Origin of the sequence: Enterococcus sp. AZ140 (assembly GCF_051714405.1) — a bacterium.
GTDB lineage: Bacteria > Bacillota > Bacilli > Lactobacillales > Enterococcaceae > Enterococcus_B > Enterococcus_B pernyi.
On sequence record NZ_JBIORU010000001.1, the window covers coordinates 1,273,186 to 1,330,856 of the forward strand.

Sequence of the window (57,671 nt, forward strand, 5' to 3'; positions counted from 1 at the left end):
ATGGTCATCACACGTTACGAAATGTATGATCTTGATCAAATCGTCCATGAGATCGACGAAGATGCGTTCATCAATATTTTACCAACGCATTCCGTTTTTGGTCGCTTTGCCAATGAGAACGAACAAAAAATGTATCGTTCAACAGGGGTTCTTCCTGAAATCAAACATGCATCTAAAAAGGCGAAAAACAAATAAAAAAGTGATAGACAAACAAATCTACCCCCTTGTTTGTCACCTTTGAACCAAATAACTAGTGGAAAAAGAAGTAACTTCTTAGGAACTAAGAGGATCTATAAAAAAATTCGAAAAACAATTTGCGTAGCTGTTACCTTAGTTCTTGAGGTGAAAGACTTCTGTCCAGACCTTGCTACCCAAATGAATATTTACAAACCTCTTAAAAAAAGGTATGATAAACAAAAATTGTGAGAAGGAGAATCCGAAGAATGAGTGAACAAAAATGGTCTGCTGAAGAAGTAGATGAAATCAAAGAGCGAATTCTCACCGCGTTAGAAATGGTGATTGACCCAGAACTAGGAATCGATATCGTGAACCTAGGTTTGATCTATGAAATCGAATTTGACCCTGAAAATGGAGATACCGTTGTTAAAATGACTTTGACAACGATGGGCTGTCCGTTAGCTGATATCTTGACTGAATCGATCCATGATGCACTAAAAGAAGTGCCAGAAGTGTCGAAAGCAGAAGTCAAATTAGTCTGGTATCCCGCTTGGACGACCGATAAAATGAGTCGTTATGCACGAATTGCGCTTGGGATTCGTTAGGTAATGGTTCTTTAGAAGGTAGATCGGATCTGTAATATAACGAATGATGAAGTAAACGTTGAACTCTTTAACCAACTTTTTTGAAAAGTTGATTAAAGAGTTTTTTATTATGAAAAATGTTGGGTTAGTTGAACGATACAGACGAAAATTAGCAAACTTTAATGTAATCGAAAATAAATAAATTAGTACGTTTTCACTCTTACAAACGATATAATAGTTATAGTAGCTATTCTCATGATCAATTTTGATGTAAAAACCTGTACATAGAACGGGTAGGTTGTTAACTTATAAAATTTTTGGTTACTTTAGAAAGGTTGGATTAAAATGATTTCTCAAAAAGACAATCAAGCAATTGTATTTAGTATTTCAATAGGATCAGGTTGTTATCGGCACATTAGTGTGTCAACAGATGAGACACTTGAAGATTTTGCTGAAATTATCTTGGATTCATTTGATTTTATCAATGATCACGCACATGCATTTTTTATGGACAATTCTGCTTGGAGTGGAAATAAATGTTACTACATGGCAGAAGTTGACATGGGACACGAATACCTTCATACCTGTGACTATAAACTTTATCAACTCGGTCTGAAAAAAGGAGATAAATTCAAGTTTGTCTTTGATTTTGGTGATGATTGGAGATTTCAATGCAAAGTGTTACGTGTCATTGAAGATGATGAAGGAGGCTATGAAGTATTAAAAAGTGTGGGAGAACCACCTGAACAATATTTCAATTTTTTTGAGTGATTTCTAATAAACGCCAAAAGAGTGAATATGAGTGATTATGTTTCAAAATCGTTGAATCTTTTTTTGTCTTAGATAGTACTACTATATGAAAGTGAATAAAACAGTTCAAAAAAAATCATTTTGTTTTTTACTAATTATGTGACACTTTTTAGTTTAGAGATAACCAAATTTTAAATGGAAGATGACAGAAATGTTTATCCGATCAATGAAACTCTGCTTAAAATTTTAAGTATCGTTAGGGATAACGTGTGTACTTTGTATGTAACGTATTTAAATTACTGCGAAGAAATAATATAATCTATCATGTAGTTAATAATAATAAGGAGTCGGTATTTATGGCAAACATAAGTTTGGAACGTCCAATTATTTTATCTAATGAAGATGTCAAAATTATTGAAAATACGCATCCTACAAAAAAATTCTATGACTTATTAGAAAAGAAATCTAGTGATCGTATTAGTAACAAGGATCAAGTACCTAATTGGATGAGAAAAAAATAATATGGACTATACTGTGATTTCATTAAGTAAAAAGATCAAAATGCTGGTTGAAGTAATTAAAGAAGAGGAAATTGAGATTGGAAATAAAGCTCTTAGAAAGAAGGTAAGAGAACGCTTTTCGAACTTTGTAGAATCTTCTTTTTTTGTGGAAACAATTCAGAAATGACTGAATTTTAAAACATGATGCCATACAAAAAGAGCTTTATCATGCGACAAGGACGTACTTGATTTTTAAAGACGAAACACAAGAACATCTCTTAGGTTTTTTTACGTTAGCAATCAAAGATTTAGATATTAGCAAGCTTGAAATAAAAGAGAAAAAGAAATTAGTATTTAACGGAAAATCGCCGAGTAAGGTAGGTGTTGCACCGTCTTATTTAATTGCTCATGTCGCAAAGAATGATTATTTTTCTAAAGAATTTCCAGGAGTAAAAATCATTGAAGAAGCTATACTTATTGTTGACGATGTTAGAAGATCAATTGGAGGAAAATTAATAATACTTGATAGTATTTGTATTCCTAAGGTGATGGATTTATATAAACAATTTGGATTTCGTGAAATTGGAGAAACATTTACATCACAAATTGGACAAGAGTTGCAGTTGATGGTGCTTTCAATGCCAAACTCATTTGATTGATAAATAAATACGTAGAAATTAATTAAGAGTACATCATTTTTTATGATAGCTTCTCTCTTCTAGACGAATTTTTTTGATTACATATAGCTTGTTTGTTTATCGATATAAAAATAAATCAAAAATAGGATCTTAGACTCTCTTAGCGATTGATTAAAAAATTGATAAGAGAGTCTTTGATTCAATGAATAGACTTGATGCAATACCTAATTAAACATTTTGATTATAAGTAAAAATAACTCAATCTTTTAAAACCACTTATTACGTATTCCCATCTAAGTACTTTTCCAAATACTTGATCTTTGCTAGATCCTTATGATTATTTTTCTCTGCACGGTAACTATCTTTAGCAGAACGTTGATATACTTTCAAATATTGTTCCGCTGTAGGTAAGTAAAAGGAACAGTCATCGATCCTGATTAGAGAGAGTTCATTAAGTGGAATACCTGCAAAGGCGAGAAGACTGTCCATGCTGCCAAACTGGATGGTATAAGAATCTTTTGCAAATTCATGTTCGTGTAAATCAACTAGTTGGTAATTCAACGTTTCCATAATTTTCATGATGCTTTGCCAATTGTGCAAGCGATCTTTATCGGGTGCCTCCCAACCCCGTGGATCGCCAGGAACATGGATGTCAATGTCTCTTGGTTGCCAGTCGATATCTGTTAAGTAAGACAAGCCTAATGAACCTAGTAGTAGCGGAGTGATCTGCTGCTTGTTTAATTTTTGCGTGATCAATAAAAACTCTTTGAAATAAAGTTCCATGGATTTTCTCCTTTTCTTTGGTTGCATTTATTGTAACAAAGTGGATGTCTAATTTTCCATTTCATCCTGAAAACAAAACTAGATTCTCTAAAAAGTGAATCTAGTTTTTTTTATTTCTTGTATTTAAGAAGTGAAGTTGGTGAGCAACTATAAATTTGACTATCGGAGTTGTAAAAAATTGAGTGTGAATGGCTTAGTTTTCCTATTTTTGGTACACTTGATTTACTATCAATTAGAAAGTTGGTGACAGATTGAACCTAGAAGCACAAAAATATTGGGAAAGCTTTTGCTTAAAAAATGGTGTGCCACAAGCATCATTATATGAAATTTTTGCTTTTGGAAATACGAAAGAACACGCAGATGAATTAGCAGATCTGGTATTGGAAGGGAAGAAAACAGGGACAAGCTCAGGGTATGAGCTTTATCAAATTAATAACGAACCATTACCTAAAGTTGGTGACTACTCCGTCGTTGTGAATAGCTCTAAAGTACCGATAGGCATTATCCAGACTGTCGAAGTGTTGATCCTACCTTGGAAAGAAATCACCGAAGAACTGGCAGCTACAGAAGGTGAAGGCGACTTATCTCTTATGTATTGGCAAAAGGGACATTACAATTATTTCCAACCTTACTATGAAGAACATGGACTATTGCTCAATGAAGAAACAAAAATCGTCTTTGAACGATTCCAACTTGTTGATCGATATTTGCCGAAAAGTGAGGAAACCAATGCGTATTGATTTAGTAGAAGAAGCAATAGAAAAGAAAAAAATCGTCCAAGAAGTCTTGAATGATTTGCCAGAATGGTTTGGCTTGCCAGATTCGACACAAGAATACATCGAGAACTGCCAAAAATATCCGTTGTGGGTCTTGCAAGAAACAAATGAATCAATAGGGTTTATCAGTTTAAAAGAAACAAGTAAAGCCACCGGTGAGATCTATTGTATGGGGATAAAAAAAGCCTATCATCATCGAGGATTAGGTAAGCGATTACTAGGTGAACTAGAATCCTATGCAAGAGAACATTACCAATTTTTACAAGTGAAAACGGTCGCCGAAGGGCATTACGCTATCTATGATCAGACGATTGGATTCTATCGAAGGATGGGGTTTGTTGAGCTAGAAGTGTTCCCAACCTTATGGGATGAATGGAATCCATGTTTGGTAATGCTAAAAAGTCTTAACTAAAAAAGAAAGCGAAGTTGGAACTCTCGCACATGACAGTTGTCGTTCGTGGTCGTAAATGTTCGACAGAAGTCTTTACGGAGATCTTTGATGCAAAAGAAGTGTATTCGAGTAAGGAAAACAATACTCCTTATTTCCAGAAACATTCTTATTGATCGGTGATCTGTGGGTGGCATTGATGGAAGATAAGCAGACAAAGCTTCTCGAAACCTACAATCCTATTGATTTTTCAAATCTCTGCGGAACACCTTCTTTGATATAAAGAACAACTTCGTCTTCTAGACCTCAAAATTGAAGAAGGACGTTCGCGGGTAGCAGTAGACATCCATACGGGCAATCTAAATGATCGTTTGAAGTGGTATGAAGAATAACTATAAGTTTTCAGGAGTAATGAGATGATTAAAAAAGTGGAGAAACTAGACCAAGAGATAATGGACCGGCTACTAACTATTTGGTTAACGACCAATATCAGGACACATGATTTTATTGATGAGAAATATTGGTATGAGAAAAAAGCGTTGTTGAAAAGAGAATTGCCAAAAGCAGAAATTTATTATTGTGAAATGAATAGTCAGATTGTTGGTTTTATGGGAATCGTAGATGAATCTTATTTAGCTGGCATTTTTGTAGAGTCAACATATCAAAATAGAAAAATCGGACAAAAATTGATTGAAGCTGCTAAAAAAGAAAAAGAACGAATAAGCTTGCATGTTTATGGTAAAAATAAAGGAGCAATACGATTCTACTATAAAAATGACTTTAGAAAAGTGGATGAACAAATGGATGAATCGACGGGTGAGAAAGAATACCTCATGGTGTGGGAAAGAAATAGACAGATTTAATGACTACAAACCATGGGCAGTCTACCTACGCCTAGGTGTAAAAAAACAAGATCAATCTTTGAAGGTGGATCTTGTTTTTTCTATGGGATTACTAGCGATCAAGAAGTATAAACGGCAGACTTGCGAGCAATGCGATCACTCCACAAATGAGTCCAAACAAAATGACGATGCCTACTTTTTCGATCCGATTTCTGACCTTGTTTCTTTGTTTACGTAGAGGTGCTACTTCTTTGTTTTCCATGAATGCAACGATTTCTTTGTAGGTTTTGATATTCTCTTGTTTTTTGAGTCCCTCAACTTTTATTGCGCCGTACATGCTGGCAATCCAAAAGATCAAGGGGAAAAGCTAATCGCCAATTACCGGGTAAAAATAAGGATGGGCCTACTGAAATCAAGGTGAGAAGCATGAAAAATAGCATGATTTTGGTATATTTGTTCAGTTCAGTAAGGGTAACATTTTCTTTCATCTTTTCTACATCTCCTTTGACTAATTCATCCAAAGAAACGTCAAATAGGACACTCAGCAATAATAAATTATGAATATCAGGATAACTGCGTTCATTCTCCCAGTTTGAAATCGTTTGTCTTGATACATATAATTTTTCGGCTAATTCTTCTTGGGAGAAAGCTAGTTGTTTGCGATATTTTTTTATTTGATGACTTAAGTCCATAGTATCCGCTCCTTCTTATCTCAGTGTGATCGAAGAGGTCAAAATCGACGATCAAAGATTTTTGTCATTGCCAGATTTAGCATGTAAAAATTCTTTGACATGCTTTAAAATGCTGTTTTGTCAGTATTCTTGGTTATTTGGTATGTAAATGGCGGATCATTGCTTTATTAAAAACCATACGTTTTTTTTTAATAAACTAACGATCCCTTGAATTTATGATATCATACACTTAATCCTGAAAGGATTAATGGATTGGAGGAATGGTTTTGGAGAAGTCAACAAGTGTAGAAAAGAAGAAAGTTTATTTTTTATGTACAGGAAATTCTTGTAGAAGTCAGATCGCTGAAGGGTATGGCCACGAATATCTGGAAGATCAATTTGAAGTTCGGAGCGCGGGAGTAGAGACACATGGATTAAATCCGCGTGCAGTAAAAGTGATGGAAGAAGATGGCATCGACATTACGAGTCAAACTTCAGACTTGATTGATCCAGATTATTTTAGCCATGCGGACTTGATCATTACGCTTTGCGGAGATGCGTTAGATAAATGCCCAGTGATTCCTGCGCATATCCGTCATGAACATTGGGATCTAGAAGATCCGGCAAAAGCTACTGGTACAGAAGAAGAAATTATTGCTGAATTTAGAAAAACTCGCGAAATCATCAAAGATAAAATCAAGAATATCGCTAACTAAGCGTAGAAAAATATGTATTGATAATATTGGTCTAAGAAAAATCAAGTGAGCATTGAATGGACGCGATAGACTAAGTTGTGAGGTGAGAGGATGAAAGAGCTGAACCGGCTGATCGATTATATCGAAGAACGATTGACAAGTGACATTCAATTAAGCGAAGTAGCCAAACAATCAGGAATCTCGGAGTATCATTTGAAGCGGACTTTCTCGTTTGTTGCAGGAATCACTTTATCTGAATATATCAAGAATCGGCGACTGGCTTGTGCCAACGTAGATCTTGTCAACGGCGCAAGTGCGACAGTGACGGCCTTTGCGTATGGATATCAAACGTTAGAAGGTTTTTCTAGAGCGTTTCGCGACTGGTCAGGTTATTTGCCTTCAGAGGTCAAAAAATCAGGGGTTTGCAAATCTTATCCTAAACTCACCTTTCACTTAGAAATCAAGGGGGGAAATTCAATGGATTATCGAATCGAAGAAAAAAGGACCTTTGCAATTATCGGTGTATCAAAGCGGGTACCGATCCAATTTGTGGGAGTCAATTCATCAATCATCGAATTAGCAAAAGCGATTACAGAGGAACAAAAAGAGGAAATGCATAGGTTAGGTGATCTTGCACCTAATCAAGTGGTAAATGCCTCTTTTCAATTTGATGAAGGACGTATGGAAGAAAAGGGCGCTTTGACGCATATGATTGGTTTCTTGACATCAAAAATCGACGAATGTAAAGGGTTAGAGCAACGAATCATTCCTGGACATACTTGGGCGATTTTTCCCAATCAAGGAAGTTTTCCAGAAGTCTTACAAACGACGATGGCGAATATTTTTTCAGAGTGGCTACCGAACTCTGGGTACGAGTTGGTCGAGGCACCTGAAATCTCCTTTACCAAATGGCTTGATCAAGGGGAAGCGTATAGTGAAGTGTGGATCGCTGTCACAAAGCGGCATGGGTAACATTGAAACAAGTCAGTGAAGACGAGTGATATCGAAGAATGAACATTCATTCTAGGATATTACTCGTCTTTTTTTTAGAAATCAGGCATACTAGAATTATAGTTGGATTGGAAACGATTTAAAACACATGTATTTTTAATAAGGAGAAGAATATGAGACCAAAGTCAAAAGAGGAATTATTGATACTCGCAGCTGAAAATTATGAGAAGTTACAGCAGTTGATCGATTCAATACCTAAGGAACAAAGAGAAGCGACATTTGATTTTGAGGAAGTATTTCTTGAAAAGAAAAAAGAAGCACATTGGCGAAGGGATCAAACGATCAAAGACGTGTTGATCCATTTATACGAGTGGCATTGTTTGCTATTAAAGTGGGTGACTGATAATCAAATGGGAGAAGCGGTGCCTTTTTTGCCGGAGCCGTATAATTGGCGAACGACAGCCGAGATGAATCGTGCCTTTACAAAAAAACATCAGTCTACTACGTTACGGCAAGCGTCTGACTGGTTGAATGAAAGCCATGCAGAAGTGATGTTACTGGCGAAAACCTTCGATGACGATCAACTGTTCCAAAAAAACCAGTATTCTTGGGTGGGGAATACAACGCTTGGCAGTTATTTCGTTTCTGCTACTTCGAGTCATTATGATTGGGCAATCAAAAAAATCAAACAAAGTCAAAAGCAGAAGCAAAAACAAAAGGGAAATTAGGTGAAACAAGAACAAAAAAATAGGAATCAATAAGATTCCCATTTTTTCAAAATCGTTCTTTTTAGTACCAACCGTTAGCTAACCAGAAAGCTTTGGCTGCATCCCAAGAGCCATAACGAGAAGCCACATATTGTTCTGCCACTCTTTCTTGATTGGCAGCAGAGTAGTCACCGTTCAAGTAAGAAGAGTCTAATTGGTAACGGCCGATATAACGTCCGTTTGTTGCTGTATAAGAACCGCTAGATTCTTTTTGTGCGATCCATTCTTTGGCATCGTTCGTACCAGTTGAAACAGCGACTTCAGTAGCTGGTGCTTGTTCTACAACTGGCGCTTGTTCTACTACAGGTGCTTGTTCCACTACAGGTGTTTCCACAACTGGCGCTGTTTCTTGAACAGGTTCCACAGGTGCTTGAGTAGCGACAGGAGCAGTTGCTTGCTCACCAGTAGGAATAGTTAATTCTTGACCTGAAAAAATCAGGTGAATGTTTGAGATTGAGTTAGCTTCGGCAATTGTTTGGATCAAGGAGTTGTCACCAACGTATTTTTGAGAAATCGTTGATAAAGTATCACCTGATTGAACAGTGTAGGCTTCGTCTGCGTGTGCAGAAGTACCCATAAATAATGCAGCGCCGGCGGCCAAAGTTGTTCCAAAAAGAATAGTTTTAAGTGATTTCATGAAAGATCTCCTTCGTATTTTAAAAAGTTATTTTGATTAGCTGTTTTCGCTAACGAGTAATACTTTACCATGGGATTATATTTCATAGGTGAAAGATACGTAACAGTTTGTGACAAATGCTCCTTTTTTGTAACAAGAATGTGTTTAAATAATGTGCGTTTTAATTAGAAAAACATCATAAATGAAGAATTGTGCGCTTCTGACATTTGTTTTTTATTAGAAAGATTCAAAATAAAAAAATAGAAAATGCTCAATTTAAGTTTGAAAATCCGAGAAAAAAGTGAATTTTTTATAAATTTTATACGAAGTGATAGAATAAAAGAAACAAGGAGATGGGATGGATGACGAATATGTATAAAAAAATAATGGTAGCGATTGATGGTTCGGAAAAAGCAGAGAAAGCATTTGGCGAGGCTTTAGAATTAGCGAGAGATAACCAAGCAGAATTATTGATCGTTTCAATTATCAATAAAATCGATTTGACACATAGTGCCTATGCGTTCTCAAAAATCTATGCAGAAGAAAAACAAAAAACAGAAGTGGAACTATTGAAGAGAATCAATGATGCCAAAGAATTTGGGATTGAAACAATTCATGCAATTGTGGAGACCGGTGATCCAAGAACATTGATCGCCACTGTCTTACCAAAACAAGAGTCAATTAATCTTATCGTGATGGGGGCAACAGGTAAAGGCTCGATCCAACAAGCGTTAGTAGGGTCGACAGCTTCTTATGTGGTGACTCATGCGCCTTGTAATGTGTTGGTCGTTAAATAGATGCCGATTCCTGATAAGCTACGTTGCTGATTTCCAACGTGGCTTTTTTGTTCGTGAAGAGTAGTACTGGTAACTAAGGATGTTTGTAAAGGTAATAAATCCATAAGATCAATATCGTCAATGAAATAATCAACCCTAATTCATGTGAAAGTAATTTTGGGGTGGGTTCCCAATGCCGAAGGGAAAATATTTTGTGGGAAAAATAAGCGACTGGTAAAAGTGTCAGCAATACGGAAAATTTACGCTTCGTCCATTTCGTGTAGTAGATTGCTAAAGTTGTCATTAGAAAAAAAGGAATATAAAAAACCAATTGTCCCAAAGTGTCCATATAATATACGCCTCCAAGGAAAAAAGAAATCTATAATTAAAAATAACACTTTGTATGTTTGTGCACAAGAGGATATGTTATAAAATTTCTTGTTTTTTAAATAAAGTTGTTTTTTTGATTCTTGATGTACTTATTGTTATAATTCTTTTAAAGAAAGGGTGTAGTATTTCATGGACCAAGTGATATTAGAAGTTGATCTACATTTAGTAAACAATATCCGTATTTGCTATTATATTGTTAGTAATAGTGTGGAACCGCGAGTATTAATGAACAAAATCGATGGTATTTTATCAAAAACGGATGTCCATCAATTTAACGATGGAGACGAAAGTTACTACAGTATTCCAGTTGAAAAAGTGATTTATACGAAAGTGAACGTGCGAAAAGATTTAGATACAAAAGAAATACATGCACCGATCTTCACTGAATATTGAAATAAGCTGGAGGCAATCAAAGATGAATCCCTATGAACAAATGATCCAAGAGTTGATGGATGGAAAAATCCAAAAAATAGAGGTCAAACGTGAGGAAGTCATGGCTTTTCGTGAAGCGTGGTTAAAAATTGAGAATCGCAAGTTTGTTGTTGGAAAGGCCGAACTGAATGGTAATGTGACGTACCACTATGACCCAACAAGATTGTATTAAAAGTAGGTTTTGATAGAAGTGTGGCGATTTGGAGATCAATCGCTTATTTTTGAAATACAAGAAATCCTAACAAAAAATCCCCGACAATCCTTGATTGTTGAGGATTTTTTTGTTTCTAGATTATGACAGACTCGCTCCGATCTTCCCTATGAAAATATAAATTTTATTTGAATAGATTTTTGAATTTATCCGTTATTCCTTGAAAATCGACATTTTGGAGAAATTCTTGGGCTTTTTCTTTGTAAGGACCTAGTTGTTCTTTATGCTCTTCGAAAAATGTTTTGGCTTCAGTGAAATTGCCACTTTGGACCAGATCTTTGATTTTCTGAAGTATTTCTTCTTTATTCATAATGAAACACATCCTTTCTTTCCTATTATAATAGCAAAAATCTATGAAATTTTGTAAAAATAACTTCTGTGCTAAAGTCCGATGAAAAACTCGATCTAGAGACGGATGAATGTGATTTTTTTACAGGCTATACTCAAAGAGTAAAGAGGAGGTAGGAAAATGAAAGTAATCAAAGTATTAGTAGGTGCCGTTGTATTCAGTGGGTTGGCGTTATTTGGCTTGAAGTTTTATACCCAAGACGCTACTGGAGAATTACCAGCAGTAATAGACCAATTGAATCCGTTAGTCACTAAGGGAGAAGTGTATGTCAAAACAAAACAGCCTGATGAAGTCAATTCGTTTGGGACAGCAAAATATATCCAAAAGGCAGTTGATGCAAATGGCAACGAACGCGAGATTGAATTTAACGGGTTATCTGTTTTAAAAAAAGACCGTTACTTGAGATTGACGAATAAAGGCGCTCATGTAGAAACATACGAAGAAATTTCCAAAGAAGAGGTACCTAAAGAAGCATTAGCTATAATTGGTTGATTTTATTTTTATTATGTAAACTAAGCATCGAATTAAAAAATAAGCCTAAGAATAATTGATTAATCACTTAATCATTCGTTCTTAGGTTTATTTTATTTTCTCGCCATGCTCAATTTCAATTGATCGATCCGCCGTTCCAGTTTTTTGATCAAACCAGCAGGCAAGCCGATGATCTCAGCGGATGCTAAGACAGAAGAGAGCAACTGATATTCAAGTGCTTCTGCATGGATTTTACGATAGATGGTGGCTAGACGTTCGATGTACTCAAAATGAGTATAGCCAGTTTGAATGATCAAAAATTTCAACAAATCAATGCCTTTCTCGTAGTCTTGCTCAGAATAATAAGCCAATGCTTGTCGATAAAGTTTGATTTCAAGTAAATCGAGGGAAGCAGGGCTGTATCGGTTCGTCCATTCATTGACTGACACTTTTTTTTGGATATTACCAGCAGTATCACGGACGAAGATGATTGGGATTTCATTTGGATCCGCCTTTTTATGAATAAATCGTTCCACAGATTCTTGCTCCTTCCATGCGTTGTTAGCTTGAGTATAAGCTATTTTTCTAGGAAATACTAGTTCTTTTCTAAAGTAAGCATTTGTCCGCCCATGGCAGTAAATACTTGCTCAAAGTCGTCGATTGGTACCGCACGATTTTTTATGCCATAAGGATCATTGACATAGATTGATTGATCGTCGTAGCCAGTTACAACACAGGCATGGACTAATGGCGTGACTTGTACTTCACCGTTTGCAGTCGTCCAAGTCATGAAATCATTTTCTGTCGGCACTTGAAAATCGATCGTGACAGAAGCCCATACAGGTTTTTCTTCTTTTAGTGCATTTTTGATGTCAGTCAAGCTTGCATCCGTTTGCGGTTCGGTATGATAATCGGTTTGCAGGATTTCTTGGGCTAACGTAGCGATTGGTGGAACATAGACACCCATTGCCCAGTCACCGCCCCAAATCTCACCAACAAACCCTTCATTTGGATCGCCATGAGTGCCATCAGCATTGAAAACGGGGACATAATTTAATTGTTCGGCTAATTGATTCTTGGTAGTTTCGTAGCCATAGAAGCGCAGCAACATCGATAAGGCGGTTACTTCACAGCCATTCTCTAGTGCAGGTTCATCGAATTGGTTCTCAAGAGGTACATCGAGAAGCACTTGTTTTTCTTCGGCTTTGATCGTTTGCTCTACGTTTTCATCCAACATCGCTTTTTGATCTTCTGTTTGTTTATGTGTAAAGTAAAAGACGCTTGAAAACAATACTAGAGCTGCACCACCTAGCAGTAATCGTTTTTTACTTTTTTGTTTTGACATGAAATACTCCCCCAGACTGTTTTCTATTATAAGTGATTTTCTAGAAAAAACTATATGAATCTGCACTAGAGAAGATAAAAAAAGAAAAAATCAGTCCAAGAACCTACTTTTTTTACTTGTTTAGCTGTTAAGATTTGTGAAAACGAAAACAGTACGCTATAATGCGGATAGATCAAATAAGAGTTTGATCAAATCACCACTAACGAAACACACAGATAAAACGAAATGATTTTCTGTGGCAAACTGTTTGAGTAGTTTAGGAGGATTTTGATGACGGAAGAAATGATTAATTTAGGAGAACAATATTCATGTAGGCCCATTGGTTTTACCAAATCAGTTGTTGGAGAAGTTGTTTCAAAAATGACGAATTGCGCCGTAGTCAAAGTTGCCCAATGCGCTATAGAAGATCAAGAATTATTAGAAGAAAAAGCTAGCATGGTAGTAGCTAAATATGATACATTTGAATAAGAAGATATGGACATGCAACATCGAATGATCATGTTGCAGGTCCTTTTAAGGTTATGAAAAGAGCATTGAACACTAAGGCATAAGACAGAAAAAACGAAAACGCCTATTTCATTTTTGAGTTTTTTGGCTTATGACTGAATTGCTGCTCCTTGAATACCGTTTGTTCAGTTAGAGGGGACATGATTTACCCCTTTGATTTTCTAGTTTCAAGAGTTGAAAATAAAGGTGTGGATCGATAAGATGGTTTCCTTTTTTACAATAGTTCTTTTTTTATTTGTCATCGTCATGTGCTTATTTCTATGGCTTGTACGACGAGAGATCGTTTATAAAACGGTTCGGAATCGCTGGGTCTATTTAGTTGTTCCGTTCCTTGCTGTACTGGTTTTATGGTATACATTGGTCAGTCAACCAACCACTGATGAGTTAGTGAAAGGCGTCTTGGCTTCTCTTGTGTTATTGAGTTTCTTGTTAGATAGTCGAGGACTTACTACAGAAGGGCTAGTTTTGAACAGCTTTGACCGTCGTGGAGTGCCATATTCTGAAATCAACAAAGTCGTTCTTTACCAACCAAAAGATTCGAAAGAAGTCAAAATGAATTTTTTCCGGAACGGTTGGCGTGGCCCGCTATTGAAATTTTCTGTCTCATTAGAAGAATTGATTCCTTTTTTAGCAAAACACTTAAATGATGATGCAGAACTTGATATCATGATCGAGCATGAGGATGAATGATCCATTGAAATGACAAAAAGACAGCTCCTTCTTTTAGTAGAGGGAGCTGTCTTTTTGTATTAGTAGAATTAGCCAAACACGCGGAAACGATCGGCATCGTTCATATATTCTTTTTCGCCAGCTGGAGATTCAGGTGAACCAAAGACTAATTGTGCACGTAATTTCCAGTTTGCAGGAATCGACCATTCTTTTGCGACAGCTTCATCGATCACTGGATTGTAATGTTGTAGGTTTGCACCTAAACCTTCTTCGCTTAATGCCACCCAAGTATTGGCTGTAGCAATACCATTTGATTGTTCTGACCAATCAGGGAAGTTATCTGCATATAATGCAAATTGCTCTTGCAAGTTTTTGATCACATCTGTGTCTTTGAAGAACAAGACAGTACCATAACCTTTTTTGAAACTAGCTAATTTGTTTTGAGTATTTGGGAAAGCATCAGCAGGTGTCAGTGGACGTAAAGCTTCTTCTGTCATTTCCCATAATTTTTCATGTGCATCGCCAAATAAGATTACTGCACGTGTTGATTGCGCATTGAAAGCAGTAGGGCTTTCTTTGATTGCTTCTTGGATCAATGTTGTTAATTCTTCATTTGATTGTGATACGTTACGGCCTAGATCATAGATCGAACGGCGGTTTTTTAAGATATTTGTAAATTCAGTCATAGATTAGTTCTCCTTTAATTCGCTTTTCTGCGTTTTTTTCTTGATGACAAAACGAAGTATATCATCTTACAAAAAGTAAGTAAAACAAAATGCTCAACAAAATGTAAGAATAGAAAAAAAATGTTCTTTTACATAAAAAAATCGTTACGAGACCGTTTACATACTGAATATACCGACATTTAAGCTTAATGACATGAAGTAGACTATATAATTATTAAAAATAACCTATATTTTTTCTTATCGTTTTCCCATTAAATTTTTGTTGTATTTATAGAAAATAAGTATATATTTCTTAAATAAATATTTTTACACGGATTTTCGGTAAATATGTGTATTATTTTCTGAAAATTAAAAGAATTGGGGTATGGGAATATGGAAAAACAAGACAAAGGGTTCTTCGGTCAGCCGAAGGGATTGTCTACATTGTTCTTCACAGAGATGTGGGAACGATTCAGTTATTATGGTATGCGTGCCTTACTGATCTATTATATGTACGACACGGTAGCAAATGGAGGCCTTGGTTTACCTCGTGCCACAGCGTTGTCGATCATGTCGATCTATGGTTCGTTGATTTATATGTCGAGTATCGTAGGCGGCTGGTTTTCTGATCGTGTGTTAGGGGCCAAAAAAACCGTCTTTATTGGTGGGGTCTTCATCATGATCGGTCATGTTGTTTTGGCATTGCCGTTTGGTGTCTCTACTTTATTTATCTCGATGGCGTTGATCATCATCGGTACAGCTTTCTTAAAACCAAACGTTTCGGGAATGGTCGGGCATTTATATACGAAAACCGATTTACGAAGAGATGCAGGATTTTCGATCTTTTATATGGGTGTCAATTTAGGCGCATTGCTCGCGCCGTTGATCGTCGGTACGATTGGTCAAGAGTATAACTACCATTTAGGTTTCTCATTAGCCGCTATCGGTATGTTCTTCGGGTTATTGCAATATGTGATCCAAGGACGTAAGACATTGGATGGAGTGGGTATGACACCTCCAAATCCTTTGACACAAGGCGAACGTAAAGGATTTATCCGTAATGTTGTGATCGCTTTGGTCGTATTTGCTATTATTTTTGGTGGAGCGCAACTGACTGGACATTTGACGATCGATTTCTTTGTTAATACAATCAGTGTCTTAGGAATCGTTTTACCACTCTATTACTTTATCAAAATGTTGACTTCAAAAGATGTTTCAGTGGAAGAAAAACCACGTGTATGGGCATATATCCCATTATTCTTAGCAGCAATCATCTTTTGGTCATTGCAAGAACAAGGGTCATCGATCCTTGCCCTATTTGCAAGTGAACGAACACAATCGACCTTGATGGGTGTTCCGATCCAAGCAAGTTGGTATCAATCATTGAACCCGATCTTCATCTTTATTTTGACACCTGTGTTCGTTACTTTATGGACTCGTTTAGGTAAACGTCAACCATCAACTGTAGTGAAATTCTCTCTAGGGTTGTTATTTGCCGGATTGTCTTACCTATTACTGATGTTGCCAGGAATGTTATATGGAACAGCTGGAAAAGTCAGCCCACTTTGGCTGATCGGTAGCTTTTTCATCATCGTGATTGCTGAACTTTGCTTATCACCTGTCGGCCTATCAGTGACGACGAAATTGGCGCCTAGAGCCTTCGAATCGCAAACGATTGCGATCTGGTTCTTAGCAGATGCTTCTTCCCAAGCCATCAATGCACAAATCGCACGGTTCTATACACCAGGTACTGAATCTGCCTACTTTGGGATTATCGGTGTCGTTGCAATCGTCGGTGCAGTGATTTTATTTGCAATCAAAGAACCAATCAAAAAATTAATGGGGTCGATCCACTGATTGGATCTACATCATTTGTCGGAGAGGACAGTCGTCCTGCTCCGGCTTTTTTATTTCCAAAATTTAAACGATAATAGAACAAATGTTCAGCTATCTTTGTTATAATGAAGAGGTATATCAACCAGGAAAAGGAGGCAATAAGGTGTCGTTACAATTTATCTTAGGGAATGGTCAAAAAGACCACCGCAAAGCACTGATCGATGAAGCCGCCGCTTGGCTTGACAAAGATGAAGACAATCAAGTATTTTTCCTTGTACCTAACTATAATAAATTTGAACAAGAGCAAGAATTACTCGCTGAGATGCGCAAAAAAAGCGGAAAAAGCTCATTTAGCACAACCAACATGCAAGTATTCAGTTTCTATCGTTTGGCTTGGTACTTGTTGCAACAAACTACGATGCTGACAGGTAGTGAATTGACCGAATCTGGTTCAGCGATGATCCTCCGCCAAATTTTAGAAAAAAAACAAGAAGAATTGACGATATTTCGAGGAGAAATCCGCAAAAAAGGGTTTATCCGTCAGTTACAAGAGCTATATAGCGAACTACAAGTCGGAAAAATTTCCCCTGTTGATCTGTTGACTTCTGTGACAGGAGAATCACCAAAAGAAGAAGACCGACAATTGAAAATGAAGGATCTACAACTGATTTTCTCTGCATTCGAAGAAGAATTAGTCCAACGCGCCCTACAATCTGAAGATGCGCTGACGGTATTAGCCAATTATATGGCGACGCAGGATTATCATAAGATCAAGTTCTTAGTGAGTGGTTTCGCCCGGATCAACGCCCAAGAGTACCAGTTGCTGCAAAAAATGATGGAAAAAGGACATCTAGTGGTCGATTTGCTATTGGATCGTCCCTACAAATCCGATCTGCCTGATCCGTTGACCTTGTTTTTCAATACAGGAAAGATCTATTTCCAACTTCTCAACGCAGCAAGAGAATTGAATGTTCCTGTGGCTATCGATCATTATGCATCGAATCGAGAACACCAAAACGAACTTCAAACATTACAACAAATGTGGGAAGAAACTTCCAGCCAGCAGAAAAGCCAACCTGTGAAACTTGGCGCGCAAGAGACATTACATCTGTGGGAGGCGGAGAATCCAACGGAAGAAGCTCGCCAATTAGCGGTGGAGATCCGTCGTTTGGTCAGTCAAGAAGGATTTCGCTATCGAGATATCCAAGTGTTGACGAAGGATATGACACTGTATGGCAATTTATTGCGACCGATTTTCCAAGAGATGGCGATCCCTTTTTATCTGGATGAAGAGCAACTGATGGAAAACCATCCATTGATCGAATGGATCAACAGTTTGTTTGCTTTGGATCGTTATCAATATCGCCTAAACGACATCATGCGTTTCTTCAAGACAGAGTTGACGATCGGTCGGACAGATGAAGAGCTCGATCTGGCTACTTGGGAAGCTACTAGAAATCAATTCCGCACGAATTTAGATATCACGGAAAACGTAGCACTAGCATACAACTATCAAGGGAATTATTGGCTTCGCGAAAAAGATTGGCAATTTGTTGCCTATGATTTTGAAGCAGAACAGCTAGAAGACGTCAAACAACTGGAAGAGCAATCGAATACGGTCCGAAGACTTTTCCGCGACATGGTGCCGGTATTCCTGAAGAACATCAAAAAAAGCCGAACAGGGCAAGAAGCGGTCACTTTGTTTTATCGCTTCTTGATCGAAAGTGGTGTGCAACAACAATTGCTTTTCTGGCGAGACCAAGAAGTGGCGCGTGGCGGGTTAGCTGCGGCTAGAAACCATGAACAAACTTGGGGCGCTTTGATGGATCTTTTGGACGAGTATTCATTGATCTACGGAGAAACAGCATTTGATTGGTCATTATTTCAAGAGATCATCACGAGTGGCCTAGAAAATCTCAGCTATGGGAAGATCCCTACAGCAATCGATCAAGTGAGGATCAACCGGTTGGAACTTGTACGTGCCAATCAAGCAAAAGTAACATTTGCGGTCGGCTTGAATGACCAAGTGTTTCCAGATCGCCATGAAACTAAAGGTTTATTATCGAGTGAAGAACGTGAAGCGTTGAATCAAGGGTTAGGCGAGGATCAGTTTTTATTCGATCCAGCAAAAGAAAGTATGTCTTTCGAACCTTTCCAAGCGTATTTAGTGTTTGTTTCGGGAACGGAACGTTTGTACTTGAGCTACGCGCAAAGCTATGATACCAATCGGTTGAAAATGTCTCCGTATTTGAAACGAGTCGTTGACTATCTAGGTGTTCCAGTCGAGCCAAAATGCCAGTTGCAATTGACGAGTAAGCCAGATTGTTACGTTGGCACTTACCGTAGTGGGATCAATACGATCAATCGGGTCTATCGTTTAGCAAAAGAAGCCAAACAAGCAGTACCCCTTTATTGGCAACAACTAAAAGAGTTAGTTCTGCGTTCGGATCAACGAAATTTTGCATTGATGATTTTTGAAAGTCAAGATCATCTAAATGTACCAGTTTCCTTATCAGAAGAAATGGCAGAAGCTCTTTATGGCAAAGAAATCTATACGTCGATCTCACGCATGGAAAACTTTTATAACTGTGAATATAAATACTTTGTCCAGTTTGGTTTGAAGCTGAAAGAACGTAATATCTATGGACTGACACCAGCTGCCACTGGAGACTTTTATCATGAATCATTGGATCGCTTCTTCAAATTGCTGTTCTCGAATCAACTGTCACTTGTGGCGATGTCGGAGAAGGAACGACAAGAATTTACTGAAAAAGTCTTACAAGAAGTATTTGGTGAATTACGCTTTGAGATTTTAGATAGCTCTGCCCGCATGAACTATATTCGTTACCAATTAGGGCAAACGATCCAAAAAGTGGCTTGGGCGTTACAAAAACAAAGCAAAAATACGGGCATGAAACCATTGCAAACAGAGATTTTATTTGGTCAGATCGCTGGTGCACGAGGGATACCAGGTTTGGAAATACCTTTAGACAAAGGCGGGAAACTCCACGTTCGCGGAAAAATCGATCGCATCGATGTGGCAACTGAACAAAGTGATACTTGGTTAAGCGTGGTGGATTATAAATCAAGTGGTCGTTCTTTTGATGTGACTGAAGCCTACTACGGCATGGCGATGCAACTATTGACATATCTTGATGTGGCACTGATGGATGCTGTACGATTGACTGGGAAAGCTGCAGTCAAACCAGCAGGCTCTTATTACTTGCATGTGCATAATCCAGTTTTGACAGATACGACAGACGTCGAGAAGAATACGTTGAAGAAATTCAGCTATGATGGTGTTTTTGTCGATGATCCTGGTCTGTTAGAAGTGCTCGATCATTCATTGGAAGCAAAAGAAAGTTCGTTGATCTATCCGGTGAAGAAAAACGCCAAAGACGAGTTGCAAAAGGGCAGTTATAGTAAAGAGAAATTCTATACAGAAGAAGAACTTCAATTATTCATGAACCATAATCGTGAGAATATGCGTTTAGCTGGGGAAGCGATCACCTCAGGGGAGATCAAACTGAATCCCGCTTACAAAGACAAACAACGGATTGCTTGTGAGCATTGTCCGTTCAGAAGTATTTGTACGTTTGATGTCATGCTCAAAGAAAATAATTATCATCGTTTAGAAAAACTGGATAAAGATGAAGCATTGCGCAGAATACTAAAAAGGAGTGAAGACGAGTGACATCAATTCCTTTAAAACCGGAAAATGAACGTTTTACCGATGAACAATGGCAAGCGATTTTTGACCAAGGCGACAACCTACTTGTTTCGGCTTCCGCTGGCTCAGGTAAGACGACTGTGTTAGTCCGCCGAGTAATCGAAAAGTTAAAAATGGGTGTCAATATCGACGAGTTGCTGATCGTGACGTTTACAGAAGCAGCAGCAAGAGAAATGAAGGAACGGATCCAAGTAGCCTTGCAAGAAGCAGTGAATAGTGAAAGTGATCCGGTCTGGCAAAAACATTTTACGAAACAGCTCGTTTTGCTACCTACCGCCAATATCTCGACACTCCATGCGTTTTGTTTAACGGTGATCCGTAAATATTACTATTTGATCGATATCGATCCAGTCTTTCGGATGTTGACGGATGAAACGGAAACGATCTTGATGAAAGAAGATGTCTGGGATGAGATCAGAGAACAACTTTATGCAGAAAATCGCGAAGCTTTTTTCCAGCTGACGATGAACTTTTCAAATGATCGCTCAGACGATGGTTTGACTAACCTCGTGTTTTCTCTCTATGATTTTGCCAGAGCGAACCCTGATCCATTGGCTTGGTTGGATCGTTTACCAGAAGCATATCGGCTAGAAGAGGGATTAGCAGCTTCTGCATTGTACCAAGAACAGATCCGACCGCTCGTCTTGGCTGATTTACTTCATTGTACGCAGCTATACGAAGAGATGGTCGTTTTGGCACAAGAAGAAGGACTTGAAAAAATGTTTGATCAAGTCTCACAAGAACAAGCGAGTATCCAACAAATCTATGAACGTTTCCTGAGTGATGAGTTAGAAGAAGCTTACCAAGCTTTAGAAAACCTGACGTTTTCGACCTTCAAAAGCAGTCGGAAAGCAGAGTTGAAAGAGCGTTCTGCTGAAGTAAAAACCTTGAGAGACCGTGCCAAAAAAATCTTACAACAAATTGGCAAAAGCTACTTCCCGGTTTCACCTGCACAAATTGAAGAGTTGAGTCAAAAAGCATTCCCCCTCGTGGAACAAATGACCGAAGTCACTAAGCTTTTCATGGAAGGCTTCAGTGCGCGCAAACGTGAAAAAGGCGTGCTAGATTTCAATGATCTGGAACACTTGGCATTACAAATATTGACGAAACAAACAGAGGAAGAGTGGCTACCAAGCGAAGCATCGGATTATTATCGCAAAAAGTTTAAAGAAGTCATGGTCGACGAGTACCAAGATGTCAATCAATTGCAAGAAGAATTGCTCTATTGGGTCAGAGAGCCAGATGAAGAGAGCGGCAATCTTTTTATGGTGGGAGATGTCAAACAGTCGATCTACTCCTTCCGTTTAGCAGATCCAACTCTATTTATCAATAAATATGAAAAATTCTCGGAAGAAAAAGGGGGACGACGAATCGTCTTAGCTGAGAATTTCCGTTCAAGGCAGGAAGTCTTAGCGTTTACCAACTTGATTTTTGAGCAGTTGATGGACCCAACCGTCGGGCAAATCGCCTATGATGAAGCGGCTCGGCTGGTTCTTGGTTTTTCTGGGTTTCCAGAAAATGAACGATTTGCACCAGAAGTCTTGATCTATGAAAAGGAACAAGAAACGACAGAAATCGAGTTGCCGATGGACGATATGTTGGAAGACAAAACAGAAGGGGAACTCTTGATGACTGGTTTGAAGATCCGTGAATTGATCGATTCAAAATTCATGATCTACGACAAAAAAAGTCAAGAAGAGCGCCCAATCGAATTCAAAGATATCGTGTTATTGACACCAACGAAGAAAAATAATTTGACGATTTTAGAAGTATTCAAAACGTTTGATATTCCGTTGGAACTCAATGATGCCCAAAATTATTTCCAAGCGACAGAAATCAGGATCATGATTTCATTGCTCCAATTGATCGACAACCCTTATCAGGATATCCCATTAGCTTCAGTGTTACGTTCACCAGTCGTGGGCTTGATCGAACCAGAGTTAGCACGTATCCGATTAGCCGATAAGGCGCATACTTACTATGATGCAGTCTTAGCTTATCAAAATAATAACCAAGATGAATTAGCGGCTAAATTGCTTCATTTCAATGAGCAACTGCAACAATGGCGAGAGTTAGCGCGGCGTTCTTCGATCACGGACTTATTATGGGAGATCTATTACCAAACAGGGTATTTAGAATATGTCGTTGGGTTGCCAGCTGGTGCACAACGTCAAGCGAATCTGTATGCGTTAGTGGATCGTGCCAAAGCTTATGAACAAAGCTCGTTTCGTGGTCTCTATCAGTTTGTACGATTTATTGAGAAAATGCAGGAGAAAGACAAAGACTTGGCGGAACCAGTGATTGCTTCTAGTGACAATGCCGTTCGTGTCATGACTATCCATGCAAGTAAAGGATTAGAGTTTCCCATCGTTTTCTTATTAGATATGACGAAGCAATTCAATCTGCAAGACTTGAAAAACCGTTATGCCTTCGAAGAAAAACTAGGTGCGGGCGTGCGCTACATGGAGCCAGACACGCGGGTCTTGTTTGATACATTGCCTTATCAAGCCATCAAATTAGCCAAACAGAAGAAATTGCTTTCCGAAGAAATGCGTAAATTATACGTAGGACTGACTAGAGCAGAGCAAAAATTGTTTATTGTTGGTTCGTACAAAAGCAAAGAAGACACGTTCAAAGCTTGGTCAGAAGCAAGTGAGCAAACGGATGTAGTGTTAGATCCTGTGATTCGTCTGAAAAGTTCGAGTAGCTTGATGAATTGGATCGGTTACAGCTTGATCCGTCATCCTAAAATGACCGAATATTTTCCAGAAGTCACGCCTTTACCACAACTGAAACATTCACCGGGAGATTTTACGATCACCTGGATGGATCAACAAGAGATTTTAACCCAACGCCAAGCATTGACAGTCAAAGGAGAGCAAGCAGAAGAGCAAAAAGGAGATCTAACTCCATTAACGACTGAACTCCAAACACGTTTAGCCTTCAGTTATCCTTATGAGGCTTCTGCACAAACAACGAGTTATCAATCCGTTTCTGAGATCAAACGGTTGTTTGAAGATCCAGACGACTCTTCAGAGGCACGTTTGACTTGGGAAAGCAGTGATAAAAAAACCTTTGCTCAGCCTTTCAGGTATACGCAAGACCAATTAGCTGAACCACGCTTTGTACAAAAAGAGCGCAAAGTTTCTGCCACAGCTGTTGGGACAGCGACACATTTTCTGTTACAAGTCCTACCATTGGAAAAGTTGACGAAAGAAAGCATCGAAAAAGAACTGACGACCCTCGTCAAAAAACGTTTAGTCGATGAACAAGTAGCGAAACGTGTGCCAATTGATTCCATCTTATGGTTTTATGAATCTACCCTTGGCCGATCACTGATTGAACATCCGGAAAAAGTGAAACGCGAACAACCATTTTCAATGCTTCTACAAGCAGAAAAGGTATTCGATCACTATCCGAATGAAGACGATGAATTATTGATCCATGGGATCGTCGATGGATATCTTGATTTTGGGGAGTACGTGCAGCTTTATGATTTCAAGACTGATTTTATTTTACATCCTGAAAACCCAGAGGAAATCACTAAGGTCATCAGCAAATACCGCGGGCAATTGAACTTATACCAACGGGCATTGAGTGAAGCGCTGAATAAACCCGTTCAAGATGTCTTTTTAGTTTTGCTGCAGGCGAAGAAAATAATAAATCTTAATAAAGAATAAGAAGTGAGCAAACTGGACTTACACTTTGTAAGTAATATGCTATACTCATGAAAAGAGGTGAGTAAGATGGAGCTAACACAGACAGAATTCATTCTGTGTCCCAAATTTGAAAAAACATTCTCGATTTTAGGGAAAAAATGGAATGGATTGATTATCGATGTATTACTCGAAAATGGTCCGCAGCGCTTTGTTGATCTCTCTGCAAAAATCCCGATGGTCAGTGACCGTGTCTTGGTCGAACGATTAAAAGAGCTTGAAAAAGAAAAGATCGTTACCCGTAATTTTTCGTGTAATGAATCCAGTCGTTCAGAATATATGCTGACAGAAAAAGGGGCAGATCTACAAAAAGCGATGGTCCAGTTGCAGCTTTGGAGTGAGAAATGGGTCACACCCGAAGAATGCAGTTGATTTTGCATCAAAAATCTTGTACACTAGTTTTTAGTTGAATAGACAAAAAGAATGTTGACGAAAAAGAGTAGTTTGGCTAAACCAGTATAGGGAGATCTGTCATGGACTGAAAGCAGATCCTGTGTTTGAAAAATGAAGTTCACTTTCCGAGTTCGTCTGAGAGATTTTTCAGACCGGCAGTATGTCTGTCGTTATTAAAATGAGTGTACGATCTCGTTGGGATCGTAAATTAGGATGGTAACGCGAAGACCTCGTTCCTTGATAGGAATGAGGTCTTTTTTGTAGTTGAATTTAAAGGAGGAAATCGCATGTCTTTACAAGCACAACTCGAAAGCTTGAAAGAAGCAACGATCATCAAGATCAAGCAGGCGCAGGATTTGAAAGAACTAAATCAAATCCGTGTCGAAACATTAGGAAAAAAAGGACCAATCACTGAGGTCTTACGTGGAATGAAAGATCTAAGTGCCGAAGAGCGTCCGAAAGTGGGAAGCTTTGCCAATGAGATCCGTGATCTATTGACACAAGAAATCGAAGAAAGAAAAGCAGTCTTGGAAACCGCTGCAATGAATGAAGCATTAGAAAAAGAAACCATCGATGTAACGCTTCCAGGTAGCTCAGTCAAACAAGGTACACGCCATATCTTGACGCAGATCATGGAAGAAATCGAAGATATTTTTGTCGGTATGGGGTATCAAATCGTTGAAGGATATGAAGTCGAGTCAGACCACTATAACTTTGAACGAATGAATTTACCAAAAGACCATCCGGCACGTGATATGCAAGATACTTTCTATATCTCAGAAGAAATCTTGATCCGTACGCATACGTCGCCTGTGCAAGCACGTACCATGGAAAAACATGATTTTTCAAAAGGTGCGCTACGCATGATCTCACCAGGAAAAGTTTTCCGACGTGATACTGATGATGCAACACACAGTCATCAATTCCATCAAATCGAAGGATTGGTGATCGACAAGAACGTGACGATGGGTGATCTAAAAGGAACACTTGAAGTCGTGATGAAGAAAATGTTTGGTGAAGATCGCCAGATCCGTTTACGCCCAAGTTACTTCCCATTTACAGAACCATCTGTTGAAGTCGATGTCAGCTGTTTCAAATGCGGTGGTTCAGGCTGTAACGTCTGCAAACACACAGGTTGGATCGAGATCTTAGGTGCTGGTATGGTTCATCCGAATGTCTTGGAAATGTCAGGGATCGATCCTGAAGAATACTCCGGATTTGCTTTTGGACTTGGCCCAGATCGTGTCGCAATGTTACGTTATGGGGTCAACGATATTCGTAATTTTTATCAAAATGACTTGCGCTTCTTAAGTCAGTTCAAGGGGGAGTAAAAGAATGTTAGTATCATATAAATGGCTGAATCAATACGTTGATTTATCAAATGTGACACCGCAAGAACTTGCAGACAAAATGTCAGTCACAGGAATCGAAGTCGAAGGTGTAACTGTACCTGAAGAAGGCTTGAAGAAAATCGTTGTCGGAGAAGTGAAGGAATGTATTCCACATCCTGATTCGGATCATCTATCGATCTGTCAAGTCGACATCGGCGAAGAAGAATTATCACAAATCGTTTGTGGCGCACCAAATGTCAAAGCAGGAATCAAAGTCATCGTAGCTTTACCAAATTCACGGATTGCGGGCAATGTCAAAATCAAAAAAGGCAAGATGCGTGGACAAGTCTCGAATGGGATGATCTGTGCCTTACAAGAAATCGGTTATTCTGACAGTGTCGTACCGAAAGAATATTCAGAAGGCATCTACTATTTGCCACAAGAAGCGGTCAATGGAGAACCAGTCTTTTCTTATCTAGATATGGACGATGCTATCATCGAACTATCGATCACACCTAACCGTGCCGACGCATTATCAATGAGAGGTGTGGCATATGAAGTTGGCGCGATCTACCGCCAAAAACCAACATTCAATGATGAAAAGTTAGTAGAAGTTGAAGGTAAAGCTTCAGAGAAAATTGCGGTAAAAGTAGAAGACGAAGAATTGGTACCAGCATACCAAATCCGCATCATTGAAAACGTCAAGATCCAACCGAGTCCACAATGGTTACAAAATATCTTGATGAATGAAGGAATCCGACCAATCAATAACGTCGTTGATATCACAAACTATATCTTATTATTGTTCGGTCAACCGTTACATGCATTCGACTATGATAAGTTAGGTTCAGAAGAAATCGTGGTGCGTCATGCAGCAGAAGAAGAGAACATCGTGACGTTAGATGGCGAAACGCGTTCATTGACTTCAGAAGACTTGGTCATCACAAATGGACAAGTGCCAGTGGCTTTAGCTGGAGTAATGGGGGGACTAGACTCAGAGATTACGGAAACAACGACAACCGTTGCGTTAGAATCCGCTTTATTCGATCCCATCTCGATTCGCCGCACAGCCAAACGTTTCAATTTACGTAGTGAATCATCTGCGCGCTTTGAAAAAGGCATCAATAAAGGAACCGTCGGCGAAGCAAGCGATGTTGCAGCAACGATGATCGTTGCTTTAGCAGGAGGAGAAGTGTTACAAGGAGCGGTCAAAGGTTCTGAGTATCAAGCAAAAGAAGTCGAAGTACAGATCACATTGAAGCGCATCAACCAGTACCTTGGCACAACCTTAAATGTCGCTGAAGTAAGTGAGATCTTTGAAGCATTAGGATTCGGCTATCACGTCGATGGAGAAACTTATACTGTTGTTGTACCTCCAAGACGTTGGGATATCCAGATCGAAGCAGACATCATCGAAGAAGTGGCACGTATTTATGGGTATGACCGTTTACCTTCAACGTTACCAAGCGGCGAAACAGTTGCAGGTAGTTTGACACAAGAACAAGCGACTACACGAAAGATCCGTACATTACTTGAAGGCAGTGGTCTAACTGAAGCCATTAGTTATGCACTGACAACGGAAGATAAATCACGTCAATTCGCTTTGAAAGAAACAGCCATCACTCGCTTGGATTGGCCGATGAGTGAAGACCGTTCTGTCTTACGTATGAACTTGATCAGTGGTCTTTTGGATAACGTCCAATATAACACGGCACGTAAAAATGCAGATGTCGCATTTTATGAAGTAGGTCGCGTCTTCTATCAAGAAAACGATCCATTGACTCATCTACCACAAGAAGTCACTCACGTAGCTCTTGCGGTGTCTGGCACATGGGAAGAGAAGAGTTGGCAAAGTAAGCCACAAGCGGTTGATTTCTTTACAGTAAAAGGCATATTAGAGAATGTATTCGAACAACTTTCCATCAATGAGGAAATCACTTATCAAGCATTGACAACGATTGATGAACTTCATCCAGGTCGTACAGCAGCCATTTATTTAGGTGAAACAATGATCGGGTTTGTTGGTCAAGTACATCCGATGACTGCTAAAGCTTACGATATTCCAGAAACGTATGTGGCAGAGTTTGATTTAGCCACAGTCGTGGAAGCATCACAAAAAGGCATCACTTTCCGACCAGTCACAAAATTCCCAAGTGTGACGCGTGACATTGCGATGTTAGTAGCTGAACAAGTGACGAATCAAGAAATCGTTCGCACAATCCAAGCAGCTGCTGGCCGATTCTTGACAAATGTCGAACTATTCGATGTCTACCAAGGAGCAAATATTGAAGCAGGGTACAAATCAGTCGCCTATACGTTAAGCTTTGAAAATCCCGAAGCAACGTTGACAGATGAAGAAATCAACCAAGCAATGAGCAAGGTTGAAAAGGCGTTGACAGAAACAGTCGATGCAAGTATTCGTTAAACCTTAATAATAGAAGAAAAAACTGGAACAAAAATCATTCAATGATTTTTGTTCCAGCTTTTTTGTGTGATTACTGATTGAAATAATTGATGCCCATTGCCGCTTTCACTTCAGAAAGTGTGGCTGCCGCAACTTTAGCCGCTTCTTCACTACCATGACGTAAGATATCCATCACGGCTTGTGGGTCCTTCGCCAATTCTTCACGACGTGCGCGGATCGGTGCGAACTCTGCTTCTAATACGTCGATCAAGTAACGCTTGATTTTCACGTCACCGAGTCCACCACGACGATAGTGGGCTTTCATCTCTTCGATTGCTTCTTTGTCTGTACCAAAAACATCTAAGTACGTAAAGACCATATTGCCTTCGACTTGTCCTGGATCTTGGACATGGATGTGATTTGGATCAGTATACATACTCATGACTTTTTTCTGTAAAACATCTGCAGGGTCAGAAATGTAGATGCCATTTCCTAATGATTTACTCATTTTTCCGTTACCATCGATCCCAGGTAAACGACCCATTCCTTTAGGAGGGAAGACACCTTTCGGTTCAACGAGTACTTCTCCATAAGTGTGATTGAAACTTTGGACGATCTCTTGCGTTTGTTCCAACATTGGTTTTTGGTCTTCACCAACGGGTACTAGATTCGCTTTGAACGCAGTGATGTCAGCAGCTTGTGAGACAGGGTAGATAAAGAAGCCTGTTGGGACACTTTCGCCAAATTTCTTTTGCTCGATCTCCGTTTTAACAGTCGGGTTACGACGCACACGACCAACACTCACTAAGTTTAAGTAATACATTGTCAACTCAGCTAATTCAGGGATTTGCGACTGGATAAACAATGTTGATTTGGCAGGATCTAAACCAACAGATAAGTAATCTAAAGCAACTTCTAATACATTGGAAGACACTTTTTCAGGGTCTTTCGCATTGTCAGTCAAGGCTTGCATATCTGCGATCATTACGAACAACTGATTGTTCTCATCCGCTTGCATTTCTACACGTTTTTTCAAAGACCCGACATAATGGCCTAAGTGTAGTTTGCCAGTAGGACGGTCTCCTGTTAAAATAATATTTTTCAAAAAAGAACACCTCTTTGTAATTTCTAAGACTAATACTTAATATCTTACCGTTTTTTTGCAGAATTAACAACAGGATAAACCGAAAATCATTGAAAAAATCAATCAGGAAATCGTTATTTATACAAATGGTAAAAGAAAACGGACAAAGGAATTTTCTTGGAAACTTTACAAGTTGCTTCGCTTTCGGATATAATGTGTTCTATTATATATCTTTAAATGAAATCTTACTAAATAATAATGGGAGTGTAATGTTATGACAATGATTAAATTTGATAGCGTGGAAAAGTATTACGGCAAATTCCACGCGTTGAAAAACATCAATCTTGAGTTTGAAAAAGGGGAAGTTGTCGTTGTCATTGGTCCATCAGGATCAGGAAAAAGTACGATGCTTCGCTGTATCAACGGCTTGGAAACAATCACTTCAGGAAAGCTTTTGATCAATGATGTCGATATTCGCGATAAAAACACAAAATTGACGGAGATTAGAAAAAATGTCGGAATGGTCTTTCAACATTTTAATCTTTACCCCAATAAAACAGTTTTAGAAAACATCACATTGGCACCAATCAAAGTATTAAAACAAGATGAGGCAACTGCTGTAAAAAATGCGGAAAAGTTTTTAAAGACAGTCAATATGCTAGATAAAAAAGATTCCTATCCTTCCATGTTATCTGGTGGACAACAACAGCGTGTAGCGATTGCTCGCGGCTTAGCGATGAATCCCGAAATGCTGTTATTTGACGAGCCAACATCTGCCTTGGACCCAGAGATGATCGGTGATGTATTGGACGTAATGAAAAAATTGGCAAGAGATGGCATGTCAATGATCGTGGTCACACACGAAATGGGCTTTGCGAAAGAAGTGGCAGACCGTGTCATTTTTATGGCGGACGGACAAGTATTAGAAGATAGTCGCGATGTACGCAATTTCTTCGATGATCCAAAAGAGGAACGTGCAAAACAATTTATCAGTAAAGTAATCAATCATTGATAGGAGGAACGATATGCGTAAGACAACATTTACTCGTTTATTATTTCTTTTTGGGCTAGTATTTCTAGTATTGAGCGGCTGTAAAGGTAGCAGTTTGGCAGAAAAAGATATTTTGACTCGTAGTAAAGAAACGAACGAGATCATTTGGGGTGTCAAATACGATACACGATTGTTTGGGATGATGGATATCGAAAGCCGCACTGTTCAAGGGTTTGATATCGATATCGCCAAAGCAATCACAAAGAAGATTTTAGGAGAGGACGGAAAAGCAGAGTTTGTCGAAGTCACTTCTAAAACAAGAATCCCATTATTAAAAAATGGGAATATCGATGCCATCATTGCGACGATGACAATTACCGAAGAACGTAAAAAGCAAGTCGATTTCTCTTCAGTTTATTTTGACGCTGGACAATCATTGCTCGTTGAAAAGGGTAGTCCCATCAAAAGTGTGGAGGATTTAAACGCTGAAACGACTGTTCTAGCGGTAAAAGGCTCGACTTCAGCTGCCAACATCAGAGAACATGCACCTGATGCGCGGATCTTGGAGTTAGAGAACTATGCAGAAGCATTTACTGCCTTACAATCGGGGCAAGGTGATGCCATGACGACAGACAATGCGATCTTACTCGGAATGGCAGCGGAGAACCCTAGCTATGAATTAGCAGGAGGAACATTTACCGAAGAGCCTTATGGTATTGCGATCAACAAAGGACAAGAAAATTTCTTAGATGCAGTCAACCAAGCATTAGCAGAAATGGTTGAAGACGGCACCTACGATAAGATTTATGAAAAATGGTTCCCAGATACGACTCAGGGAAAAATTGATTAAGGAGGGAATACAATGAGTGAATTGATACAAACTTATGGGCCAGCCTTCCTTGATGGATTTAAAGTAACGATCCTATCAAGTGTCTTGGCACTTTTATTCAGTTTGATCATCGGAACGTTGATGGCGATTTTTCAATTGTCACACAATAAATGGATTCGTGGTTTAGCGAAAGCCTATGTTGAATTTTTTAGGAATATCCCGTTATTGATCATCGTGATGTTCTTCTATGTCGTATTACCACTTTATTGGATCAGCTTTGATGGTTTTCAAGCAGGAACGATCGGGCTGACGATCTATACTTCCGCATTTATTGCAGAAACCGTTCGTTCGGGCATCCAAACTGTGCCAAAAGGTCAAATGGAGGCTGGTCTTTCATCAGGATTTACTTATTCAGAGACGATGCGTTACATCGTATTGCCACAGGCATTTAAAATCGTTATCCCACCATTAGGCAATCAATTTATCAATTTGGTCAAAAATTCATCGATTTTAGCAATTGTTGCTGGTTTGGATATCATGTATCAAGGGGATTTGATCGCCAGTGAAACTTTCAACACGTTTGATACCTATATCATCGTCGGTTTATTTTACTTGATCATTACCTTACCATTGTCTTATTTGATGGTTTATCTTGAGAAAAAATGGGCAGTTCGTTCATAGAAAGGAGAATCTCAATGGATTTTAGTGGTGCATTTTCATGGATGAATATTCGCTTTTTACTGGAAGGACTAAAAGTAACGATCGAAGTTTCGCTCTTCTCCATCATTTTTAGTTTTCTGATCGGTGGGCTGACAGGTGTTCTTCGTTTTGCGAGTATTCCTTATTTATCAAAAATAGTAGGTTTGATTATCGACATCATTCGTAATCTGCCATTATTGCTGATCATCTTTTTCACTTATTTTGCTTTGCCGCAAATCGGTATCCAAATGAACATCTTTTGGTCAGCAGTTGCAGCATTGACGATTTTTGAATCTGCCATGTTATCAGAGATTTTCCGTGCAGGTTTGAATGCTGTGCCGAAAGGTCAGATGGAAGCAGGGCTTTCCACGGGATTAAGCTATGTGGAAACGATGCGTACGATCATCATGCCGCAAGCATTCAAGTCAATGATCCCTGCTATCGTCAGTCAGTTGATCTCGTTGATCAAAGACACTTCTTTAGCGGTGATCATCTCGTTGCCAGAATTGACACACCAAGCGCGGATCGTCTACGGTCAAAATACCAATTATGTCTTACCAATGTTCGTTATGATGACTTTCATGTATTTTGTCGTATGTTACGCACTTTCTTTACTTTCTTCTTACCTAGAAAGAAGAAAGTACAGTTATTAGTAGAAAAAATCGTATTTTACATGGGAATTAAGAAGGAATCCACGAAATTTTTTAAAAAATTTTTTGTGGATTCCTTCTTACGTTATCCAAAAATTCCATCGGGACACCTGTTGAGTCGTCATGTGGGAAAAGAGCAGGAAAGCAGATTGTAGGACTTGATAAATCACGTCAAAAAGTCCACAATATAGAAGGTAGAATTTTTTTGAAAAAGGATGATTCGATTGACAGATAAACGTCCGATCGGTTTTATTGATTCAGGAGTTGGCGGTCTTACAGTCGTCAAAGAAGCATTGAAGCAATTGCCGAATGAAAACATATTATACGTTGGCGATACCGCGCGCTGTCCATATGGACCAAGACCAGCAGAGCAAGTGATCGCTTATACATGGGAAATGACGAATTATTTAGTTGAAAAAGGCATAAAGATGCTTGTGATTGCCTGTAATACGGCAACTGCGGTCGCATTAGAAGAAATCAAAGCAACCCTCTCGATTCCAGTGATCGGTGTGATTTTGCCAGGAACGAGAGCGGCAGTCAAACAAACGAAAAATCACCGAGTAGGGGTGATTGGAACAATTGGAACCGTCAAAAGTGCCGCTTACGAGACGGCCTTGCTGGATAAAGCACCCGAACTGAAAGTCACCAGCTTGGCGTGTCCAAAGTTTGTGTCAGTCGTAGAAAGTAAAGAATACCGATCATCAGTCGCTAAAAAAATCGTGGCCCAAACTTTGGCTCCATTAGAATTAAAAGGGATCGACACCTTGATTTTAGGTTGCACCCATTATCCGCTCCTTCGCCCAATCATTCAGAATGTTATGGGGGATAAAGTCATGCTGATCGATTCAGGAGCAGAAACGATTGGTGAAGTTTCAATGTTACTTGACTATTTTGAAATCAGTAATTCACCACAAAATGGCCGAACGCTTTGTCAGTTTTATACGACAGGATCAGCTAAAATGTTCCATGAGATTGCCCAAGATTGGTTAGGATTAAAAGAACTGATCGTTGAATCGATTGATTTAGGAGGAAAAGAGCAATGATGCGTCATGACGGAAGAAATGTCCAAGATTTACGTAAAATCACGATTGAAACAAATGTGCTGAAGCATCCAGAAGGATCAGTTTTGATCAGCTTTGGCGATACGAAAGTGATTTGTGCGGCAACGGTTGAAGAGACAGTCCCCCCGTTTTTAAAAGGGACTGGTAAAGGATGGGTGACAGCAGAATACAGTATGTTGCCCCGCGCCACGAATACGAGAAATCGTCGTGAAAGCAGCAAAGGTAAGTTAAGTGGACGGACGATGGAGATCCAACGTTTGATCGGTCGTTCGTTGCGTGCGGTCGTCGATCTCGAGAAACTTGGTGAACGTAGTATCATCGTTGATTGTGACGTGATCCAAGCAGACGGTGGCACCCGAACAGCAAGTATTACCGGTGCATTTGTGGCTTTAAGATTAGCTATCGAAAAATTATTACAGAAAAAAGTGTTAGCGAATGATCCAATCAAAGAACATTTAGCCGCCATCAGTGTAGGGATTTTAGCTGATGGGACATGTGTGACTGATTTGGATTATCACGAAGACGTTGCAGCAGAAGTCGATATGAACTTAGTGATGACGGAATCGGGCAAATTTGTGGAAATCCAAGGGACAGGCGAAGAAGCTACCTTTGATGGTGAACAATTGAACGAAATGCTTGTTTATGGCAAAACAGCGATCGAATCACTGATTTTTGAACAAAAAAATGTTTTGTTGAGTGAATGGTCAGACACTACGCCTGAACCGACAGAAAAAACGATTGTGATTGCTACTCGAAATGCAGGCAAAGCAGAAGAATTCCGTACCTTATTTGCGAAGGAAGGCTATACAGTCAAAACATTGTTCGATTATCCTGAGATACCTGATGTCGAAGAAACAGGTACAACATTCGAAGAAAACGCTCGGTTAAAAGCAGAAACGATTGCTCAAGTATTGAACCAGCCAGTATTGGCGGATGACTCTGGCCTGAAAGTCGATGCGTTAGGTGGCAGACCAGGAGTTTATTCTGCCCGTTTTGCTGGCGAACATAAGAGTGATGCGGCAAATAACGCAAAATTACTTTTTGAATTAACCGATGTAGCTGATGAAGAACGCACCGCACAATTTCATTGTACGTTGGTTTTCGCTGAGCCAAATAAAGAAAGTTTAGTAGTGGAAGCAGAGTGGCCTGGACGAATTGGTCGGATACCTAAAGGCGAAAATGGCTTTGGCTATGACCCTTTGTTCATTCCTGATGGGTACACTCAAACAGCGGCAGAAATCTCAAGTGAAGAAAAAAATAACCACAGTCACCGAGGCTTGGCTATGGCAAAACTAAGCCAAGTTTGGCAGGCATGGTTGGAAGGAGTGGAGTAGATGCGCTATTTAGTCGTTAGTGACAACCATGGGGATCGAGCAATCATCAAAGAATTGCTGACCCAGTATCAAAATCAAGTTGATTATTTCTTTCATTGTGGCGATTCAGAACTTGACGCAACAGATGAAGTTTGGGAAACTTATCTCGGTGTGCAAGGCAATTGTGATTTCGGCACAGACTTTGAGACCAAACGAGTTGTAGATACTGGGCTTGATCGGGTATATATGACGCACGGCCATTTATCGAATGTCCGCTTTGGTTTGACTCAGTTAGCCCTTGAAGCAAAAGAGCAACAAGCAACGATTGCTCTTTTTGGGCACACCCATCAACTAGGGTGTGAATTTGAAGAAGGTATCTTGTTCTTGAATCCAGGAAGCATTTCCCAACCTCGAGGAATGATCCAAATCCCAGCTTACGCAATCATTGAGAGTATGAAAGAGACACTTGCTGTCCAGTACTATAATCGATCACACAAAAAAATCGATAACATGGCATTTGAATATAAACGCTGACAAACAAACTCTAATTTTTGCTAAAAAAAGAAATGTTTGTATAGATTTTGCATCCGTTTTCGGTAAAATAGAGATATTGAAAGAATTTGAAATGGAGGGCCAATACATGATTGGACCAATTGTAAGAGAGTTATTACTGCAAAATCAAGAGACATTTTTGGTTCCAGCAGAAAACGTGGCAAATGTTATGTATCAACATCCGTTATCGCATGGACTATTAGTTTTATCGAAAGTTGGCTACACTAAAATCCCTGTCTTAGGGAAAGATGATCGCTTTGTTGGTCTAGTCAGTCTGTCGAATGTTGTCAATAAGATGATGGACCTACAAACAATCAGTATGGAACCATTAGAAGGCCTAACAGTTGCTGATGTAATGGAAACCGATGTACCAACCATTGATGAAAATTGGGAACTAGAAGAAGTTCTTCATTTACTAGTGGATGCTTCGTTCTTGCCAGTTGTCACAGAGGATAAAGTGTTCAAAGGAATCATCACACGAAAAGAGTTATTGAAAGCAGTCAATTACATGGTACACGAATTAGAACGTCAAAATATTGTATCACCAAAAATAGATGTAGATGATTTAAGAGAAAGAATCGATATCGTTAGTTAAAGGTAATTGATCCTACTCACAAAATAGAAAGACATAAAACAAATGAAGCGACGCCCAAAAGTTAGATTATATTTCTAACTTCTGGACGTCGCTTCATTTGCAGTATTAAGGAATGGCAAGATTGGGAATAAAGTTTGTCCTGAGAATCAAATAATTTAGTCATTTTAGACATTTTTCTAATGATTAAAAAAAGAGGTCAAACCTAAACACTTCTGTTCATTCGGTTTTAGATGGTAGGAGAGGGCTAATGTCCCACTCCCAGAATAGACATTACATAAACTATTTCAACACGATCGGTGTATTTGGGATGCTGTAACCGGCAGCTGTCAGTTCTTTGACGTAAGAACTCAAAAATTCTTCTTTCAATTCGAACTGTTTACCATTTAAAACGTAACAAATCGTCCGAATCGCAAAGTTACTGTTGCCGATATCGACCAATCCAAAGATCGATGGCTCAGTTTGTAATTCCTCTTCGTATTTTACAGCTAACGTTTCATTAACTTTTTGAATGATCTCATAGATCTTATCATAGCCTTCTTCCGGAACGATCCGAATATCAAGAACGACTTGCATATTGGAACGAGAGAGGTTACTGATCGTTGTGATACTACGGTTTGGAATGAAATGAACGGTACCGTCAACACCTTTGAGTTGCAGTGTCCGGATGCCAACGGATACCACGGTTCCTTCGATGGTAAGATTCGTTAATTTGACATAGTCGCCAACGTCCATTTGTTGTTCCATGATAATAAAGAAGCCAGTGATCACATCACTCATAAAGCCTTGTGCCCCTAAACCGATGGCTACTCCGGCAATCCCTGCTCCGGCTAATAGTGAACCAATCGGCACACCGATCACGGATAGGATGGCATAAATAAAGAAAAAGCCAATCGTATAATTGAAAATGGTATTTAAAAGACTTTGTAACGTTTTTAAGCGGCTACCGTTAAGAACGGTTTTTTTTGAATATTGTTTAAAAGATTTGTCGATCAAGTATTTACCGATTCGATTGATGAGGCCAAAAAGAATAATCAAAAAAATAAGGAATAATCCTTTTTGGATCATTGTAGAAAAAATCCCATCCCAATCAATATTATTCCAAAAACGTTGGAACGCATTGAGTTGACTAACCGCTTGATCAGTCAAATTTTCTCCAGTTGAGCTTGTTGTTTCTGCTGTTGCAATGAATGAAAACATAAAATCCCCTTTTCTAATTAGTCTCTTTTGTATTGTAACAAGAACAGCATAAAAATCAAAATAAATCATTAGATAAGCTACCAATCACATTTGCAATAACAAGTGGTTAAAATAAACGATGACAAATGGGAGAGATAGTGCTAAAATATTTCAAAACTGACGATTGGTGGTATGAACATGCAAATAGATTGGGATAACTTAGGATTTTCTTACATCAAAACACCTTGGCGCTTCGTTGCCAAATGGAAAGATGGAGAGTGGGAAAAAGGCGAATTGACCGAGGATAATTATCTGTCACTTCATGAAGGATCGCCCGCACTTCACTATGGCCAACAGTGCTTTGAAGGATTAAAGGCTTATCGCAGAAAAGATGGAAAGATCAATTTATTCCGTCCAGAGCAAAACAGTCGTCGCTTGAACCAGAGTGCCAGACGTTTATTGATGCCCATGGTGCCAGAAAAAATGTTTGTTGATGCAGTGAAAGAAGTCGTAAAAGCAAATGAAGACTTTGTGCCACCTTATGGTTCAGGAGCAACGCTATATTTACGTCCTTTCCTGATCGGGGTTGGAGAAAACATTGGTGTTCATCCAGCGCCTGAGTATTTGTTTGTTGTTTTCTGTACGCCTGTAGGAGCCTATTTCAAAGGCGGATTAAAACCAACAAACTTTATCGTTTCTGACTATGACCGAGCGGCACCTAATGGAACAGGAGCTGCCAAAGTAGGAGGGAACTACGCAGCAAGTCTATTACCAGGGACTGAAGCGAAAGAATTAAATTATTCAGATTGCGTTTACCTAGATCCAGCGACGCACACAAAAATTGAAGAAGTCGGTGCGGCGAATTTCTTTGGTATCACTAAAGACAATCAGTTCATCACACCGCAATCGCCTTCGATTTTACCAAGTATCACGAAGTATTCCTTGTTGCAGATTGCGGAAGAACGTTTGGGGCTTAAAGCAGTTGAGGGAGATATCTACATCGATCAACTTGATCGATTTGCAGAAGCAGGTGCGTGTGGAACCGCAGCGGTGATTTCACCGATTGGTGGAATCTACTATAAAAATGATTTACATGTCTTTTACAGTGAGACAGAAGTAGGACCAGTAACTAAGCGCTTATATGAAGAATTGACGGGTATCCAGTTTGGGGATATCGAAGCACCAGAAGGATGGATCGAAGTCGTCGAATAATGACTGGCTTTAAAAATAACTACAAAAAAATCAGCTCTCACTTTGGAGGGCTGATTTTTTATTGGATCAAGATAAGTGAACACCTTTATCTACGTAAATGATATCACCGATGATCCCGCTAGATAGGGGGCTGATCAAGAAAGCACAAGTATTTCCGACTTCTTCGATCGTCACACCTTGTTGATCGGGGGTGCGTGATTCGGATAACTCGATCAATTTTTGGTAATCCTTCACACCAGTCACTGCTAACGTTTTGATCGCACCAGCAGAGATCCCATTGACACGGATTCCTTTAGGTGAGAATTCAGCGGCTAAGTAGCGAATGGCAGCTTCTAGTGAAGCTTTTGCGATTCCCATCATATTATAGTTAGGGATCGCTCGTTGTGAACCAAGATAAGACATACTTACGATGCCGCTGTTGGGAGCTAAGTACTTTTGGGCATACTTCGATACAGCGATCAATGAATAGCTGCTGATGTCTTGTGCTAATTGATAACCATCTCTTGAAATATCAGAAACGTTACCTGAAAGCTCTTCTTTGTTGGCATAAGCAACAGCGTGGACCAAACCATGGATCTCACCGGCATATTCACCAATCGTATCCATCGCTTTTTCGATGCTCTCATCGCTAGCAACATCACACTCTACAGTGAAGGCATCTTCACCGACTAATTTGACTAGCGATTTCTTCATCCGTTCATTTTGGTACGTATAGATGATCTCAGCGCCTTGTTGCATCATTGCTTCTGCACAACCCCAAGCAATACTGCGTTTATTCGCAACACCCATGATCACGATTTTTTTTCCTTCTAAAAAAGACATATAGACACTCCTTTGATTCAATAAAAGTTTTGTTTGACGATAATATAAGTGCAAAAAAATAACTTCTTGATTTCTTATTATTCAGTAAAATGCTTTGATTGTCAAACTATTTTTTTGATGAATAAAAAATGATTGCCAAATAATCAAGAATATGATACTTTGATAATCAAAGTATTGATTACGGCAATTGCCCGAAAGAAGGAGTAAACTATGTCATACGCATTATCAGCAACGGAAGTAATGGATCTTATTCCAAACCGTTACCCAATTTGTTACATCGATTACGTGGATTCGATCGATTCAGGAAAGAAGATCATTGCAACAAAAAATGTAACGATCAATGAAGATTTTTTCCAAGGTCATTTCCCTGACAATCCTGTCATGCCCGGAGCGTTGATCCTAGAAACCCTTGCACAAGCAGGTTCGATCTTGATTTTAAAATCAGAAGAGTTCCTAGGGAAACGTGCGTATATCGGTGGGATCAACAAAGCAAAATTCCGCCAAAAAGTCGTTCCTGGGGATGTGATGAAGTGTCATTTTGAGATCATCAAAATGAAAGGACCTGTAGGGACTGCGATTTCTGAAGCTTTTGTTGACGATAAAAAAGTGTGTGAATGTGAATTTACATTTATCGTCAATGAGCAAGCATAAAGATAAAAATAAACTTTAGGAACCCATAGAGAGGTTCTAAAAATATCAATAGATATGGCAATAGGGGAGTGGAAAGTAGCTTTCCGCAAAAAAGAATCATCTTCTGAATAGTTTTCTATTCTTAGATGATCTTTTTTTGTCTATTTAAGACTGTTTTGAAAATGTTAAGTTTTACTAAAGATGAAAATAAAAAAACTATTTTTTAGCGAAAATATAAAAAATAGTTGTAAAGTCCCAGCCATCAAAAGTTTTTTTAGTAAAAAAGGGAGTGGGACATTCGTTCATCTCACCCACCTATAACCGAATAAACGGCGGGAACAAAAGTAACCTCTTCGAAAATAAGGCGCCATCCACAAAAATTTGAAAAACAATTTTCGTGGATGGCGCCTTATTTCTCGAGGCTGAACACTTCTGTCACGACCTCGAAGTGTTCAAATGTGTGTTTATTTTGCTTCCTGTAAGATGTTGATTTTTTCGATCTTCACATCTTCTTTTGGCTTATCTGAGCTATCTGTTTCGACAGCAGCGATCGCATCAACGACGTCCATACCTTCAACGACTTGACCAAAGACAGTGTATTCACCATCTAAGCTTGGGTAGCCGCCATTTTTATAAGCGTCAATGATAGCTTGTGGGTAATCATCTTTCAATAAACCATCATGCATGTCATCAGAGTTTTGTACGATGAAGAATTGGCTGCCATTACTATTCGGGTCTTGTGTACGAGCCATTGAAAGGGCGCCGCGGATGTTATACAGTTGGTTTGAGATCTCAGTTTCGAAACCTTCTCCCCAAATACTTTCTCCGCCAGTTCCGTTCCCTTCAGGATCGCCACCTTGGATCATAAAGTCTTGGATGACACGATGGAAAGTGACGCCATCGTAATAGCCATCTTTAGCATGAGTCATAAAGTTCTCCACAGCTTTTGGTGCAAGCTCTGGGAATAGTTTGATCTTGATCGTTCCTTTAGTTGTGACCATTTCAACTAGATCTTCGTTATCAGCGACTTCTGTATTCAATTGAGGTAACTCTAAAGAATTTAAATCGATGCTTTCTACAGTGCTAGTCTCTGTTGTTTTTTCTGTAGATTCTTTCGTACTTGAAGAGGCGGTATCTGAACCGTTCGACGTACAACCAGCTGCAAATAATAGCGTTGCAGCCATACTCATAGTTAAAAATAATTTTTTGTGTTTCATAAGTAATTCCTTTCTTTTTTGTTCGTTGTTATCTTTAATGATAGCAAATTATCAGATGAATACCTACACTTTTTCGAACAATAAGCGAAATTATTTAATAAATAGCAAAAGGTGTAGACCATTTGAAAGCGGTTTGTTATAATGTAAGTGGATACAAAAACGCACATCCAGGAGGGTATCAACACATGGGAAAATTAGGAATTTCAATTTATCCAGAACGTTCAACGTTTGAAAAGGACAAAGAATATTTAGATTTAGCACATAAATACGGATTTAAACGTGTATTCACAAGTTTATTACAAATTGCAGACGATAAAGAAAAAGTCTTAGCAGACTTTAAAAAGGTAGTCGATTATGCCAATCAATTAGAGATGGAAGTCATGGTGGATATCAATCCAGCATTATTTGAACAGTTAGAGATCTCATATGATGATCTATCGTTCTTTGATGAGATGGGCGCCGACGGCATTCGTCTTGATATTGGATTTACTGGAGCAGAAGAAGCAAAAATGACTCGCAATCCATACAATATCAAAATCGAGATCAACATGAGTTCAGGTACGAATTATGTTGACAATATCATGAGCTATTCGCCGAACACAGATAACTTATTAGGTTCACATAACTTCTACCCTCATCGTTATTCTGGTTTAGGCTATGATCATTTTGTCGCTTGTTCGGAGAAATTCCGCAAATATAATTTGAATACGATGGCATTCGTAAACTCACAAACAGCCGACTTTGGTCCATGGCCAACTCAAGACGGACTTTGCTCATTAGAAGACCATCGTGATCTTGAGATCGCAACACAAGTCAAACACCTGATGTTGACAGGTTTGATCGATGATATCTCTGTAGGGAATGCTTATGCGAGTGAAGAGGAATTACGCGCAATGTCTGAAGCCTTCTTTGCAAGTTATCCTACATTAAAAGTGGATGTAGCAGACGATATCACAGAAGACGAACGTATTTGTCTATTCGACAACCTTCATAGTTATCGTGGGGATCGCTCAGAGTATATCTTGCGTTCCACGATGACACGTATCTATTACAAAGACAAACCATTCCCAGCACATAACACAAAAGATATGACGCGTGGGGATGTATTGATCGATAACGTTGGTTACGGTCAATATAAAGGCGAAACACAAATTGCCTTAAAAGAAATGAAGAATGATGGACGTGTGAACGTCGTCGGACGTATCTCAGACGATGAGTTATTCTTACTTGATTTCTTGAAACCATGGTCAAACTTCAAGTTGATCGAAAGCAAATAATTGTGTAATGATAAATATTGAAAAGCCCCGTAAAGCGATCAGAGCTTTACGGGGCTTTTCAATGACGATTATTATTTATTCTAGATTGCATCACACGTCCTCTTTGTTTATACTAATTTTAGATAGTATATCAATGTAAAAGCAAGGAAGGTATAAGATGAAACTTTGGATCAAAATTTTAATCGGCGTGACATTACTCGTGACAGTCGTATTAGTCTTTGCGGGTAATTATTTTTATAACTATGCCGTTGTTCCTTCAGAAAAAGACTTTTTAGAAGGCGATACTCCTGGCACAACAAAAGCAAATGAAGAGTCGAGTGCACAATCTTGGTTTGCGAACCCTGACAATCGTAAAGAGTGGCAACAGACATCTACGGATGGGTTGAAGCTATCAGCCATTTATCTACCAGCAACAGACAGTCATAAGACAGCAATTGTGGCTCATGGATATATGGGCAATGCAGAAACGATGGCAAATTACGCAAAGATGTTCCATGATCTTGGCTATAACGTATTAGTACCTGATGCGCGTGGACACGGAAAAAGTGAAGGGGATTATATCGGCTTTGGCTGGCACGAACGGAAAGATTATGTGAAATGGATCGATCAAGTGCTTGAAACAAACGGTCAATCGGAAGAAATCGTTCTATACGGTATTAGTATGGGGGCAGCGACGGTGATGATGACTAGCGGAGAATCACTGCCTACAAATGTTAAAGCGATCATCGAAGATTGCGGTTATTCCTCTGTTAACGAAGAATTGGCTTATCAGCTCAATGAATTATTTAGCTTACCACCGTTCCCACTGATCCAAGTAACCAGCTTGATGACAAAAATCAGAGCCGGCTATTTCTTTGGGGAAGCTGATGCGATCAAACAATTAGAAAAAAACCAATTACCGATGCTGTTCATCCATGGGGATGCGGATACCTTTGTTCCTTACGAAATGTTGGACAAAGTTTACCAAGCGACGAACGGACCAAAAGAAAAATATATCGTCCCAGGAGCAGAGCATGCCAAAGCATATTCGATCGATCCTGAGAATTATCAAAAGACTGTAAGTAGTTTCCTAGAAAAATATGTAAAATAACTGTTGTGACCAAAGTGTTTCTTAAAGAACTTTAAGAACTTTCTTGAAACTTTTGGTCACAACGTTTTATTTTGTCTCCATCCGTTCTTGCAGTAAAATAAAGATAGAGTCAGGAATTTCCGTGAAACTTTCAGTTTAATGATGGACAAACGGGCCATTCACCGATAAAATAGACAGGACTTGTGTTTATTGTGGAAATTCAGGTAGTCAGTAGAGTGAGAATAGATAAAAGGAAATAGGAGGACGATAATATGTCCATGTTTTTAGATCAAGTAACAATCGACGTGAAGGCTGGTAAAGGCGGAGACGGGATGGTTGCGTTTCGTAGAGAAAAATATGTACCTGATGGAGGACCGGCTGGTGGTGATGGCGGTCAAGGAGGCGATGTGATCTTAGTCGTTGATGAAGGCTTACGCACGTTGATGGACTTCCGTTTCAACCGTCACTTTAAGGCTCAGCCCGGTGAAAATGGCATGAGTAAAGGGATGCACGGACGTGGTTCTGATGATACGTATGTCAAAGTCCCTCAAGGAACAACTGTACGTGATGCAGAAACAGGGGCACTCTTAGGAGATTTGATCGAAGATGGTCAGACTTTAGTGGTAGCAAAAGGTGGCCGCGGCGGTCGCGGAAATATCCGTTTTGCTTCTCCAAGAAACCCTGCGCCGGAAATTGCTGAAAACGGCGAACCCGGTCAAGAACGTAAAATCGAACTAGAATTAAAAGTACTAGCAGACGTAGGTCTCGTAGGTTTTCCTTCGGTTGGGAAATCGACCTTGCTTTCTGTGATCTCTTCGGCAAGACCAAAAATCGGGGCGTATCATTTTACTACCCTTGTGCCAAATCTAGGAATGGTCACTACAAGTGACGGACGTAGTTTTGCAGCGGCGGATCTTCCAGGACTGATCGAAGGAGCTTCACAAGGTGTCGGATTAGGCACACAGTTTTTGCGTCATATCGAGCGTACTCGTGTCATTTTGCATGTGATCGATATGAGTGGAATGGAAGGGCGCGATCCTTACGAAGATTACTTGGCGATCAACCATGAGTTGTCTTCTCATAACTTGCGCTTGTTAGAGCGTCCACAGATCATTGTAGCAAATAAGATGGATATGCCGGATGCAGAAGAAAATCTGGTGAAATTCAAAGAACAACTAAATAAAAACAAAGAAGATGAATTTGCCGATGACATCCCAGTATTCCCGATTTCTGGTGTGACTCGTAAAGGACTGGATGCCTTACTGAATGCGACAGCTGATCTGTTGGAAGTAACACCAGAATTCCCATTATACGAGGAAGAGATCGAAGAAGAAACCGTTCATTATGGTTTCAATCCAGAAGGTCCTGAATTTACGATCGATCGTGAACCAGATGCGACATGGGTATTGTCAGGTGAGAAGATCGAGAAGTTGTTCCAAATGACTAACTTTGACCACGATGAAACGGTGATGCGTTTTGCTCGCCAGTTACGTGGGATGGGTGTCGATGAAGCCTTGCGTGCCAGAGGTGCCAAAGATGGTGACTTGGTGCGTATTGGTGAGTTTGAGTTTGAATTTGTCGAATAATATTAGACACACCACATATTTAAGTGACTAGATAGCCGTTCAGTTCTAAGTAGTAAGGCAAAATTTGAGAAAATGATCGTTCATTTTTTTGGGTCTTGGCTTACTCTCTTAGGAGCAGGCTTTCGAGAACCTTTATCGGATTTGAGGAGTTGACGAATGTCAAACTCCTTTTTTTGTATACTGCGTTATTTTTTAAAGGTTTTCCCTTTTATTTTTGTTTATTCCAAGGTACACTAAAAGAAAATGAGAAAGAGGCGATCTCCATGAGCAAACGAGTGATCATATTGAATTTTGAGTTAGAAAGTCAAGCTTACCAAGCATTTTCCGAAATCAAGAAGCTTCACATGACGAGAGCGATCAAAGGCGAACAAATGGCGGTCATCAGCCATCAGTCTAATGGCGCCCATCAATTCAAAATCGAAGACTTCTTAGATTTTACCGGGAACAATAAATCCTCTAAAGGTGGTCTGATCGGCATGCTAGTTGGCGTTTTAGGTGGCCCATTAGGGATCTTGCTAGGATGGTTTGCGGGCGGAATGATCGGTGCGAGCCAAGATGCCAAGGAAATCAAAGATGCACAAACGGTGTTTGATTTTGTTGGAAATAAGATCGGCGAAGGCGCAACAGGTCTGATCTTGATCGCAGAAGAAGAGGACAACCGACCATTGAACCAACTTGTGATGATGGAATTAGGTGGAGAAATCACTCGATTGGATTATGAAGAAGTAGAACAAGACGTTCATGATGCAACTGAGGTAGAAAAACATGCAAAAGAAACAGCGCAGAAAAATTGGGATGAAAAGCACAAAAAGCCAACCGATAGCTCAGAGGATACTACGCCTTCTGAATAACGATAAAAAGAATGGATGTAAGAATAGTGGTACTTATTCACTCTTTTCATTTATAGGGACAGTCTTCTAAAAATTATCCTGCGAATTTCAGTTGATTGTCGGCTGATTTTACCCTAGAATTAATAAGAATGAATAGAAAGTTAGGTAAATTATGGAACTAGAATTTTTAGGTACAGGCGCAGGGGTTCCTGCTAAACATCGAAATGTCTCAAGTATTGCATTGAAACTTTTGGACGAGCGAAATGAGATTTGGTTGTTTGATTGTGGGGAAGGCACGCAAATGCAGATTCTACGAACAAATATCCGTCCAAGAAAAATAGAAAAAATATTTATCACTCATCTCCATGGGGATCATATTTTTGGTTTGCCAGGTTTAATCAGTAGTCGCTCTTTTCAGGGGGGCGAAACACCATTAGAAATCTATGGCCCTAAAGGAACGGAAGCATTTGTACGCAATGCGCTGACGATTTCTCAAACAAAACTGGGCTATCCCCTTGTTTTTATTGATTTATCAGAAGATCAAGCTATTTTTGAAGACGCACACTTTTCTGTGTATGCAAAAAAGTTAAGCCATGGCATCGATAGCTACGGATATCGGATCGTTGAGCATGATCACAAAGGCGAATTACAAGTGGATAAGCTTAAAGAACTGAATATTCCAGCTGGTCCCATCTATGGAAAACTAAAAAAAGGGGAGACGGTCCAATTAGACAATGGCCAGCTCATCAATGGACGTGATTTTGTCGGGCCAGATAAAAAAGGCCGAATCGTGACCATTTTAGGAGATACTCGAAAAACGACCAATTCTGTTATATTAGCAAAAAACGCAGATGTCTTGGTGCATGAAAGTACGTTTAATAAAAACGAGGCGAGAATGGCCCATAATTATTTCCATTCAACGACTCATCAAGCCGCAGAAGTGGCAAAAGAAGCAAATGTCCAAAGATTATTACTGACCCATATCAGTGCGAGATATCTAGGAAAAGCAACACAAGAACTTGAACAAGAAGCACAAGAAATCTTTCCAAATACAAAAATCATGAAAGATTTTGAGGTTGTGGATGTTCCGTTTCAAGAGGAGGAAAAAAGTTGAATTTAGAAAATAAAGTCGTTTTAGTCACTGGTGGCTCTGGTGGTTTAGGTGCACAAATCTGTTATGAAGCAGCAAAACAAGGGGCAATCGTTGTCACATGTGCGAGAAGAATCCAACAAATCGGCGAAGTGAAGGCGGTTTGTCAAGAACTAAGTGGAAAACCAGCATACGCGTTTCAACTAGATGTTAGTAATCCTGACAGCGTAGATGAATTGTACGACAAGGTGATGACTGAGGTCGGTCGTGTCGATATCTTAGTCAATAATGCTGGATTTGGTATCTTTGAGGATTTCTTATCCTTTGACTTAGGAAAAGCCTACGATATGTTCGAAGTCAATGTCTTAGGGATGATGGTATTGACACAAAAATTTGCGATCGATATGGCAGAAAGACGCCAAGGACATATCATCAATGTGGCATCCATGGCAGGAAAAATGGCGACAGCTAAATCTACGATCTATTCCGCTACAAAATTTGCTGTTTTGGGCTTTTCAAATGCGTTACGTTTAGAGTTGAAGCCACTAGGAGTCGCGGTCACAACGGTAAATCCCGGACCAATCGAAACGGAATTTTTTGATAAGGCTGATCCAAGTGGTAGTTATTTGGAAAAAGTCGGTCACTTAGTTTTGGATTCAACTAAATTGGCGCAAACGATCGTGCGAGCGATGAAACATCCGAAACGTGAGATCAATCAGCCGGTATTGTTAGAAATCGCGTCTAAATTTTATGCACTTTTCCCAACCATTGGGGATTATTTTGCAGGTGGAATTTTTAATAAAAAGTAGGTGAAGTAAATGAAAAAGCAAGGTAGTGTGATCGTTGGTTTTTTACTTGTACTTGTCATTGTCGTGTTCGCTGTATTGAACAATCAAAATGTTCCTGTAAGCTTTGGCTTTGCTTCTTTTAATGCGCCATTGATTCTAGTGATCATTGGTTCAGCATTGATTGGTGCATTGATTGTATTTTTAACAGCCTTTACGACACTATGGCAACAGAAGAAACAATTAAAACAATTAACAAAAGAATTAGCAGAGAACCAAGCAGATATCCAAAAGAAAATCGAAGAGGCGACAGAAGAACAACAAAGACAATTTCGAAATGAACGTGCGGAACTTGAAGCGGCCTATCAAGCAGAATTACAAGCAAAGCAAATACAGATCGAACAAATGCAAACCCCTTCTGAATCACCTTCTCAAACACCAAAGCAAAGCGTCAATTACTTTGATTGATCATGGATAGCTGATGTTTTTTTGAAAGTAAATAGAATAAAGTGGTAGAAATCACTGTATCAAAAATCAAATAGAGGATTTATTACTCAATTTCTAAAAGGCAACCAAAGTAGGCAAACGAATCTGTTTTGTCTACTTTGGTTTATTTAAGTTGGAGATGTCAGAATCTAATCTTCTGAAATTCTTTTTTTTAGAGAAGACGTTTGCTATAATGACTAAGTTAGGGGTGAGTATGTGAGACGAGCAAATTTTGATTGGAAGGTCAATGAAACAACACCTTCTGAATCTTTTATCCAAATAATCAAACAACAAGGATTGTCTCCTCTGATCGGGCAATTGCTATGGCAAAGAGGATACCGAGAGGAAGAAAGTATCCATCGGTTTTTACATCCAAAAGAGCAAAAGTTGCATGATCCATATTTGATGTTTGATATGGACAAGGCAATCAGCCGTATCCAAGAAGCTGTGATCAATGGTGAACAAATCTTAGTTTACGGAGATTATGATGCAGATGGTATCACCAGTGCGACCGTCATGAAAGAAACGTTAGAATTGCTTGGTGCCCAAGTGGAAGTCTTTTTACCTAATCGATTTGAACATGGGTATGGACCTAATCTAACCGTTTATCAAGAGAAAATAGCCGCAGGTACCCAACTGATCGTGACTGTCGATAATGGGGTAGCTGGGCATGAAGCAATTGCTTATGCACAACAGCAGGGAGTAGATGTGATCGTGACAGATCATCATGAGTTGCCTAGTGAATTACCGACGGCTTATGCAATCATCCATCCCCGCCATCCACAAGGCAATTATCCTTTTGGAGAATTAGCAGGTGTCGGTGTCGCGTTTAAAGTAGCGACCGCTTTGTTGGAAGAACCACCAGCAGAATTTTTAGATTTAGTCGCAATTGGCACAATCGCTGACCTTGTCTCTATGACTGATGAGAATCGGACGCTAGTGGCGTTAGGCTTAGAGGCAATTCGTCATACCGAGCGAGTAGGCTTACAGGCACTGTTTGCGAAAAGTAGTGTACGTGCGAATGAAGCGGATGAAACGATGATCGGTTTTTCGATTGCCCCGCGCTTGAATGCCATCGGCCGGATGGGAGACCCTAATCCAGCGGTTGAATTACTAGCCACATTCGACGAAAATCAAGCTCAGACATTAGCCGAGCAGTTACAAACGGTCAATGAAGAACGTAAAGCAATCGTTGAGCAAATCACCTCAGAAGCATTAGCGATGATCAATGAAGAGAACCAGATCCATTTATTAGCACATCCAGGTTGGCATGAAGGGGTACTAGGGATCGTCGCAGGAAAAATCATGAATCAAACAGGCAAACCAACAATCGTGCTAGGCATCAAAGACCAGACCGTTGCAAAAGGATCAGGTCGAAGTATCGAAGCGTTGAATCTTTTCGATATGCTGAATGAGATGCGTGAATTATTTACATTTTTTGGCGGCCATCACGCAGCAGTGGGATTAACAATGCCAGCGGAAAATATCCCTGAGTTACAAGACCGGATGAATGCCTATATAGAAGAAAAGCAAATCGACTTGTCCAAAGGTCCTGTGTTGGCGATTGATGAAATCGTCTCTCCAAAGGATGTAACGGTCGAACAAATCGCCACATTGAAATTACTGGCACCATTCGGAACAGATAATCCTGTACCCAACTTTTTATTCAAACAGGTTGCTGTCCAGAATGTAAAACGAATCGGTTCGAACCAACAGCACTTGAAGCTTTCTTTAGTGGATGAAGATAGTCAATTAGATGCTGTCGCGTTTGGTTTTGGCCCACAAGAAAATGAATTTGTAGATGATTCGCTTGATATTGTAGGACAATTATCGATCAATGAGTGGAATGGGCGCAAAAAACCGCAGCTGATGGTTTCTGACTTTGCAGTAGAAGGATTGCAAGTATTTGATTGGCGGGCGAAACGTTACCGAACATTAGCAAATGAAATCGAAAGTCCGTTCTATTTAGCGTTTGATGAAGCATCGATCAAAGAACTAAATGAGTCGATACAAAAACACATCATTCATTGGACAGATAAAGAAATGATTCAATCATGGATTCAGGAAAATGACCCAAACGCATTAGTCGTGATCGATTGTCCAACCGATTTGACCGACTTGAAAGAGATCTTATCATTTGGGTTCTTTAGCCGAGTTTACTTTTTAGGTATTTCTGTTGATGAAGCATACTTGAACGGTGTAGGAACAAGAGAACAATATGCTCGACTCTTCAAATTGATCCATGCGCAAGAACGGATCGATATCCGACATAAATTAGGTGCAATGGCCAACTATTTAAAAATTCCACAAAAATTATTAATTTTTATGATACAGGTGTTTTTTGAGTTGAAGTTTGTTACAATAAACAATGGTGTTTTGGAGAAAGTCGCAGATCCGGCGAGTCATCCATTGACTGCAAGTGACCGCTATCAGGAGCGATTGAAAAAAATCAAATCAGAGGAATTCTTACTATTAAGTGACATTCCCACAATAAAAAAATGGTTAACAACCTAGGAGGAAACAATAAAGTGGATTTAAAAAATTATATTGCCAGTATTCCTGACTATCCGTCCAAAGGAATTATATTTAGAGATATCTCGCCATTGATGGCTGATGGAGATGCTTATCGTGAAGCAACGAAGCAAATCGTTGATTATGCGAAAGAAAAACGTATCGATATGGTCGTTGGACCAGAAGCACGTGGATTTATCGTAGGGTGTCCAGTGGCTTACGAATTAGGTGTGGGCTTTGCTCCTGTTCGTAAAAAAGGAAAATTACCTCGTGAAACGATCGAAGTCACTTACGGGCTTGAATACGGTACAGATACCTTGACGCTGCACAAAGATGCAATTCAACCAGGACAAAGAGTCTTGATCTGTGATGACTTATTAGCAACAGGTGGAACGATCAAAGCAACGATCGAATTGATCGAAGAGCTTGGCGGAGTTGTTGTGGGTTGTGCCTTTTTGATCGAGTTGATGGACTTGCATGGTCGTGACAAAATCGAAGGCTACGACATGATTACTTTGATGGAGTATTAATCAAATAAAATATTGAACAGAAAACCCCCTTCCACAAACGGATGAATCGTTTGCGGAAGGGGATTTTCGTTGGATGAGTAGCCCCAATTTATTGATAGAACAAATGAGTGCAAGGAGTAGGTAGTTAGTTTGTCGTTAAAAAAAAAGCAAACGAGCGATCATCGTTTGCTTGGACGGATTTTTCATAGAAGCGATCTTATTTACTTTTACGAGTGCCTGGAGCTGTAATAGGTTTCGTGATAGAAGGAGTCTTCATGGGATTGACGACGTTGTGATTGACGGTATTTTTTTTCATCCCACAACATAAACCACAATGTAAACAAAGGAACAAAAACCAACAGCGCTGTACGTAGACCAAAATTACCAATAATAATACCTAAAAACAAAACGATCAATACTAAACCAAAACGTCTCATTGATTTCATGATTTTCACCTCTTTATAGAATGCGAACAAAAGTTCGTATCATTAGTATACGAACTTTTGTTCGTTTTGTAAAGAGGGAAGTTCAAAAAGAACAAAGATATCTACTAAAAGAGGAAAAGACGAGCTTGAGATCATGATCTCAAGCTCGTAAATAAATAACTGAATTTTCTTTTCTTATCAATAAATATGACTACGGTACAGACCAACGACACGACCTAAGATCGACACCTCATCTAAAATGATCGGTTCCAGTAAATCATTCTCGGGTTGCAAACGGAAATGATCTCTTTCTTTATAGAACCGTTTGCAAGTTGCTTCGTCTTCTGCAGTCATCGCAATCACGATATCACCATTTTGTGCAGTTTCTTGTTTACGGACAATGACATTATCGCCATCCAATATCCCAGCATTGATCATACTTTCTCCTCGGATCGTCAACATGAACAGACTGCCTTCTTCTGAGGAAAGGTTTGGTGGGACTGGAAAGAAGTCAGAAGCTTCCTCGACAGCTAGTATCGGCTCTCCGGCAGTAACAACGCCGAGAACAGGGATCGTCGTTGGGCGAATCCCAATTTTTGATAATCCTTGTTGCGTCAATTCGATTGCACGTGGTTTCGTAGGGTCTCTTTGAATAAAGCCTTTTTTCTCTAATCGGGCAAGATGACCATGGACTGTCGATGTGGAAGAAAGCTGAACAGCTTCTCCGATCTCACGGACAGTCGGTGGATAGCCTTTTTGGGTCACTTGTTCGTGAATATATCGTAAGACTTCGATTTGTCTTGTTTCAGTTTGTCGGGCCACAAGGTACACCTTCTTTCACTTGATAACTAAATAGTACCATAGAAAATACATGATTTCAAACAAATGTTCGCATTAAAGACTATTGATGTAGTTGTTTTTTTTTCGTTTTTTATATAAGATGTAGGAGAAGCAAAAGCGAGGAGGAATAGTTGTGTTATCGCCTGAAAAAATCGAACGTATCAATCAGTTAGCTAAAAAGAAAAAAGCAGAAGGATTGACACCAGCTGAAGTCAAAGAGCAAAAGGAATTACGAGAAGCATATCTGACAGCCTTTCGTTCTGGCATGAGACATCATATTGAAGGGATGAAAGTGGTTGATCCCGATGGAAATGATGTCACACCAGATAAATTGAAAGAAATCCAGAAGAAAAAAGGCCTCCACGACCGAAATAGCAAGTTTTAGTAAAAAAAACTAAAAGTCGTTGCTTTTTCAGAGGAGATACTATAAAATTAGAAGTAGAAATATAGGTAAAAAAAACCTAAATTACAGGAGGGGTTACATTGTTTGATAAAATTGATCAGCTTGGTGTGAATACGATCCGTACATTGAGTGTCGATGCAGTACAAAAAGCAAATTCAGGACATCCGGGGTTACCAATGGGTGCCGCGCCAATGGCTTATGCCCTTTGGACGAAACACTTGAAAGTGAATCCGAAAACTTCTAAAAACTGGGCAGACCGTGACCGTTTTGTCTTATCTGCGGGACATGGTTCAGCGATGTTGTACAGCTTGTTGCACTTAGCAGGGTACCAAGTGACGATTGATGACTTGAAACAATTCCGTCAATGGGAGTCAAAAACACCAGGACACCCTGAGGTCAACCATACGGACGGCGTCGAAGCAACGACTGGTCCGTTAGGACAAGGGATCGCAATGGCTGTGGGGATGGCAATGGCAGAAGCGCATCTAGCAGCAACCTACAACAAAGATCAATTCAACGTCGTTGATCATTATACCTATGCGTTATGTGGCGATGGCGACCTGATGGAAGGTGTGTCTCAAGAAGCAAGTTCGATGGCTGGTCATATGAAATTAGGAAAATTAATCGTTTTATACGATTCAAACGATATTTCTTTAGATGGACCAACCTCAAAAGCCTTCACTGAAAATGTTGGCGCACGCTATGAAGCTTACGGTTGGCAACATATCTTGGTCAAAGACGGCAATGATTTGGAAGCTATCTCAAAAGCAATTGAAGAAGCGAAAGCCGAAACCGACAAACCGACATTGATCGAAGTGAAAACGGTCATCGGATTTGGTGCACCAAACCAAGGAACTTCTGCGGTCCACGGCGCACCACTTGGCTTAGAAGGCATTCAAAAAGCCAAAGAGATCTATGGTTGGGAATACCCTGACTTTACCGTACCAGAAGAAGTGGCGGAACGTTTCCGTCAAACGATGGTTGAAGAAGGCGAAAAAGCTGAAAATGCTTGGCGTGAGCTGTTCGCAGCATACAAAGCAGCGTATCCAGAATTAGCGCAACAATTCGAAGATGCTTTTGCTGGGAAGTTACCAGAGAATTGGGATGCAGAACTTCCAACGTACGACGAAGGTGAAAGCCAAGCGAGTCGTGTCTCAAGTAAAGAAGTTATCCAAGAATTATCAAAAGCGATCCCAAGCTTCTGGGGTGGTTCTGCCGATCTATCTGGATCAAACAATACGATGGTGACAGCAGACAAAGATTTCACGCCTGAACACTATGAAGGCCGCAACATTTGGTTTGGTGTTCGTGAGTTTGCGATGGCATCAGCGATGAACGGGATCCAATTGCATGGTGGTACCCGGATCTATGGGGGAACATTCTTTGTCTTTGTCGATTACTTGCGTCCAGCTGTGCGTTTAGCAGCGATCCAAAACACGCCAGTTATTTTCGTCTTGACCCATGACTCTGTGGCAGTTGGAGAAGATGGCCCGACGCATGAGCCAGTGGAACAATTGGCTTCGGTTAGAAGTATGCCAGGTGTCCATGTCTTACGTCCGGCGGACGGGAACGAAACTCGTGCGGCGTGGAAAGTTGCGATGGAATCGACAGATACACCAACGATCTTAGTCTTGAGTCGTCAAAATCTACCAGTTCTTCCAACAACAAAAGAAGTGGCGGATGATATGGTTAAAAAAGGTGCCTACGTCTTGTCTCCAGCTAAAGGGGAACAACCAGAAGGAATCTTGATCGCGACAGGTTCAGAAGTGGATCTAGCGGTCAAAGCGCAAAAAGTATTGGCGGAACAAGGGAAAGATGTCTCAGTGGTTTCAATGCCAAGTTTTGATTTGTTTGAACAACAATCTGCAGAATATCAAGAAAGTGTCTTGCCAAAAGCAGTGACGAAGCGTGTTGCGATTGAAGCGGCTGCTTCATTTGGATGGGAACGTTATGTAGGAATCGAAGGTCAAACGATCACGATCGATCACTTTGGTGCTTCTGCTCCTGGAAACAAAATACTTGAAGAATTTGGTTTTACAGTAGATAATGTAGTCAACGTCTTCAATCAATTATAGACAAATACTGAAAGCAGTTCGATTGGAGTGCTTGGAGATTTTTTCCAAGCCTCCAATTTTCTATTTTTTTTAGGTACAAATTAGTAAAAAGGGATAATTGTCGTTACTTTTGTGTTACTTTTTGATTACGTGAAGATTACAAAAAGTAAATAATTGAAGATTCGTTTGAGTTTCAATAAAATAAAACGTATAATTTAAATGATTAAGTTTCGTTTAAGAGGAAGTTTTATTTACTGTTTCATTTGAGGAGGAATTTGAATGCAAGAGCTGAGAACCCGTAGCGCTCGACACCATAGGCCCAAAAGGAAAATGACCATCAATAAAAAAGCCATTGCACCTTTAGTGGGGACAAGCCTATTAGTTGGGCCAATGTTGGTCACAGCAACACCACAAACTGTACGTGCGGATGAGTTAGATGTCGCATCTTCTGCCGATCCGCAAGCATTTATCAATCAAATCGGATGGGCTGCTTCTGAAGTTGCAGCAAGCAATGACTTATATGCATCTGTCATGATTGCACAAGCATTACTTGAAAGTGCGTATGGTACATCTGGATTATCAAGTGCACCATATTACAACTTATTTGGAGTCAAAGGTAGCGCAGGTCAATCTGTGGTATATATGAATACGCAAGAATATTTGAATGGTCAATGGGTAACGATGAACGAACCTTTCCGTCGCTATTCATCTTATTGGGAATCATTCCAAGATCATGCGAATGTTTTACGTTCTACTAGTTTTTCGACAGGCGATTATCATTATTCAGGTGTATGGAAAAGTAATACAACCAGCTATTATGATGCAACAGCTTATTTAACTGGACGTTATGCAACAGATCCTAATTACGCATACAAATTAAATGAATTGATCAGCACATATAATCTGACTCGCTTTGATACACCATCAACTGGTTCAACAACAACTAGTACGACAAGTACCACAACGACAAGTACGACAACCTCTACAACGACTACGACAAGTAGTAACCAAACTTATACTGTCGTCTCTGGAGATACACTTTGGGATATTGCTCAAAAATTTGGTATGTCCGTCGATGATCTGATGGCAAAAAATGGCATGACGATGTCAAATTATTCATTATTGGTTGGACAAGAAATCAATGTCTAACTTTATATCAACTTAAAAATAGAGGCATATCATTGGATATGCCTCTATTTTTTGCTTCTCCAGTAAGAATCACTCGCAGAAGTACCTCTTTTGTATTATGATTAATAGAGAAGCAAATGAAGGGGGAAAAAACATGACACAGATTTATCAGTCGATCACAGAATTGATCGGTAAAACACCTATCGTTCGATTAAATAAGATGGTTCCAGAAGGAGCTGCGGATGTTTTTGTTAAATTGGAATTCTTCAATCCAGGTGGAAGCGTGAAAGACCGTATTGCCTTAAATATGATTGAAAAAGCAGAACATGATGGAATATTGAAACCGGGTGATACAATCATTGAACCAACTTCAGGGAACACTGGTATTGGTTTAGCGATGGTCGGTGTAGCCAAAGGATATCATGTGAAACTTGTCATGCCTGAAACGATGAGTATCGAGCGTCGCTTATTGATGAAGGGCTACGGAGCAGAACTAATTTTGACTCCAGGAACAGAAGGCATCAGTGGTTCAATCAAAGAAGCAAAACGTCTGGCTGAAGAAAATGGGTATTTCTTGCCTCTGCAATTTGAAAACCCAGCTAATCCATTAGTTCATGAAAAAACGACTGGTCCAGAAATCCAAGCGGCGTTTGGTGTGAATGGGTTGGATGCGTTTGTTGCAGGAATCGGTACTGGTGGAACGATCACCGGTGCGGGACACGAATTAAAACGGATCAATCCAGCGCTTAAGATCGTTGGGGTTGAACCAGCCGAATCTGCCGTTTTAGAAGGAAAAGAACCTGGTCCACACAAAATCCAAGGCATCGGAACAGGGTTTGTCCCGGATACGTTAGATACGAATGTATATGATCAAGTCTTATCAGTATCTAGTGAGCAAGCAATGATCACAGCTCGCCGTATGGGGCAAGAAGAAGGGATCTTAGTGGGTGTTTCAGGAGGAGCCGCAGTTGAAGCTGCACTTAATGTAGCTAAAGAACTAGGTGCTGGAAAAAAAGTTCTTGCGATTATTCCTGATAACGGAGAACGTTATTTGTCTACTCCATTGTATCAGGATATGTAAGTCTACGTGAAAATCTGAATAAAAAGTGTGAAATAATGGTGAAACATCCGTTATTTTACACTTTTTTTGCATAAAATAGGCAAAATTATAAAATTCTTTTCTTTTTCTTTCCATAATATGTAGATTTAAAAAAATAAAAATAGTATGATAATAAAAGAACAATAAGGTGGGGTTTTGTTTATATGGAAAATAAAAAAGTAGAAGCGGCGATCGAGCAGCTGAAAAAAGAAAATATTCGGATTACGCCGCAAAGATACGCAGTTTTAGAGTATCTGATTGAGCATCGTTCGCATCCAACTGCAGATGAAATCTACAAGGCGCTTGAGCATCGCTTTCCTAATATGAGTGTTGCTACAGTTTACAATAATTTACGATTGTTCACATCGATCGGCTTTGTTCAAGA

At 39.5% G+C, this 57,671-nt stretch carries 62 protein-coding genes and 1 pseudogene (2 of these 63 only partly in view); 49 read left to right on the forward strand and 14 right to left on the reverse strand.

The genetic code is table 11. The features are described 5' to 3' along the window. The 6 genes from IGJ39_RS06020 to IGJ39_RS06045 all read left to right on the forward strand — a co-directional run. Nucleotides 1-195: the 3' portion of a YitT family protein gene (locus IGJ39_RS06020; RefSeq protein ID WP_080570510.1), read on the forward strand. 735 nt of this gene lie to the left of the window's left edge; the window shows 195 of its 930 coding nt (coding positions 736-930); its start codon lies off the left edge, out of view; it ends in the stop codon at nt 193-195. Nucleotides 196-443: 248 nt separating this feature from the next. After that, nucleotides 444-782, forward strand: a complete 339-nt coding sequence (locus tag IGJ39_RS06025; RefSeq protein ID WP_019723739.1) for a metal-sulfur cluster assembly factor — start codon at nt 444-446, stop codon at nt 780-782. 324 nt (nt 783-1,106) lie between these two features. After that, nucleotides 1,107-1,532: an IS1096 element passenger TnpR family protein gene (locus IGJ39_RS06030; protein WP_081308350.1), complete on the forward strand. Its 426-nt coding sequence runs from the start codon at nt 1,107-1,109 to the stop codon at nt 1,530-1,532. A 335-nt stretch (nt 1,533-1,867) separates the two neighbouring features. Next, a complete protein-coding gene (locus IGJ39_RS06035) occupies nt 1,868-2,032 on the forward strand; it encodes a hypothetical protein (protein ID WP_019723294.1) in 165 nt (54 codons plus the stop codon). 1 nt (nt 2,033) lies between these two features. Continuing rightward, nucleotides 2,034-2,198, forward strand: coding sequence for a hypothetical protein (locus tag IGJ39_RS06040; RefSeq protein WP_019723293.1), 165 nt, complete (start codon nt 2,034-2,036; stop codon nt 2,196-2,198). A 58-nt stretch (nt 2,199-2,256) separates the two neighbouring features. Beyond that, the gene (locus tag IGJ39_RS06045) at nt 2,257-2,670 is read left to right on the forward strand and encodes a hypothetical protein (RefSeq protein ID WP_019723292.1); all 414 of its coding nucleotides are present in this window, start codon (nt 2,257-2,259) and stop codon (nt 2,668-2,670) included. Nucleotides 2,671-2,928: 258 nt separating this feature from the next. On the opposite strand, the gene IGJ39_RS06050 is transcribed toward IGJ39_RS06045, so the two are convergent. Then, on the reverse strand, nt 2,929-3,432 hold the full coding sequence (locus IGJ39_RS06050) for a hypothetical protein (RefSeq protein ID WP_019723291.1): 504 nt from the start codon (nt 3,430-3,432) through the stop codon (nt 2,929-2,931). A 251-nt stretch (nt 3,433-3,683) separates the two neighbouring features. Here IGJ39_RS06050 and IGJ39_RS06055 point away from each other — a divergent pair, with 251 nt between their 5' ends. The 4 genes from IGJ39_RS06055 (at nt 3,684) to IGJ39_RS06070 (ending at nt 5,459) form a co-directional block, all read left to right on the forward strand. Next, nucleotides 3,684-4,172 carry an ASCH domain-containing protein gene (locus IGJ39_RS06055; RefSeq protein ID WP_066025949.1) on the forward strand — a complete coding sequence of 163 codons (489 nt, stop codon included), beginning with the start codon at nt 3,684-3,686 and terminating at the stop codon, nt 4,170-4,172. Beyond that, on the forward strand, nt 4,162-4,620 hold the full coding sequence (locus tag IGJ39_RS06060; protein ID WP_019723289.1) for a GNAT family N-acetyltransferase: 459 nt from the start codon (nt 4,162-4,164) through the stop codon (nt 4,618-4,620). The genes IGJ39_RS06055 and IGJ39_RS06060 overlap by 11 nt, the downstream gene beginning before the upstream one ends. A gap of 29 nt (nt 4,621-4,649) precedes the next feature. Beyond that, a complete protein-coding gene (locus IGJ39_RS06065) occupies nt 4,650-4,772 on the forward strand; it encodes a hypothetical protein (RefSeq protein ID WP_019723288.1) in 123 nt (40 codons plus the stop codon). A gap of 240 nt (nt 4,773-5,012) precedes the next feature. Then, entirely contained in the window at nt 5,013-5,459 is a 447-nt protein-coding gene (locus IGJ39_RS06070; protein ID WP_019723287.1) for a GNAT family N-acetyltransferase, read from the forward strand. A 91-nt stretch (nt 5,460-5,550) separates the two neighbouring features. On the opposite strand, the pseudogene IGJ39_RS06075 reads toward IGJ39_RS06070, so the two are convergent. Next, nucleotides 5,551-6,130, reverse strand: a pseudogene (locus IGJ39_RS06075) (helix-turn-helix domain-containing protein). Between the two features lie 260 nt (nt 6,131-6,390). Between IGJ39_RS06075 and arsC the strand changes: the two are divergent. From arsC to IGJ39_RS06090, 3 genes are all read left to right on the forward strand, one after another. Further along, nucleotides 6,391-6,825, forward strand: a complete 435-nt coding sequence (gene arsC, locus IGJ39_RS06080) for an arsenate reductase (thioredoxin) (protein WP_039730181.1) — start codon at nt 6,391-6,393, stop codon at nt 6,823-6,825. A gap of 90 nt (nt 6,826-6,915) precedes the next feature. After that, nucleotides 6,916-7,776, forward strand: coding sequence for an AraC family transcriptional regulator (locus IGJ39_RS06085; RefSeq protein ID WP_019723285.1), 861 nt, complete (start codon nt 6,916-6,918; stop codon nt 7,774-7,776). Between the two features lie 152 nt (nt 7,777-7,928). After that, on the forward strand, nt 7,929-8,483 hold the full coding sequence (locus tag IGJ39_RS06090; protein WP_195339579.1) for a ClbS/DfsB family four-helix bundle protein: 555 nt from the start codon (nt 7,929-7,931) through the stop codon (nt 8,481-8,483). A gap of 61 nt (nt 8,484-8,544) precedes the next feature. Here the strand turns inward: IGJ39_RS06090 and IGJ39_RS06095 are convergent, their stop codons facing one another. Then, nucleotides 8,545-9,159, reverse strand: a complete 615-nt coding sequence (locus IGJ39_RS06095) for a LysM peptidoglycan-binding domain-containing protein (RefSeq protein WP_010735712.1) — start codon at nt 9,157-9,159, stop codon at nt 8,545-8,547. A 341-nt stretch (nt 9,160-9,500) separates the two neighbouring features. On the opposite strand from IGJ39_RS06095, the gene IGJ39_RS06100 reads away from it, so the two are divergent. Next, nucleotides 9,501-9,935 (forward strand): universal stress protein, encoded by a 435-nt coding sequence (locus tag IGJ39_RS06100; protein ID WP_019724084.1) that lies wholly within the window; start codon nt 9,501-9,503, stop codon nt 9,933-9,935. Nucleotides 9,936-10,008: 73 nt separating this feature from the next. Here the strand turns inward: IGJ39_RS06100 and IGJ39_RS06105 are convergent, their stop codons facing one another. Next, nucleotides 10,009-10,263, reverse strand: coding sequence for a hypothetical protein (locus tag IGJ39_RS06105; RefSeq protein ID WP_019724085.1), 255 nt, complete (start codon nt 10,261-10,263; stop codon nt 10,009-10,011). Nucleotides 10,264-10,433: 170 nt separating this feature from the next. Here IGJ39_RS06105 and IGJ39_RS06110 point away from each other — a divergent pair, with 170 nt between their 5' ends. Beyond that, on the forward strand, nt 10,434-10,697 hold the full coding sequence (locus IGJ39_RS06110) for a hypothetical protein (RefSeq protein ID WP_010735610.1): 264 nt from the start codon (nt 10,434-10,436) through the stop codon (nt 10,695-10,697). Between the two features lie 22 nt (nt 10,698-10,719). Next, complete coding sequence (locus IGJ39_RS06115) at nt 10,720-10,908, forward strand: hypothetical protein (protein ID WP_019724086.1); 189 nt, start codon at nt 10,720-10,722, stop codon at nt 10,906-10,908. A gap of 163 nt (nt 10,909-11,071) precedes the next feature. Here the strand turns inward: IGJ39_RS06115 and IGJ39_RS06120 are convergent, their stop codons facing one another. After that, nucleotides 11,072-11,257 carry a hypothetical protein gene (locus IGJ39_RS06120; RefSeq protein ID WP_019724087.1) on the reverse strand — a complete coding sequence of 62 codons (186 nt, stop codon included), beginning with the start codon at nt 11,255-11,257 and terminating at the stop codon, nt 11,072-11,074. A gap of 159 nt (nt 11,258-11,416) precedes the next feature. Here IGJ39_RS06120 and IGJ39_RS06125 point away from each other — a divergent pair, with 159 nt between their 5' ends. Then, entirely contained in the window at nt 11,417-11,788 is a 372-nt protein-coding gene (locus IGJ39_RS06125) for a YxeA family protein (protein ID WP_019724088.1), read from the forward strand. Nucleotides 11,789-11,880: 92 nt separating this feature from the next. Here IGJ39_RS06125 and IGJ39_RS06130 read toward each other — a convergent pair whose 3' ends face one another. Both IGJ39_RS06130 and IGJ39_RS06135 read right to left on the reverse strand, forming a co-directional pair. Then, nucleotides 11,881-12,303 (reverse strand): hypothetical protein, encoded by a 423-nt coding sequence (locus IGJ39_RS06130; RefSeq protein ID WP_019724089.1) that lies wholly within the window; start codon nt 12,301-12,303, stop codon nt 11,881-11,883. 59 nt (nt 12,304-12,362) lie between these two features. Beyond that, entirely contained in the window at nt 12,363-13,112 is a 750-nt protein-coding gene (locus IGJ39_RS06135; RefSeq protein ID WP_019724090.1) for a C39 family peptidase, read from the reverse strand. Between the two features lie 270 nt (nt 13,113-13,382). On the opposite strand from IGJ39_RS06135, the gene IGJ39_RS06140 reads away from it, so the two are divergent. Continuing rightward, a complete protein-coding gene (locus IGJ39_RS06140) occupies nt 13,383-13,580 on the forward strand; it encodes a hypothetical protein (protein WP_010735604.1) in 198 nt (65 codons plus the stop codon). A gap of 240 nt (nt 13,581-13,820) precedes the next feature. Beyond that, a complete protein-coding gene (locus IGJ39_RS06145; RefSeq protein WP_019724091.1) occupies nt 13,821-14,309 on the forward strand; it encodes a hypothetical protein in 489 nt (162 codons plus the stop codon). Between the two features lie 68 nt (nt 14,310-14,377). Here the strand turns inward: IGJ39_RS06145 and IGJ39_RS06150 are convergent, their stop codons facing one another. Beyond that, nucleotides 14,378-14,974 carry a nitroreductase family protein gene (locus IGJ39_RS06150; protein WP_010735602.1) on the reverse strand — a complete coding sequence of 199 codons (597 nt, stop codon included), beginning with the start codon at nt 14,972-14,974 and terminating at the stop codon, nt 14,378-14,380. Between the two features lie 372 nt (nt 14,975-15,346). On the opposite strand from IGJ39_RS06150, the gene IGJ39_RS06155 reads away from it, so the two are divergent. The 6 genes from IGJ39_RS06155 (at nt 15,347) to pheT (ending at nt 28,384) form a co-directional block, all read left to right on the forward strand. Next, the gene (locus tag IGJ39_RS06155; protein WP_019724155.1) at nt 15,347-16,810 is read left to right on the forward strand and encodes a peptide MFS transporter; all 1,464 of its coding nucleotides are present in this window, start codon (nt 15,347-15,349) and stop codon (nt 16,808-16,810) included. Between the two features lie 142 nt (nt 16,811-16,952). After that, nucleotides 16,953-20,483, forward strand: a complete 3,531-nt coding sequence (locus tag IGJ39_RS06160) for a PD-(D/E)XK nuclease family protein (RefSeq protein ID WP_195339607.1) — start codon at nt 16,953-16,955, stop codon at nt 20,481-20,483. Continuing rightward, the gene (addA, locus tag IGJ39_RS06165; protein ID WP_195339608.1) at nt 20,480-24,199 is read left to right on the forward strand and encodes a helicase-exonuclease AddAB subunit AddA; all 3,720 of its coding nucleotides are present in this window, start codon (nt 20,480-20,482) and stop codon (nt 24,197-24,199) included. Before IGJ39_RS06160 ends, addA begins: the two co-directional genes overlap by 4 nt. 66 nt (nt 24,200-24,265) lie before the next feature. Continuing rightward, nucleotides 24,266-24,607, forward strand: coding sequence for a winged helix-turn-helix transcriptional regulator (locus IGJ39_RS06170; protein WP_019724054.1), 342 nt, complete (start codon nt 24,266-24,268; stop codon nt 24,605-24,607). Nucleotides 24,608-24,915: 308 nt separating this feature from the next. Then, complete coding sequence (gene pheS / locus IGJ39_RS06175) at nt 24,916-25,959, forward strand: phenylalanine--tRNA ligase subunit alpha (RefSeq protein ID WP_019724055.1); 1,044 nt, start codon at nt 24,916-24,918, stop codon at nt 25,957-25,959. A 4-nt stretch (nt 25,960-25,963) separates the two neighbouring features. Continuing rightward, nucleotides 25,964-28,384, forward strand: a complete 2,421-nt coding sequence (pheT, locus tag IGJ39_RS06180) for a phenylalanine--tRNA ligase subunit beta (RefSeq protein ID WP_019724056.1) — start codon at nt 25,964-25,966, stop codon at nt 28,382-28,384. Between the two features lie 70 nt (nt 28,385-28,454). On the opposite strand, the gene trpS is transcribed toward pheT, so the two are convergent. Continuing rightward, entirely contained in the window at nt 28,455-29,468 is a 1,014-nt protein-coding gene (gene trpS / locus IGJ39_RS06185; RefSeq protein WP_019724057.1) for a tryptophan--tRNA ligase, read from the reverse strand. A gap of 253 nt (nt 29,469-29,721) precedes the next feature. Between trpS and IGJ39_RS06190 the strand changes: the two genes are divergently transcribed. From IGJ39_RS06190 to cbpB, 8 genes are all read left to right on the forward strand, one after another. Then, the gene (locus tag IGJ39_RS06190) at nt 29,722-30,459 is read left to right on the forward strand and encodes an amino acid ABC transporter ATP-binding protein (RefSeq protein ID WP_010735594.1); all 738 of its coding nucleotides are present in this window, start codon (nt 29,722-29,724) and stop codon (nt 30,457-30,459) included. Between the two features lie 13 nt (nt 30,460-30,472). Continuing rightward, complete coding sequence (locus IGJ39_RS06195) at nt 30,473-31,288, forward strand: transporter substrate-binding domain-containing protein (RefSeq protein ID WP_019724510.1); 816 nt, start codon at nt 30,473-30,475, stop codon at nt 31,286-31,288. Nucleotides 31,289-31,300: 12 nt separating this feature from the next. Further along, nucleotides 31,301-31,948 carry an amino acid ABC transporter permease gene (locus IGJ39_RS06200; protein ID WP_023519564.1) on the forward strand — a complete coding sequence of 216 codons (648 nt, stop codon included), beginning with the start codon at nt 31,301-31,303 and terminating at the stop codon, nt 31,946-31,948. Nucleotides 31,949-31,962: 14 nt separating this feature from the next. After that, on the forward strand, nt 31,963-32,619 hold the full coding sequence (locus tag IGJ39_RS06205) for an amino acid ABC transporter permease (protein WP_010735591.1): 657 nt from the start codon (nt 31,963-31,965) through the stop codon (nt 32,617-32,619). A gap of 212 nt (nt 32,620-32,831) precedes the next feature. After that, on the forward strand, nt 32,832-33,659 hold the full coding sequence (racE, locus tag IGJ39_RS06210) for a glutamate racemase (RefSeq protein ID WP_019724592.1): 828 nt from the start codon (nt 32,832-32,834) through the stop codon (nt 33,657-33,659). Continuing rightward, nucleotides 33,659-35,011, forward strand: coding sequence for a ribonuclease PH (rph, locus tag IGJ39_RS06215; RefSeq protein ID WP_195339610.1), 1,353 nt, complete (start codon nt 33,659-33,661; stop codon nt 35,009-35,011). Before racE ends, rph begins: the two co-directional genes overlap by 1 nt. Next, nucleotides 35,012-35,524, forward strand: a complete 513-nt coding sequence (locus tag IGJ39_RS06220) for a metallophosphoesterase (RefSeq protein WP_019724525.1) — start codon at nt 35,012-35,014, stop codon at nt 35,522-35,524. 106 nt (nt 35,525-35,630) lie between these two features. After that, entirely contained in the window at nt 35,631-36,137 is a 507-nt protein-coding gene (gene cbpB / locus IGJ39_RS06225; protein WP_010735587.1) for a cyclic-di-AMP-binding protein CbpB, read from the forward strand. Between the two features lie 279 nt (nt 36,138-36,416). Here cbpB and IGJ39_RS06230 read toward each other — a convergent pair whose 3' ends face one another. Continuing rightward, nucleotides 36,417-37,334: a mechanosensitive ion channel family protein gene (locus IGJ39_RS06230; protein ID WP_010735586.1), complete on the reverse strand. Its 918-nt coding sequence runs from the start codon at nt 37,332-37,334 to the stop codon at nt 36,417-36,419. Between the two features lie 177 nt (nt 37,335-37,511). Here IGJ39_RS06230 and IGJ39_RS06235 point away from each other — a divergent pair, with 177 nt between their 5' ends. Then, nucleotides 37,512-38,525 carry a branched-chain amino acid aminotransferase gene (locus IGJ39_RS06235; protein ID WP_019723748.1) on the forward strand — a complete coding sequence of 338 codons (1,014 nt, stop codon included), beginning with the start codon at nt 37,512-37,514 and terminating at the stop codon, nt 38,523-38,525. 66 nt (nt 38,526-38,591) lie between these two features. Here IGJ39_RS06235 and fabI read toward each other — a convergent pair whose 3' ends face one another. Next, on the reverse strand, nt 38,592-39,347 hold the full coding sequence (fabI, locus tag IGJ39_RS06240; RefSeq protein WP_010735584.1) for an enoyl-ACP reductase FabI: 756 nt from the start codon (nt 39,345-39,347) through the stop codon (nt 38,592-38,594). A 210-nt stretch (nt 39,348-39,557) separates the two neighbouring features. Here fabI and fabZ point away from each other — a divergent pair, with 210 nt between their 5' ends. Continuing rightward, nucleotides 39,558-39,998 carry a 3-hydroxyacyl-ACP dehydratase FabZ gene (gene fabZ / locus IGJ39_RS06245; protein WP_010735583.1) on the forward strand — a complete coding sequence of 147 codons (441 nt, stop codon included), beginning with the start codon at nt 39,558-39,560 and terminating at the stop codon, nt 39,996-39,998. 443 nt (nt 39,999-40,441) lie between these two features. On the opposite strand, the gene IGJ39_RS06250 is transcribed toward fabZ, so the two are convergent. Next, a complete protein-coding gene (locus IGJ39_RS06250; protein WP_019723747.1) occupies nt 40,442-41,194 on the reverse strand; it encodes a peptidylprolyl isomerase in 753 nt (250 codons plus the stop codon). A gap of 185 nt (nt 41,195-41,379) precedes the next feature. Here IGJ39_RS06250 and IGJ39_RS06255 point away from each other — a divergent pair, with 185 nt between their 5' ends. The 9 genes from IGJ39_RS06255 to IGJ39_RS06295 all read left to right on the forward strand — a co-directional run bounded on the left by IGJ39_RS06255 (nt 41,380) and on the right by IGJ39_RS06295 (nt 51,358). Beyond that, on the forward strand, nt 41,380-42,471 hold the full coding sequence (locus tag IGJ39_RS06255) for a DUF871 domain-containing protein (protein ID WP_019723746.1): 1,092 nt from the start codon (nt 41,380-41,382) through the stop codon (nt 42,469-42,471). Nucleotides 42,472-42,628: 157 nt separating this feature from the next. Further along, complete coding sequence (locus tag IGJ39_RS06260; protein WP_019723745.1) at nt 42,629-43,561, forward strand: alpha/beta hydrolase; 933 nt, start codon at nt 42,629-42,631, stop codon at nt 43,559-43,561. 251 nt (nt 43,562-43,812) lie between these two features. Then, the gene (obgE, locus tag IGJ39_RS06265; RefSeq protein ID WP_034689254.1) at nt 43,813-45,126 is read left to right on the forward strand and encodes a GTPase ObgE; all 1,314 of its coding nucleotides are present in this window, start codon (nt 43,813-43,815) and stop codon (nt 45,124-45,126) included. A gap of 263 nt (nt 45,127-45,389) precedes the next feature. Next, the gene (locus tag IGJ39_RS06270) at nt 45,390-45,977 is read left to right on the forward strand and encodes a hypothetical protein (RefSeq protein WP_023519572.1); all 588 of its coding nucleotides are present in this window, start codon (nt 45,390-45,392) and stop codon (nt 45,975-45,977) included. 151 nt (nt 45,978-46,128) lie between these two features. Next, complete coding sequence (gene rnz / locus IGJ39_RS06275) at nt 46,129-47,070, forward strand: ribonuclease Z (RefSeq protein WP_066026419.1); 942 nt, start codon at nt 46,129-46,131, stop codon at nt 47,068-47,070. Beyond that, on the forward strand, nt 47,067-47,855 hold the full coding sequence (locus IGJ39_RS06280) for an SDR family NAD(P)-dependent oxidoreductase (protein WP_029594283.1): 789 nt from the start codon (nt 47,067-47,069) through the stop codon (nt 47,853-47,855). The genes rnz and IGJ39_RS06280 overlap by 4 nt, the downstream gene beginning before the upstream one ends. Before the next feature lie 9 nt (nt 47,856-47,864). Beyond that, complete coding sequence (locus tag IGJ39_RS06285) at nt 47,865-48,299, forward strand: LapA family protein (protein ID WP_023519574.1); 435 nt, start codon at nt 47,865-47,867, stop codon at nt 48,297-48,299. Between the two features lie 234 nt (nt 48,300-48,533). Beyond that, entirely contained in the window at nt 48,534-50,831 is a 2,298-nt protein-coding gene (recJ, locus tag IGJ39_RS06290) for a single-stranded-DNA-specific exonuclease RecJ (protein WP_195339620.1), read from the forward strand. 14 nt (nt 50,832-50,845) lie between these two features. Then, nucleotides 50,846-51,358 (forward strand): adenine phosphoribosyltransferase, encoded by a 513-nt coding sequence (locus tag IGJ39_RS06295; RefSeq protein ID WP_010735573.1) that lies wholly within the window; start codon nt 50,846-50,848, stop codon nt 51,356-51,358. A gap of 206 nt (nt 51,359-51,564) precedes the next feature. Here the strand turns inward: IGJ39_RS06295 and IGJ39_RS06300 are convergent, their stop codons facing one another. Both IGJ39_RS06300 and lexA read right to left on the reverse strand, forming a co-directional pair. After that, nucleotides 51,565-51,783 (reverse strand): hypothetical protein, encoded by a 219-nt coding sequence (locus IGJ39_RS06300; protein ID WP_023519576.1) that lies wholly within the window; start codon nt 51,781-51,783, stop codon nt 51,565-51,567. 177 nt (nt 51,784-51,960) lie between these two features. Beyond that, the gene (gene lexA, locus IGJ39_RS06305) at nt 51,961-52,584 is read right to left on the reverse strand and encodes a transcriptional repressor LexA (RefSeq protein WP_010735571.1); all 624 of its coding nucleotides are present in this window, start codon (nt 52,582-52,584) and stop codon (nt 51,961-51,963) included. Between the two features lie 151 nt (nt 52,585-52,735). On the opposite strand from lexA, the gene IGJ39_RS06310 reads away from it, so the two are divergent. From IGJ39_RS06310 to IGJ39_RS06330, 5 genes are all read left to right on the forward strand, one after another. After that, a complete protein-coding gene (locus IGJ39_RS06310; RefSeq protein WP_010735570.1) occupies nt 52,736-52,987 on the forward strand; it encodes a DUF896 family protein in 252 nt (83 codons plus the stop codon). A 98-nt stretch (nt 52,988-53,085) separates the two neighbouring features. Continuing rightward, on the forward strand, nt 53,086-55,080 hold the full coding sequence (tkt, locus tag IGJ39_RS06315) for a transketolase (RefSeq protein WP_108144620.1): 1,995 nt from the start codon (nt 53,086-53,088) through the stop codon (nt 55,078-55,080). A 258-nt stretch (nt 55,081-55,338) separates the two neighbouring features. Beyond that, nucleotides 55,339-56,208: a glucosaminidase domain-containing protein gene (locus IGJ39_RS06320; RefSeq protein ID WP_019724201.1), complete on the forward strand. Its 870-nt coding sequence runs from the start codon at nt 55,339-55,341 to the stop codon at nt 56,206-56,208. 133 nt (nt 56,209-56,341) lie between these two features. Continuing rightward, a complete protein-coding gene (cysK, locus tag IGJ39_RS06325; RefSeq protein WP_010735567.1) occupies nt 56,342-57,268 on the forward strand; it encodes a cysteine synthase A in 927 nt (308 codons plus the stop codon). A 182-nt stretch (nt 57,269-57,450) separates the two neighbouring features. Further along, nucleotides 57,451-57,671, forward strand: partial view of a Fur family transcriptional regulator gene (locus tag IGJ39_RS06330; RefSeq protein WP_019724202.1) — the 5' portion only. It continues 205 nt past the right edge of the window; the window shows 221 of its 426 coding nt (coding positions 1-221); the start codon lies at nt 57,451-57,453; the stop codon falls past the right edge of the window.

Bases quoted from the DNA above. Each gene is read 5' to 3' on its own strand.
- IGJ39_RS06070 (WP_019723287.1), top strand. From the start codon at position 5,013: ATGATTAAAAAAGTGGAGAAACTAGACCAAGAGATAATGGACCGGCTA.
- IGJ39_RS06205 (WP_010735591.1), top strand. From the start codon at position 31,963: ATGGATTTTAGTGGTGCATTTTCATGGATGAATATTCGCTTTTTACTG.
- IGJ39_RS06235 (WP_019723748.1), top strand. From the start codon at position 37,512: ATGCAAATAGATTGGGATAACTTAGGATTTTCTTACATCAAAACACCT.
- IGJ39_RS06230 (WP_010735586.1), bottom strand. From the start codon at position 37,334: ATGTTTTCATTCATTGCAACAGCAGAAACAACAAGCTCAACTGGAGAA.
- IGJ39_RS06030 (WP_081308350.1), top strand. From the start codon at position 1,107: ATGATTTCTCAAAAAGACAATCAAGCAATTGTATTTAGTATTTCAATA.
- cbpB (WP_010735587.1), top strand. From the start codon at position 35,631: ATGATTGGACCAATTGTAAGAGAGTTATTACTGCAAAATCAAGAGACA.
- cysK (WP_010735567.1), top strand. From the start codon at position 56,342: ATGACACAGATTTATCAGTCGATCACAGAATTGATCGGTAAAACACCT.
- IGJ39_RS06320 (WP_019724201.1), top strand. From the start codon at position 55,339: ATGCAAGAGCTGAGAACCCGTAGCGCTCGACACCATAGGCCCAAAAGG.
- IGJ39_RS06250 (WP_019723747.1), bottom strand. From the start codon at position 41,194: ATGAAACACAAAAAATTATTTTTAACTATGAGTATGGCTGCAACGCTA.
- IGJ39_RS06085 (WP_019723285.1), top strand. From the start codon at position 6,916: ATGAAAGAGCTGAACCGGCTGATCGATTATATCGAAGAACGATTGACA.
- IGJ39_RS06060 (WP_019723289.1), top strand. From the start codon at position 4,162: ATGCGTATTGATTTAGTAGAAGAAGCAATAGAAAAGAAAAAAATCGTC.
- IGJ39_RS06120 (WP_019724087.1), bottom strand. From the start codon at position 11,257: ATGAATAAAGAAGAAATACTTCAGAAAATCAAAGATCTGGTCCAAAGT.
- IGJ39_RS06255 (WP_019723746.1), top strand. From the start codon at position 41,380: ATGGGAAAATTAGGAATTTCAATTTATCCAGAACGTTCAACGTTTGAA.
- IGJ39_RS06050 (WP_019723291.1), bottom strand. From the start codon at position 3,432: ATGGAACTTTATTTCAAAGAGTTTTTATTGATCACGCAAAAATTAAAC.
- IGJ39_RS06145 (WP_019724091.1), top strand. From the start codon at position 13,821: ATGGTTTCCTTTTTTACAATAGTTCTTTTTTTATTTGTCATCGTCATG.
- IGJ39_RS06135 (WP_019724090.1), bottom strand. From the start codon at position 13,112: ATGTCAAAACAAAAAAGTAAAAAACGATTACTGCTAGGTGGTGCAGCT.
- IGJ39_RS06270 (WP_023519572.1), top strand. From the start codon at position 45,390: ATGAGCAAACGAGTGATCATATTGAATTTTGAGTTAGAAAGTCAAGCT.
- IGJ39_RS06285 (WP_023519574.1), top strand. From the start codon at position 47,865: ATGAAAAAGCAAGGTAGTGTGATCGTTGGTTTTTTACTTGTACTTGTC.
- IGJ39_RS06195 (WP_019724510.1), top strand. From the start codon at position 30,473: ATGCGTAAGACAACATTTACTCGTTTATTATTTCTTTTTGGGCTAGTA.
- pheS (WP_019724055.1), top strand. From the start codon at position 24,916: ATGTCTTTACAAGCACAACTCGAAAGCTTGAAAGAAGCAACGATCATC.
- IGJ39_RS06200 (WP_023519564.1), top strand. From the start codon at position 31,301: ATGAGTGAATTGATACAAACTTATGGGCCAGCCTTCCTTGATGGATTT.
- pheT (WP_019724056.1), top strand. From the start codon at position 25,964: ATGTTAGTATCATATAAATGGCTGAATCAATACGTTGATTTATCAAAT.
- obgE (WP_034689254.1), top strand. From the start codon at position 43,813: ATGTCCATGTTTTTAGATCAAGTAACAATCGACGTGAAGGCTGGTAAA.
- racE (WP_019724592.1), top strand. From the start codon at position 32,832: ATGATTCGATTGACAGATAAACGTCCGATCGGTTTTATTGATTCAGGA.
- IGJ39_RS06300 (WP_023519576.1), bottom strand. From the start codon at position 51,783: ATGAAATCAATGAGACGTTTTGGTTTAGTATTGATCGTTTTGTTTTTA.
- IGJ39_RS06040 (WP_019723293.1), top strand. From the start codon at position 2,034: ATGGACTATACTGTGATTTCATTAAGTAAAAAGATCAAAATGCTGGTT.
- IGJ39_RS06220 (WP_019724525.1), top strand. From the start codon at position 35,012: ATGCGCTATTTAGTCGTTAGTGACAACCATGGGGATCGAGCAATCATC.
- fabI (WP_010735584.1), bottom strand. From the start codon at position 39,347: ATGTCTTTTTTAGAAGGAAAAAAAATCGTGATCATGGGTGTTGCGAAT.
- IGJ39_RS06140 (WP_010735604.1), top strand. From the start codon at position 13,383: ATGACGGAAGAAATGATTAATTTAGGAGAACAATATTCATGTAGGCCC.
- IGJ39_RS06090 (WP_195339579.1), top strand. From the start codon at position 7,929: ATGAGACCAAAGTCAAAAGAGGAATTATTGATACTCGCAGCTGAAAAT.
- IGJ39_RS06150 (WP_010735602.1), bottom strand. From the start codon at position 14,974: ATGACTGAATTTACAAATATCTTAAAAAACCGCCGTTCGATCTATGAT.
- arsC (WP_039730181.1), top strand. From the start codon at position 6,391: ATGGTTTTGGAGAAGTCAACAAGTGTAGAAAAGAAGAAAGTTTATTTT.
- IGJ39_RS06190 (WP_010735594.1), top strand. From the start codon at position 29,722: ATGACAATGATTAAATTTGATAGCGTGGAAAAGTATTACGGCAAATTC.
- IGJ39_RS06110 (WP_010735610.1), top strand. From the start codon at position 10,434: ATGGACCAAGTGATATTAGAAGTTGATCTACATTTAGTAAACAATATC.
- fabZ (WP_010735583.1), top strand. From the start codon at position 39,558: ATGTCATACGCATTATCAGCAACGGAAGTAATGGATCTTATTCCAAAC.
- IGJ39_RS06260 (WP_019723745.1), top strand. From the start codon at position 42,629: ATGAAACTTTGGATCAAAATTTTAATCGGCGTGACATTACTCGTGACA.
- rph (WP_195339610.1), top strand. From the start codon at position 33,659: ATGCGTCATGACGGAAGAAATGTCCAAGATTTACGTAAAATCACGATT.
- IGJ39_RS06170 (WP_019724054.1), top strand. From the start codon at position 24,266: ATGGAGCTAACACAGACAGAATTCATTCTGTGTCCCAAATTTGAAAAA.
- IGJ39_RS06065 (WP_019723288.1), top strand. From the start codon at position 4,650: ATGACAGTTGTCGTTCGTGGTCGTAAATGTTCGACAGAAGTCTTTACG.
- IGJ39_RS06115 (WP_019724086.1), top strand. From the start codon at position 10,720: ATGAATCCCTATGAACAAATGATCCAAGAGTTGATGGATGGAAAAATC.
- IGJ39_RS06155 (WP_019724155.1), top strand. From the start codon at position 15,347: ATGGAAAAACAAGACAAAGGGTTCTTCGGTCAGCCGAAGGGATTGTCT.
- IGJ39_RS06105 (WP_019724085.1), bottom strand. From the start codon at position 10,263: ATGGACACTTTGGGACAATTGGTTTTTTATATTCCTTTTTTTCTAATG.
- IGJ39_RS06125 (WP_019724088.1), top strand. From the start codon at position 11,417: ATGAAAGTAATCAAAGTATTAGTAGGTGCCGTTGTATTCAGTGGGTTG.
- IGJ39_RS06035 (WP_019723294.1), top strand. From the start codon at position 1,868: ATGGCAAACATAAGTTTGGAACGTCCAATTATTTTATCTAATGAAGAT.
- IGJ39_RS06025 (WP_019723739.1), top strand. From the start codon at position 444: ATGAGTGAACAAAAATGGTCTGCTGAAGAAGTAGATGAAATCAAAGAG.
- IGJ39_RS06095 (WP_010735712.1), bottom strand. From the start codon at position 9,159: ATGAAATCACTTAAAACTATTCTTTTTGGAACAACTTTGGCCGCCGGC.
- IGJ39_RS06100 (WP_019724084.1), top strand. From the start codon at position 9,501: ATGACGAATATGTATAAAAAAATAATGGTAGCGATTGATGGTTCGGAA.
- rnz (WP_066026419.1), top strand. From the start codon at position 46,129: ATGGAACTAGAATTTTTAGGTACAGGCGCAGGGGTTCCTGCTAAACAT.